At 71.8% G+C, this 57,671-nt stretch carries 46 protein-coding genes; 22 read left to right on the top strand and 24 right to left on the bottom strand.

Annotated elements, in window-relative coordinates; translation table 11 throughout:
• Positions 1-92 precede the first annotated feature (92 nt).
• Positions 93-320 (top strand): hypothetical protein, encoded by a 228-nt coding sequence (locus tag Asi03nite_RS29815; RefSeq protein ID WP_203683822.1) that lies wholly within the window; start codon positions 93-95, stop codon positions 318-320.
• A gap of 40 nt (positions 321-360) precedes the next feature.
• Here Asi03nite_RS29815 and Asi03nite_RS29810 read toward each other — a convergent pair whose 3' ends face one another.
• The 3 genes from Asi03nite_RS29810 to Asi03nite_RS29800 are packed head-to-tail and all read right to left on the bottom strand — an operon-like array spanning position 361 to position 4,379.
• A complete protein-coding gene (locus tag Asi03nite_RS29810; RefSeq protein ID WP_203683821.1) occupies positions 361-1,539 on the bottom strand; it encodes an MFS transporter in 1,179 nt (392 codons plus the stop codon).
• Between the two features lie 7 nt (positions 1,540-1,546).
• A complete protein-coding gene (locus Asi03nite_RS29805) occupies positions 1,547-3,151 on the bottom strand; it encodes a GNAT family N-acetyltransferase (RefSeq protein WP_203683820.1) in 1,605 nt (534 codons plus the stop codon).
• The gene (locus tag Asi03nite_RS29800) at positions 3,144-4,379 is read right to left on the bottom strand and encodes a DUF6271 family protein (protein WP_203683819.1); all 1,236 of its coding nucleotides are present in this window, start codon (positions 4,377-4,379) and stop codon (positions 3,144-3,146) included. The genes Asi03nite_RS29805 and Asi03nite_RS29800 overlap by 8 nt, the downstream gene beginning before the upstream one ends.
• A gap of 191 nt (positions 4,380-4,570) precedes the next feature.
• Here Asi03nite_RS29800 and Asi03nite_RS29795 point away from each other — a divergent pair, with 191 nt between their 5' ends.
• Positions 4,571-5,050 (top strand): hypothetical protein, encoded by a 480-nt coding sequence (locus Asi03nite_RS29795; protein WP_203683818.1) that lies wholly within the window; start codon positions 4,571-4,573, stop codon positions 5,048-5,050.
• On the opposite strand, the gene Asi03nite_RS29790 is transcribed toward Asi03nite_RS29795, so the two are convergent.
• The 4 genes from Asi03nite_RS29790 to Asi03nite_RS29775 all read right to left on the bottom strand — a co-directional run bounded on the left by Asi03nite_RS29790 (position 5,043) and on the right by Asi03nite_RS29775 (position 9,409).
• Entirely contained in the window at positions 5,043-6,002 is a 960-nt protein-coding gene (locus tag Asi03nite_RS29790; RefSeq protein WP_203683817.1) for a hypothetical protein, read from the bottom strand. The genes Asi03nite_RS29795 and Asi03nite_RS29790 overlap by 8 nt on opposite strands.
• Before the next feature lie 77 nt (positions 6,003-6,079).
• Positions 6,080-6,739, bottom strand: a complete 660-nt coding sequence (locus Asi03nite_RS29785; RefSeq protein WP_203683816.1) for a ThuA domain-containing protein — start codon at positions 6,737-6,739, stop codon at positions 6,080-6,082.
• On the bottom strand, positions 6,736-7,056 hold the full coding sequence (locus Asi03nite_RS29780) for an NIPSNAP family protein (RefSeq protein ID WP_203683815.1): 321 nt from the start codon (positions 7,054-7,056) through the stop codon (positions 6,736-6,738). The genes Asi03nite_RS29785 and Asi03nite_RS29780 overlap by 4 nt, the downstream gene beginning before the upstream one ends.
• A gap of 85 nt (positions 7,057-7,141) precedes the next feature.
• Positions 7,142-9,409: a putative bifunctional diguanylate cyclase/phosphodiesterase gene (locus Asi03nite_RS29775; protein ID WP_203683814.1), complete on the bottom strand. Its 2,268-nt coding sequence runs from the start codon at positions 9,407-9,409 to the stop codon at positions 7,142-7,144.
• A 146-nt stretch (positions 9,410-9,555) separates the two neighbouring features.
• Between Asi03nite_RS29775 and Asi03nite_RS29770 the strand changes: the two genes are divergently transcribed.
• The 3 genes from Asi03nite_RS29770 (at position 9,556) to Asi03nite_RS29760 (ending at position 14,347) form a co-directional block, all read left to right on the top strand.
• The gene (locus Asi03nite_RS29770) at positions 9,556-10,968 is read left to right on the top strand and encodes a GGDEF domain-containing protein (protein ID WP_203683813.1); all 1,413 of its coding nucleotides are present in this window, start codon (positions 9,556-9,558) and stop codon (positions 10,966-10,968) included.
• Positions 10,969-11,012: 44 nt separating this feature from the next.
• The gene (locus Asi03nite_RS29765; RefSeq protein ID WP_203683812.1) at positions 11,013-12,926 is read left to right on the top strand and encodes a helix-turn-helix domain-containing protein; all 1,914 of its coding nucleotides are present in this window, start codon (positions 11,013-11,015) and stop codon (positions 12,924-12,926) included.
• Between the two features lie 92 nt (positions 12,927-13,018).
• Complete coding sequence (locus Asi03nite_RS29760) at positions 13,019-14,347, top strand: MFS transporter (RefSeq protein ID WP_203683811.1); 1,329 nt, start codon at positions 13,019-13,021, stop codon at positions 14,345-14,347.
• A 153-nt stretch (positions 14,348-14,500) separates the two neighbouring features.
• Here the strand turns inward: Asi03nite_RS29760 and Asi03nite_RS29755 are convergent, their stop codons facing one another.
• Both Asi03nite_RS29755 and Asi03nite_RS29750 read right to left on the bottom strand, forming a co-directional pair.
• A complete protein-coding gene (locus Asi03nite_RS29755; RefSeq protein ID WP_203683810.1) occupies positions 14,501-14,965 on the bottom strand; it encodes an SRPBCC family protein in 465 nt (154 codons plus the stop codon).
• Between the two features lie 317 nt (positions 14,966-15,282).
• Complete coding sequence (locus Asi03nite_RS29750; protein WP_203683809.1) at positions 15,283-16,455, bottom strand: S8 family peptidase; 1,173 nt, start codon at positions 16,453-16,455, stop codon at positions 15,283-15,285.
• Between the two features lie 188 nt (positions 16,456-16,643).
• Between Asi03nite_RS29750 and Asi03nite_RS29745 the strand changes: the two genes are divergently transcribed.
• Both Asi03nite_RS29745 and Asi03nite_RS29740 read left to right on the top strand, forming a co-directional pair.
• Positions 16,644-18,542, top strand: coding sequence for an acyl-CoA dehydrogenase family protein (locus tag Asi03nite_RS29745; protein WP_203683808.1), 1,899 nt, complete (start codon positions 16,644-16,646; stop codon positions 18,540-18,542).
• Positions 18,543-18,648: 106 nt separating this feature from the next.
• Positions 18,649-19,506, top strand: coding sequence for a CYTH domain-containing protein (locus Asi03nite_RS29740; protein ID WP_239103026.1), 858 nt, complete (start codon positions 18,649-18,651; stop codon positions 19,504-19,506).
• Positions 19,507-19,510: 4 nt separating this feature from the next.
• Here the strand turns inward: Asi03nite_RS29740 and Asi03nite_RS29735 are convergent, their stop codons facing one another.
• On the bottom strand, positions 19,511-20,221 hold the full coding sequence (locus Asi03nite_RS29735; RefSeq protein WP_203683807.1) for a TetR/AcrR family transcriptional regulator: 711 nt from the start codon (positions 20,219-20,221) through the stop codon (positions 19,511-19,513).
• Between the two features lie 115 nt (positions 20,222-20,336).
• Here Asi03nite_RS29735 and Asi03nite_RS29730 point away from each other — a divergent pair, with 115 nt between their 5' ends.
• The 4 genes from Asi03nite_RS29730 to Asi03nite_RS29715 all read left to right on the top strand — a co-directional run bounded on the left by Asi03nite_RS29730 (position 20,337) and on the right by Asi03nite_RS29715 (position 23,888).
• Positions 20,337-21,569, top strand: coding sequence for a saccharopine dehydrogenase family protein (locus tag Asi03nite_RS29730; protein ID WP_203683806.1), 1,233 nt, complete (start codon positions 20,337-20,339; stop codon positions 21,567-21,569).
• A 33-nt stretch (positions 21,570-21,602) separates the two neighbouring features.
• Positions 21,603-22,769: a class I SAM-dependent methyltransferase gene (locus Asi03nite_RS29725; RefSeq protein ID WP_203683805.1), complete on the top strand. Its 1,167-nt coding sequence runs from the start codon at positions 21,603-21,605 to the stop codon at positions 22,767-22,769.
• 113 nt (positions 22,770-22,882) lie between these two features.
• Positions 22,883-23,557, top strand: a complete 675-nt coding sequence (locus Asi03nite_RS29720; RefSeq protein ID WP_203683804.1) for a class I SAM-dependent methyltransferase — start codon at positions 22,883-22,885, stop codon at positions 23,555-23,557.
• A 127-nt stretch (positions 23,558-23,684) separates the two neighbouring features.
• Positions 23,685-23,888, top strand: a complete 204-nt coding sequence (locus Asi03nite_RS29715; RefSeq protein ID WP_203683803.1) for a cold-shock protein — start codon at positions 23,685-23,687, stop codon at positions 23,886-23,888.
• Between the two features lie 168 nt (positions 23,889-24,056).
• On the opposite strand, the gene Asi03nite_RS29710 is transcribed toward Asi03nite_RS29715, so the two are convergent.
• From Asi03nite_RS29710 to Asi03nite_RS29700, 3 genes are all read right to left on the bottom strand, one after another.
• Positions 24,057-25,403, bottom strand: a complete 1,347-nt coding sequence (locus tag Asi03nite_RS29710; RefSeq protein ID WP_203683802.1) for an FAD-dependent oxidoreductase — start codon at positions 25,401-25,403, stop codon at positions 24,057-24,059.
• Between the two features lie 196 nt (positions 25,404-25,599).
• Positions 25,600-26,049, bottom strand: coding sequence for a response regulator (locus tag Asi03nite_RS29705; protein ID WP_203683801.1), 450 nt, complete (start codon positions 26,047-26,049; stop codon positions 25,600-25,602).
• Positions 26,050-26,142: 93 nt separating this feature from the next.
• Positions 26,143-26,328, bottom strand: coding sequence for a hypothetical protein (locus tag Asi03nite_RS29700; RefSeq protein WP_203683800.1), 186 nt, complete (start codon positions 26,326-26,328; stop codon positions 26,143-26,145).
• A 107-nt stretch (positions 26,329-26,435) separates the two neighbouring features.
• Between Asi03nite_RS29700 and Asi03nite_RS29695 the strand changes: the two genes are divergently transcribed.
• Complete coding sequence (locus Asi03nite_RS29695) at positions 26,436-27,425, top strand: LacI family DNA-binding transcriptional regulator (protein WP_239103025.1); 990 nt, start codon at positions 26,436-26,438, stop codon at positions 27,423-27,425.
• Between the two features lie 183 nt (positions 27,426-27,608).
• Here the strand turns inward: Asi03nite_RS29695 and Asi03nite_RS29690 are convergent, their stop codons facing one another.
• A complete protein-coding gene (locus Asi03nite_RS29690) occupies positions 27,609-29,138 on the bottom strand; it encodes a UxaA family hydrolase (protein WP_203683799.1) in 1,530 nt (509 codons plus the stop codon).
• A 24-nt stretch (positions 29,139-29,162) separates the two neighbouring features.
• On the opposite strand from Asi03nite_RS29690, the gene Asi03nite_RS38635 reads away from it, so the two are divergent.
• Both Asi03nite_RS38635 and Asi03nite_RS29685 read left to right on the top strand, forming a co-directional pair.
• Positions 29,163-29,291, top strand: coding sequence for a hypothetical protein (locus tag Asi03nite_RS38635; RefSeq protein ID WP_275409503.1), 129 nt, complete (start codon positions 29,163-29,165; stop codon positions 29,289-29,291).
• A 180-nt stretch (positions 29,292-29,471) separates the two neighbouring features.
• Positions 29,472-29,996 carry a hypothetical protein gene (locus Asi03nite_RS29685; protein WP_203683798.1) on the top strand — a complete coding sequence of 175 codons (525 nt, stop codon included), beginning with the start codon at positions 29,472-29,474 and terminating at the stop codon, positions 29,994-29,996.
• A gap of 44 nt (positions 29,997-30,040) precedes the next feature.
• On the opposite strand, the gene Asi03nite_RS29680 is transcribed toward Asi03nite_RS29685, so the two are convergent.
• Both Asi03nite_RS29680 and Asi03nite_RS29675 read right to left on the bottom strand, forming a co-directional pair.
• Positions 30,041-30,652, bottom strand: coding sequence for a hypothetical protein (locus tag Asi03nite_RS29680; RefSeq protein ID WP_203683797.1), 612 nt, complete (start codon positions 30,650-30,652; stop codon positions 30,041-30,043).
• Positions 30,653-30,719: 67 nt separating this feature from the next.
• Positions 30,720-31,412 (bottom strand): hypothetical protein, encoded by a 693-nt coding sequence (locus tag Asi03nite_RS29675; RefSeq protein WP_203683796.1) that lies wholly within the window; start codon positions 31,410-31,412, stop codon positions 30,720-30,722.
• 188 nt (positions 31,413-31,600) lie between these two features.
• On the opposite strand from Asi03nite_RS29675, the gene Asi03nite_RS29670 reads away from it, so the two are divergent.
• A complete protein-coding gene (locus tag Asi03nite_RS29670) occupies positions 31,601-31,780 on the top strand; it encodes an antitoxin (protein WP_203683795.1) in 180 nt (59 codons plus the stop codon).
• 180 nt (positions 31,781-31,960) lie between these two features.
• Here the strand turns inward: Asi03nite_RS29670 and Asi03nite_RS29665 are convergent, their stop codons facing one another.
• From Asi03nite_RS29665 to Asi03nite_RS29650, 4 genes are all read right to left on the bottom strand, one after another.
• Positions 31,961-32,761, bottom strand: coding sequence for a PmoA family protein (locus Asi03nite_RS29665; protein WP_203683794.1), 801 nt, complete (start codon positions 32,759-32,761; stop codon positions 31,961-31,963).
• A 213-nt stretch (positions 32,762-32,974) separates the two neighbouring features.
• Complete coding sequence (locus tag Asi03nite_RS29660) at positions 32,975-33,274, bottom strand: STAS domain-containing protein (protein ID WP_203683793.1); 300 nt, start codon at positions 33,272-33,274, stop codon at positions 32,975-32,977.
• The gene (locus Asi03nite_RS29655; protein ID WP_203683792.1) at positions 33,271-37,320 is read right to left on the bottom strand and encodes a SpoIIE family protein phosphatase; all 4,050 of its coding nucleotides are present in this window, start codon (positions 37,318-37,320) and stop codon (positions 33,271-33,273) included. Before Asi03nite_RS29655 ends, Asi03nite_RS29660 begins: the two co-directional genes overlap by 4 nt.
• Positions 37,321-37,729: 409 nt before the next feature.
• On the bottom strand, positions 37,730-38,935 hold the full coding sequence (locus Asi03nite_RS29650; RefSeq protein ID WP_203683791.1) for a pectate lyase: 1,206 nt from the start codon (positions 38,933-38,935) through the stop codon (positions 37,730-37,732).
• Positions 38,936-39,426: 491 nt separating this feature from the next.
• Between Asi03nite_RS29650 and Asi03nite_RS29645 the strand changes: the two genes are divergently transcribed.
• Positions 39,427-39,984: a DUF892 family protein gene (locus Asi03nite_RS29645; protein ID WP_203683790.1), complete on the top strand. Its 558-nt coding sequence runs from the start codon at positions 39,427-39,429 to the stop codon at positions 39,982-39,984.
• Between the two features lie 142 nt (positions 39,985-40,126).
• On the opposite strand, the gene Asi03nite_RS38630 is transcribed toward Asi03nite_RS29645, so the two are convergent.
• Together Asi03nite_RS38630 and Asi03nite_RS29635 are read right to left on the bottom strand one after the other, a co-directional pair.
• Positions 40,127-41,635 (bottom strand): DUF6345 domain-containing protein, encoded by a 1,509-nt coding sequence (locus Asi03nite_RS38630; protein WP_203683789.1) that lies wholly within the window; start codon positions 41,633-41,635, stop codon positions 40,127-40,129.
• 88 nt (positions 41,636-41,723) lie between these two features.
• On the bottom strand, positions 41,724-42,251 hold the full coding sequence (locus tag Asi03nite_RS29635) for a GNAT family N-acetyltransferase (RefSeq protein ID WP_203683788.1): 528 nt from the start codon (positions 42,249-42,251) through the stop codon (positions 41,724-41,726).
• A 609-nt stretch (positions 42,252-42,860) separates the two neighbouring features.
• Between Asi03nite_RS29635 and Asi03nite_RS29630 the strand changes: the two genes are divergently transcribed.
• Entirely contained in the window at positions 42,861-43,286 is a 426-nt protein-coding gene (locus Asi03nite_RS29630; RefSeq protein WP_203683787.1) for a PPOX class F420-dependent oxidoreductase, read from the top strand.
• Between the two features lie 156 nt (positions 43,287-43,442).
• Here Asi03nite_RS29630 and Asi03nite_RS29625 read toward each other — a convergent pair whose 3' ends face one another.
• Entirely contained in the window at positions 43,443-43,640 is a 198-nt protein-coding gene (locus Asi03nite_RS29625) for a hypothetical protein (RefSeq protein ID WP_203683786.1), read from the bottom strand.
• Between the two features lie 263 nt (positions 43,641-43,903).
• On the opposite strand from Asi03nite_RS29625, the gene Asi03nite_RS29620 reads away from it, so the two are divergent.
• Both Asi03nite_RS29620 and Asi03nite_RS29615 read left to right on the top strand, forming a co-directional pair.
• Complete coding sequence (locus Asi03nite_RS29620; RefSeq protein ID WP_203683785.1) at positions 43,904-52,183, top strand: DNRLRE domain-containing protein; 8,280 nt, start codon at positions 43,904-43,906, stop codon at positions 52,181-52,183.
• Positions 52,184-52,194: 11 nt separating this feature from the next.
• Positions 52,195-52,692 (top strand): suppressor of fused domain protein, encoded by a 498-nt coding sequence (locus Asi03nite_RS29615; protein WP_203683784.1) that lies wholly within the window; start codon positions 52,195-52,197, stop codon positions 52,690-52,692.
• Between the two features lie 29 nt (positions 52,693-52,721).
• On the opposite strand, the gene Asi03nite_RS29610 is transcribed toward Asi03nite_RS29615, so the two are convergent.
• Positions 52,722-55,112: a BTAD domain-containing putative transcriptional regulator gene (locus tag Asi03nite_RS29610; RefSeq protein ID WP_203683783.1), complete on the bottom strand. Its 2,391-nt coding sequence runs from the start codon at positions 55,110-55,112 to the stop codon at positions 52,722-52,724.
• Positions 55,113-55,685: 573 nt separating this feature from the next.
• Here Asi03nite_RS29610 and Asi03nite_RS29605 point away from each other — a divergent pair.
• From Asi03nite_RS29605 to Asi03nite_RS29595, 3 genes are all read left to right on the top strand, one after another.
• Complete coding sequence (locus tag Asi03nite_RS29605) at positions 55,686-55,916, top strand: hypothetical protein (protein WP_203683782.1); 231 nt, start codon at positions 55,686-55,688, stop codon at positions 55,914-55,916.
• 125 nt (positions 55,917-56,041) lie between these two features.
• Positions 56,042-56,485, top strand: a complete 444-nt coding sequence (locus tag Asi03nite_RS29600; RefSeq protein ID WP_203683781.1) for a hypothetical protein — start codon at positions 56,042-56,044, stop codon at positions 56,483-56,485.
• Between the two features lie 41 nt (positions 56,486-56,526).
• On the top strand, positions 56,527-57,528 hold the full coding sequence (locus Asi03nite_RS29595; protein WP_239103024.1) for a tyrosine-type recombinase/integrase: 1,002 nt from the start codon (positions 56,527-56,529) through the stop codon (positions 57,526-57,528).
• The last annotated feature ends 143 nt before the right edge of the window (positions 57,529-57,671 follow it).

The following is a 57,671-nucleotide window of genomic DNA, read 5'->3' as shown; positions in this document are numbered from 1 at the left end:
CATCGCCGCGCTGGTCCGGCGGGGCCCAGGTCCGGCCGCCGATGCCGACGCGGCCGGCTCCGCCCGTTCCCGACGGGGCCACTGCCGCCCCGGTGCCGGCTGTCACCCAGGACTCGGATGCGGCGTCCGCCTCTTCGGATCCGGCTCCCGCGCCGGAGCGGCAGCCGCACGTGCCCGGCGTGCGGGCCGGCGGGATGCTCGCGCAGAGCGTGGGCCTGCTGGTCAAGAGCGTCGGCGAGGGCGTCAAGCCGGAGGACACCTCGCTGAACGCCTGGCCGTCCCGGCGGAGGCCGGCCACCACCGGCGCGAACGCGGTGTAGCCGGCTCAGCCGGACGGGTTCGTTCCCTCGCCGGCGGCGGTCATGCCAGGGCGGCCGGGTCGCGGTCCTCGTGCGGTGCGCCGCCGGGTGGGCGGGGAGCCCAGCGGACCGGCAGCACGCACAGCACGGTCAGCCAGGCGGTGACCACCACGGCGGCCATGCTCCAGGTCAGGCCGGCGCCCTCGGCCAACAGGCCGATCGCCGGCGGGCCGGCCAGCAGGCCGGTCGTGCTCATCGCGGCGGCCGTGGTCAGCGCCGTCGCGCCGTGCTGGGCGGCGGCCATGTAAAGGCACGGGCTGACCGCCGCCATGCCCAGGCCCACGCAGGCGAATCCGGCCAGCGCCGGGTAGGCGCCGCCGGCCAGCAGCCCCACGGCGAGGCCCGCGCCGGCCAGCGCGCCGCCGGCTACCACCACGGTCCGGTCGCCCCAGCGGTCGCGCCAGCCGTCGGCGAACAGCCGGGCCAGCACCATCATCCCGGAGGTGACCGCGATGCCCAGCGGCAGCAGCGAGTCGGCGGCGTGCGCGACCCGCTCCAGGTAGAGGGCCGACCAGTCGGTCATCGCGCCCTCGGTGATGGTGGCCAGCAGCATGGCCAGGCCCAGCCAGAGCACCGGGGCAGCCGGTCGGTTCCAGCGCCGGCCGGCCGGTTTCGGCGGCGACGGCAGATCCCGGGTCAGCAGCGCCGGGCGGGCGGCCAGCGCCAGGGTCAGCAGCACGGCGCCGGCCACCGCGAAGTGCAGCGGCACCGAACCGGTCAGCGACGTGATCGCCGAGGCCAGCAGGGCGCCGCCGAAGATGCCGCCGCTGAAGGTGGCGTGCAGCTTCGCCATGGTGGTCCGGCCGAACGTGCTCTCCAGCGCGGTGCCCTGGGCGTTCATCGCGACGTTCAGGCAGCCGACCGCCACGCCGTCAACCAGCAGCACGGCCAGCGCCAGCGGGTAGTCCGGCGCGACGGCCAGCCCGGCCAGCGCGGCGACCAGCACGAACACCGCCGCCACCGCGAGCCGCCGCGAACCGTACGCCGCCATCAGCCTCGGGACCACCGGGAAGGACAGCACCGCGCCCACCCCGGCGGCCAGCAGCAGCACGCCCACCTGGGCGGAGGAGAGGTGCAGGCGGTCGGTGAGCGCCGGGATCCGGGCGGCCCAGGTCGAGTACTGGAAGCCGAGCGCGCCGAACAGGGCGGCGACCGACAGCTGGGTGCGGCGGAACGACATGCGGGGCCTATCCATCGAGGTCGCGAGACATGTAGACGGCGTCCGGGCCGTACGAGGCGGGCAGCGGCACCTCCGGGTGCGGGCGGAACCCGCGGGCCGCCCAGAAGCCGGCGCTGCCGTCGACCGCGACGAGCGAGATCCGGTCGTACGAACGGCTCCGAGCGGTCCCGGCGAGGTGCCGGACCAGGCGCGCGCCCCAGCCCCGGCCGCGCAGCTCCGGGTCGATCACCAGGTCGTGCAGGTGCAGGTTGGCCGACTGGAACCCGGTCGTCTCCGGCTGGGACAGGTCGGGGAAGCGGAACCGTGGGTAGGGCAGCGCGAGCAGGTAACCGCCGACCCGGTCGCCGGTGTCGAGCACGAACGACGTGCCCGCGCCGGCCCGGGACCGCAGCGCCTCCGGCCTCTCCGACAGGCCCTGCTTGCCGTACGCCTCGGACTCCAGCGCGGCGATCGTGGACCAGTCGGGCCCGGCGATCGGGCGGAACCGTTCGGCCCGCACGGTCTCGCAGGGCAGCGGTGCGAAGCCGTTGAAGCCGACAGTGGTGTAGCTGGTGGCGTACGCGCCGGCCGCATGGATCCAGACCGGGTCGCCGGACGCCAGCCCGGCCGGCACCGGCACCGCGGTCCCGCCGTTGAGCACGTCGTCGCTGTCGCAGCTGGGGCCGGCCACGACGGCGGGCGCCCGGCTGCCGCCGTCGCGGGTCGGGAACTCCAGGCGGTACCGCAGCCGGTCGCCCTCGTACAGCCCGTTGAACCGCCCGCAGCTCAGGTAGAGCCACCGCTCGCGCCGTTCGGTCAGGCGCGCCACCTCGGCCCGGATCACGCCGTGGTCGGCGACCAGGTACCGCCCCGGCTCGATGACGAAGCCGAGATCGCCGCCGGCCGCCTGGCGCAGCCGCCGCATGCCGGCCCGGACGGCCGCGAAGATCTCCGCGGTCGGCGGGGTCAGCCCCGGATAGCCGGCCGCGGGCAGGCCGCCGCCGAGGTTCACGTGATCGAGGTGGATACCCCTGGCGCGCAGCCGCGGCAGCAGGGCCGCGAGCGACTCCAGCGCCGCGGTCCAGCCGCCGGCGGTCATCTGCTGCGACCCGACGTGCAGCGACAGCCCGGCCGGCACCAGGCCGAGGGACCGCGCCAGCTCCAGCACGCCGATCGGGTCGTCGCTGCCGCACTTGGCGGTCAGGCCCCAGACCGCGCCCGCCCCGCTGGTCGGGACCCGGCAGAACACCCGGCTGCCCGGGGCGTGCCGGGCGATCGCCTGGACGTCCTCGGCGCAGTCCGTGGCATAGGTGGTGATGCCGAGCCGGTACGCCGTACGCAGGTCGGCGTCCGACTTGACGGTGTTGCCGTAGTGCACCCGGCGCGGGCGGACACCGGCGCGCAACGCCTGACGGATCTCGGCGGGGCTGGCGGCGTCGAAGCCGGCGCCCAGCTCGGCCAGGGCGGTGAGCACGTCGTCGACCGGGCAGGCCTTCATCGCGAACCGCACGTCCACCCCGGGCAGTTCGCGGCCGAGCGTCCGGTACTGGTTCTCGATGCCGGTCAGGTCGTAGACGATGCGATCGGTGTCGGCCGCGGCCAGGGCGGCCCGCAGATGGCCGGCCTCACTCATCGACGGGCGTCTCCCGCGCGGCGGCGATCAGCGCCGCCCACGCGTCGATCAGCACCGCGTAGTCGTCCATGTCCCGCCTCGCCTCGATCAACAGGGTCTCCCGGCGCTCCCGGACCAGGTCGGCGACCTGTGTGAACCGCCCGCCGAGCCGCCGGTACGCCGCCTCCAGCAGATCGGCCTTGACCTCGTTGGGCTCGCGCGGCTGCCAGGTGCTCTCCCGGACGATCGCGGCGATGCCGGCCGGGTCGTCGGTGGTCAGCCGCTGGTAGACGAAATGTAGGTAGTACATCGACAGGATGAACTTGGCGAACCGCAGTTGGTACGCCAGGAATCCCACGTCGCTCTTGCGTTCGGCGGTGTGGAAATTGACGATGTGCCGGTTGTGCAAAAGTCCGGGGAGCCCGGCCTTGTCGGCCACGTGAATGAGAAAATAATCACTGCCGATGGTGTCGGTTGCCGGGGGCAGCGGCACCTTCTCGTGCAATCCGTGAAAACTGATGTTGTGCATGTCGACGCGCATCGGGTCGACGACGGAGAGCACGGAATGGTCGCCATCGAACGGGGCGCTGCCGGTGAACGACTCCTCGACCAGCGCGCGTTTCTCGGCCTCCGTGCTGCCGTCCGCGGCCCAGAGGCTGACCAGGTCGTAGTAGGCCTCGTGGGCGCGGATGTCCTCGATGTCGACGGACATGCTGCCGACGAACGAGGCGCCGGCCATCACGACCGGCAGGTCCCGGCGGCTCTCGTCGAGCCGGTCCTCGGTCGCCCGGACGTCCCGGGCCGGCCGGCCCAGCGCGGAGAGCTCCGCGTGTATCGGGAAGACCTTCTCGCCGCGGTACGTCTGGAAGTACAGGTCGGAGTCGCGCCGGTGCACCGAGTCGCAGCCCAGCGCCGCCGCGATGAGGAACGCGCGGTTGGTGCACGCGCCGTAGGACAGCGCGCGGGGCAGCATCAGGTCGAGCAGCAGATCGGGCTTGGCGGGGTCGGCCCGGCGCAGCACCCGCTGGAGGAAGTTCCGCTGGCGCGGCTCGTCCAGGTGCCGGACGTCGGCGGCGCCGGCCAGGATTCTCGCGTGCTCCTGGAAATGGTCCGAGGAGTCCAGGACCAGCAGGACGACGTCGACGTCGAAATGGGCGGCGGCGTAATTCGCCTCGGCGACCACCTCGGCGAGCGTCGCTGTGCACTCCCGATTGGTCGGCACCACCAGGCAAGCCTTGCGGCGATTCACGTGTTTCTTCCCCCGCCATTTATTTGCGACGATCGCGGCGCGGGGAAATCTAATCGACCCGGACCCGGCATGACAACCTGCAAACCCGGCATATGCCAGAAACCGCTGGTCGGCGCCGGTTCCGGAACTGGATCACTCGGCGGTGGGTTTGGTGCGGTTGCCGCGCGGACACCACCATTACCATGAACCCGTTGACGTGGCCGTTGTGGCTCAGATCTCAGATCGCCGGGCTCCTCTGGGGCGGCTTCATGTACCTGTTCGCCGCCGACGAGCCGCACACCGTGACGCAGGCAGCCGTCTACCTCGCCGGCGGCATGGTGTTCGGCCTGGCCTTCTGGTGGCTGACCCGCTCGCAGGAGCGCCGCCTGTTCGGCGACCTGAGCGACGCGGAGCGGGCCACGGCGACGGCGGCGGTCCGCGCCGGACGGCGGCCGGAGGACCCGCGGCTCCGCGACGCGGCGACACGGCTGGCGAGGCGGTGGACACGGCGCGGGACCCGCCCCGCGTACCACGTGATCGTCTTTGTCTTCTTCCTTCTGCTGTCGATCTACGTGGCGATCGACGTGACGCCCTGGTCCTGGTTCGGCGTGGTGTTCTGGCCGCTGGCCGGGTGGCTCTCCTGGCGGACCGAGCGCGGGCAGCGGCTCGCCGCCGAGCGCTTTCTCAGCTGACCGGAGCCGCCGCGCTGCTGTCCCACGGGAGGGCCTGGCCCATCGGGGGAGCCGTGGTGATCTCCAGGGACAGCTCTCCGCCGGAGAGCGCGGCCGGGCGCCGGAAGCCGAACGTGTGGGTGACGCTGCCACCGGCCGGGGGCGCCGGGACGGTCACGCCGAAACCGTCCGGCCGGGTGGTCACCGCTGGCCAGCCGGCGCCGGTGCGCTCCAGACCGTCCGGCGGGTAGAACCACAGCGTGATCTTCTCCGGGTGGGCGCCGCGGCGGTGGGTCAGCGTCACGTCGACCGTGCCGTAGCGGTACCCGCCGGTCGCCGCGCCGAGCGCCAGCTTCCCGGCGGTCACCCTGGTCTGCGTGACGTGCGGGTTCAGCGGCATCCGGGTGGGGCCGCCGACCTGCTCGAACCGGCCGTCGCGCAAGGCGTACGACCGGGTCTGCCAGATCTGCGGGGTGTCGTCGTCGCAGCAGCGCTGGTAGTCGCCGACGAGCGCGGACACGGCGCCGGCGGCGTCCACCCGGGCGCTGTCGGCCCGGATGTCACGGACCTCGCCGGTGGTGGCGGCCACCCGGCCCAGCGCGACGATGTGGCCGGCGCGATCGCGGTCGTACGCGACCAGTTGCTTGCTGCCGCCCTCGATCAGCGCGCCCAGCAGGACGACCGTCTCGTCCGCCCCGTCCCGGTCCACGTCGCCGTAGGCGGCGGACAGGATCGTCACGGACTGGGCATACGGCGGCTGCCCGTCCGGCGTCTCCCGTGGCTCGATCGTGACCGAGCCGTCGTGGAAGCGCAGCGGGCCGGAGGGGCCCCGCACGTTGTCGGCCGGCCAGCCGGGGACGTCCAGGGTCGCCTCGCGCAGAGCGGCCAGCGGGATGCGGCCGTCCGGGGCGGGGGTGGGCGCCACGGAGGCCGCGACGGTCACCAGGGTTGCGAGGATCGGAGAAATCGCCATGGTCAGCACAGCCTAAGCCGGAAAACCGGCGAATAGCCGGAAATTCACCCTTTCCGGGGGCGCGCACCGTTCCCCGCTCAACCGTCGCGATCCTGGTCGGGAGTCATCCCGCAGGCCCACCGGATGCCGCGCTCCATGATCGTTCGGGTCTGCGGCACGCGCAGGTCCGCGGGACTGTGGCCGAGAGTGCAGACGAACACGCGTCCCGCGCCGAGCCGTCGGGTCCAGGCCACCGGCATCACCGCGCCCGCGGTCTCCGGGGCGCCGTGGTCGCCGGTGAAGGTGGTGGTGGCCAGCACGTCGAGCGTCGGATCGACGTGCATGAAGTACTGCTCGGTGTGGACCGGGAAGGAGCTCAGGCCGTCCGAGAGGAAATGGTTGTTTTCGATGTCGACTGTGTAGTCGACGAACTGGCCGGGGTGACACAGGAACCGGGCGCCCACCAGATACTGGTACTGCGCGGCCTGATAGCCGGTGGCGACCACGCCGCCGTGCCACCCCGCGAAACCGGCGCCCGCCCGGACCCGCTCGACCAGCGCCTTCTCCTGCTCGTCGGTGAACCGGGCGCCGGTCCAGCACTGGATGATCAGGTCGTAGGAGCCGTCGTCCAGATAGGCGTCGAGGGTGTCCGCGGTGGTCAGGGCGAAGCCGTCGCCCTCGAGGAAGTCGCGGAACAGTTCGGTGCAGGCGACCGGCTCGTGGCCGTCCCAGCCGCCGCGCACGACGAGCGCTCTCACTCTTGTTCTCCGCCCGGTAGCAACGGTCGCATGAAGGTCCGCTCGTACCGTAGAACGCAGCCCGACTCGTCGCGAATCCGGTCCGCGGCGACGAACTCCGGGTCGTCGCCGAACCGGGAGCGGTAGCGCTCGTAGGCGGCCAGGCTCTCGAAGCTGAACAGTGCCTCGGCCCGGTCGCTGGCGCCCTCGGCCGGCAGGAAATAGCCGTGGTGGACGCCGCCGTGCTCGGCCACCAGGCGCATCCACTCGCGGGCGAAGCGTTCGAAAGCGCCGATCTGCGCGGGGTCGATGGTGTAGTGCACGACGCAGGTGATCACCCCGAAGAGCATATGGCGCGCGCCGACCGCGTCCGGTGACCCGGGCTGTCGTCCGGACGACAGCCCGGTGCCGTCCACCGCCTCGTCAGGCGGCGGTGGCCAGCAGGCACGCGTCGATGTCGGTGGCCGGGAGCGGCCGCGCGAAATGGAAGCCCTGCGCGAACCGGTAGCCCAGCACGTGCAGGCGGTCCGCCTGCTCCTGCGTCTCCACCCCCTCGGCCACCGCGCCCAGCCCGAGCGTCGTGGCGATCCCGCTCAGCGAGGCCGCGATCGCCTCCTGCTGCGGGCTGCCGTTGAGCTCGTCGATGAACGACTTGTCCACCTTGAGCGTGGTCACCGGGCAGGTCCGCAGCAGGGTGAGCGACGAGTGGCCGGTGCCGAAATCGTCCAGGGCGATCCCGACGCCCAGCTCGCGCAGCGCCCGTACGGTGTTGAGGGCCGGCCCGCCGGCGAACACCGCGGTCTCGGTGATCTCCAGGGTGACCTGCTGCGCGGGCAGGTGGTGCCGGGCCAGCACGGCCGAGACCAGGGCGGGCAGCTCCGGGTCGAGCAGCTGGCGCGCGGAGACGTTGACGCTGATCCGCGGGGCCGCGTCGCCGTGCCGGTGCCGCCAGGCGGCCGCGTCGGCGCAGGCCTTGTCCAGGATCCAGGCGCCCAGGTCGACGATCAGTCCGGTCTGCTCGGCGACCGGGATGAACTCGGTCGGGGAGACCGGCCGGCCGCCGGCCGGGTGCCAGCGGACCAGCGCCTCGACCGCGCTCAGCGTGCCCGCCGGAAGCTCCACGATGGGCTGGTAGAGCAGCCGGAACTCGCCCGACTCCAGGCCCCGGCGCAGCGCCGCGGCCAGGTCCGCGTGATGCTGGGCGGAGGTGTCCAGGTCGGGGGTGTGCTGCTGGTGGCGGTTGGTGCCGATGCGCTGGGCGGCCTGCAGGGCCAGCTCGGCACGGCGCAGCAGGTCCGGCACCGCCTCGTCCCGCCCGTCCGCCGAACCCGCGGTCACGGTGACCAGCAGGTCGTGGTCGCCCACCGGCAGCGGCGCCTGGAACGCCTGCAGCAGCACCGCGGCCAGCCTTTCCGGGTCGGCGAGCGGGTGCTCGGCGGGCAGCAGGACGCCGAACTCGTCGCCGAGCAGCCGGGCGACGAGCGCGTCGCCGCCGACGGTCAGGGTGATCCGCTCGGCGGCCTTGCGCAGGATCTCGTCGCCGGTGCCGTCGCCGAGCCGGTCGTTGAGCGCGGCGAAGTCGTCCAGGTCGCAGACCGCGACAGTGGTGCCGGCGGTGCGCCGGTGCAGCGTGTCGGTGAAGTACCGGCGGTTCGGCAGGCCGGTCAGGTCGTCGTAGCGGGCCTGGTCGGCGAGCCGGTCGGCGAGCCGGCCGTTGTCCCGCAGCGCGGCGTGCTGGCGGACCAGCACCAGCACGATCAGCACCACGGCGCCGGCGGCGAGCCTCTCCGGCAGATAGCCGGCCCGCAAGGTGACGGCGAGCAGCATGGCCGCGGTCACCCCGACCGAGACGTACGGGATCCGGCTGACCGTCCGTTGCGGCAGGTCCCCGCCGAGCCCCTGCCCGACCGGCGCCGCGCCGGCGGTGTCCGCCCCGGTCTGGGCCCGGGCGGCCAGCGCCACCAGCACGCCGAGCATCGGGAGCACGGCCACCGAGGCGTTCAGGTGCGCCCACCGCTGGAAGGCCGGCGCGAGCACCATGGCCAGCGGGGGGAGCAGCCCGACCGGGCTCAGCATCCAGAGCGCCCGTCCGCACACCGGCCCGGTGCCGCTCATCCCGACCTTGACGATCGCGACGACCGCGGCGCACGCCGTGCCGACCACGATGACCCGTAGGGCGGCCGCGGCCGGGCCGCTCGGCGCCGGGATCGGCAGCACCCGCAGCAGCTGCAGCAGCACCAGGGCCGAGGCGACGCCGACGATCGCCACGTCCATCCAGAGCGTGACCGAGGCGCGCCAGGACCGGCGGCGGCCGGGCAGGCGCAGCAGGGCGAGCACCGCCAGGGCGACCGCCGTGAAGTAGAGGGCGCCGCTGAGCGGGCCGATCGCGATCATCTCGTCGGGATGCCGGGTGGTGTCCACGGTCTGCGAGATCGACCCGAGGCCGAGCACCGCGATCGCGCCGCCGAGCCGCCGCCAGAACGCCCGGCCGGCGTCGGTGCCGGTGTACGCGGCCACCAGGCAGCCGGCCGCCGCGCTGAAGACCGCGCCCCAGGCGACCGGCCACAGCGCCCAGGACGGTACGGACGTGCGGACGCCCAGGACGCCGAGGAACACGGCGACCAGCATCCACCCGCCCGAGGCGACGGCGATCAGGCCCGCCGCACGGACGGGTCGAGACGGTGAACGCATCGGGCGTGGCGCCTTTCCTCCGGTGGGCTTCGACACCTCTATCGGCATCGCCGGCCGCCGGAAAAGGGAAAGCGGCCGGGCTCAACCGGCGCGTTCCACTGCCGATGGGATGACCCGTGCATATGGCGGGATGGCAGAAGTGCCTCGTGGCAGGCGTCGTCACGTCGGCCGGTTACGCGGTGCTGCCGGGCGACGGGCCGTCGCGCGCCGCGGCGTACGCGCTCGCCGGTTTCACCTGCGTCGGCCTGATCCTCGCGGGCATCCGCCGGCACCGGCCGCAACGCACGTCCACCTGGTACGCGATCGCGGCCGGCTCCGCGCTGTGGATCATCAGCTCGACCATCTACATGGTCACCGATGCCGGCCCGTGGCCGCTGGTGGCCGGCCTGTTCTCGGCGGCCGGCTATCCGCTGCTGTGCTGGACGCTGATCGGGCTGATCCGCGGCCGGGCCCGCGCCGACGGCCGGACCGTGCTGGTCGACGCCGGGATCATCGTGGCCGGGCTGGCGCTGCTGTACTGGACGTTCGTGGTCGGCGCGACGCTCACCGACGACGCGGTGCGCAGCGGCGAGCGGCTGCTGGCTCTGCTCTTCGCGGCCGGCGACATCAGCGTGATCGCGCTGGTGTCGCTGCTGGTCACCACGCCGGGCGCGCGGAGCGCGAGTTACCGGCTGATGCTCGGCGCGCTGGCCTGCACCGGGGTCTCCGACGTGCTGGTGATCGCCACGCCCGGCGACCGGCCGTACCAGAGCGGCGGCCCGGCCGAGGTGATGCTGGTGTTCGGCAGCTTCCTGATCGCGGCCGCCGCGCTGCACCCGTCGATGCGCCGGCTGACCGTGCCGCTGGACCGGCCGCCGATGTTCGTACGCCCGCGGCTGGCTCTTCTCGCGGTTGCCATCCTCCTGGCTCCGGCGGCCGGCCTCTACCAGGGCGCGGCCGGCACCATCGACCGCGACTGGCTGCCCAGCGGCATCTGCTCGATCGTGCTGTTCGCGCTGGTGACCGTCCGCATGGTGGGCCTGGTGGGGCGGGTCGAGAGCCAGGCCCGGAACCTGTCGGTGCTGGTCAACCAGGACCCGCTGACCGGACTGGCGAACCGGCGCTGCTGGGACGAGCGGCTGGCCACGGCGCTCGCCCAGGGCGCGCTGACCGGCGAGCCGGTGATCGTGGCGCTGTTCGACCTCGACCACTTCAAGCGGTACAACGACACCTACGGACACCAGGCCGGCGACGAGCTGCTGAAGGAGGCCGCCGCGGTGTGGCGGGCGAACCTGGGCCAGGAGGACCTGCTCGCCCGCTACGGCGGGGAGGAGTTCTGCGTGCTGCTCACCGGCTACTCCGACGAACAGGCCCGGGTCGTGGTGCGGCGGCTGCTGGCGGCTACGCCGTACCACCAGTCGTTCTCCGCGGGTCTGGCCCGGTGGGACGGCGTGCAGAGCGCGGCGGAGCTGCTCGACAAGGCGGACCGCCTGATGTACGCCAGCAAGAGCGCCGGCCGCGCCCGGGTCACCAGCGACCATGTGCCGATCGAACACATCCACCCGGTCCAAGCTGGCTGACGCGCACATGTGACGTCCGCCCGCCGCCGCATAGGGTGGCGCACATGTCGCGGGGACTGGAATACCTGGATCTGCTCGCCCGCGAGGCCGCCCTGGTGGAGTTCGAGCGCCCGCTGATCGCGGCCCGGGCGGCCGGCGCCCCGGCCGGTGAGCTGGACGAGCTGGAGCAGGCGAAACTGCTCGCGCTGCGGGTGCGGGCGCTGCTCGAACGCCGGCGGCGCCGGGAGGAGGAGCTCTCCGCCCTCTACGACACCGCCGGGGACCTGGCCGGGCTGCGCGACGTCGACGCGGTGCTGCGGGCCATCGTGCACCGGGCGCGGACGCTGCTCAACGTGGACGTGTCGTACATGACGCTGAACGACCCGGAGCGCGGCGACACGTACATGCGGATCACCGACGGCTCGGTGGCGGCCAGCTTCCAGAAGCTGCGGCTGCCACCGGGCGCGGGCCTGGGCGGGCTGGTCGCGCTGACCGGGACGCCGTACGCGACGGCGAACTATCCCACCGACGCCCGGTTCGAGCACACCACCGACATCGACGGCGGGGTCGGCGACGAGGGCCTGGTGGCGATCCTGGGCGTGCCGATGCGGCTGGGCTCCACAGTGATCGGCGTGCTGTTCGCCGCGAACCGTGCCGAGCGGCCGTTCGCCCGCGAGGAGGTCGCGCTGCTGCTGTCGCTGGCCGCGCACGCCGCGGTGGCGCTGGACACCGCGCGGCTGCTCAGCGAGACCCAGACCGCGCTGGCCGAGCTGTCCGCGGCGAATGCCACCATCCAGGCGCACAGCGCGTCCGTGGAACGCGCGGCCGCCGCGCACGACCGGATGACCGCGCTGGTGCTGCGCGGCGGCGGGGTCGACGACCTCGCCGCCGACCTGGTCGACGTGCTGCGCGGGGCGTTGCTGGTGATCGACGCGCAGGGCCGCACGCTGGCCACCGCGCGCACGCCCGGCTGCCACGCGCCGTTGCCGCAGGCCGCCGAGACCACCGTCGACGAGGCGGTCGCGGCCTCCCGCGGGCAGAGGCGCGGCGTGCGCCGCAACGACCTGGTCATCGCGGCGATCGTGGCCGGCGCCGACAACCTGGGCGCGCTGGTGTTCCGGCCGGACCAGCCGCTGGCGCCGGCCGACCAGCGGATCCTGGAACGCGCCGCGCAGGTCACCGCGCTGCTGCTGCTGTTCCGGCGGACCGTGGCCGAGGCCGAGGCGCAGGTCCGCGGTGATCTGCTGGACGACCTGATCAGCCGGCCGGTGCGCGACGCGGACGCGGTGCGGGACCGGGCCGCGCGGCTCGGGCTGGACCTGGACGCGCCGTACGTTATCGTCGAGGCCGGCGACGACACCGGCGACGGCCTGCGGCAGCGCGCGGTCTCCTGGGCGCGCAGCTTCGCGGCGGGCCGCCGGGGCCTGGCGACGACCCGGGACGGCCGGGTCACGCTGCTGCTGCCCGGGGAGGATCCGGCGCGGACGGCCCGGCAGGTGGCCGGGGAGCTGAGCCGCGTGCTGGGCCGGCCGGTCACCGCGGGCGGCGCGGGACCGGGCCGCGGGACGGCCGCTGTCGCGCCCGCGTACCGCGAGGCCGGTCAGTGCCTGAGCGCGCTGATCACTCTCGGCCGTTCCGGGTCAGGCGCGGGCACCGCAGAGTTGGGGTACGTCGGTCTGCTGCTCGGTGAACGCCGCGACGTCGCCGGCTTTGTGCTGGGCGTTCTCGGCCCGGTCATCGACTACGACGCTCGCCGTGGCACCGCTCTGGTCACCACCCTCGAGGTCTACTTCGACCACGGCGGCGGGCTGGCCAAGGCCGCCGAGGCGCTGCACGTGCACGTCAACACGGTCACCCAGCGCCTGGACCGGGTGGCCCAGCTGCTCGGCGACGACTGGCAGCATCCACGCCGGGTCCTCGACCTGCAACTGGCCCTGCGGCTGCACCGCCTGCGCTCGGTGGAGGCCGACCACGTCTAGACGCGCGTGGATGTGTGGATCGGGCCCATGGGTTTCCGGACCGGCCCGGACGTAGCGTCCCGGTAACCTACGTCACATTCCCGGGAGCCCGCATGTCGATAGTCAAGGTGGTCTTCGCGTCCCTGGTCGGCACCGCCGTCGAGTGGTACGACTTCTTCCTCTACGGCTCCGCCGCCGCCCTGGTCTTCGGCACCCTGTTCTTCCCGGAGTCCGATCCGGTCACCGGCACGCTGCTCGCGTTCGGCACCTACGCGCTCGGGTTCGTCGCCCGACCGCTCGGCGGCGTGGTGTTCGGCCACTTCGGCGACCGGGTCGGCCGCAAGCGGATGCTTGTGGTGTCGCTGCTGCTGATGGGTCTCGCGACGGTCGCGATCGGACTTCTGCCGACGTACGCGAGCATCGGCGTGGCCGCCCCGATCCTGCTGCTGGGGTGCCGCCTCGCGCAGGGTTTCGCGGTCGGCGGGGAGTGGGGCGGCGCGGTGCTGATGGCCGCCGAGCACGGGGACGACGAGCGGCGCGGGTTCTGGTCGTCGTGGCCGCAGGCCGGTGTGGCGCTGGGCAACCTGCTCGCGACCGGTGTGCTGTGGCTGCTCGCGCTGGTGCAGTCGGACGACGCGTTCAACGCCTGGGGGTGGCGGATCCCGTTCCTGCTCAGCGCGGTGCTGGTGCTGGTCGGGCTCTGGGTGCGGCTGTCGGTCGAGGAGTCGCCGGTCTTCCGGCAGGCCCAGCTGCGGTTGCGGGACCGGCCGCACCAGCCGCTGCTCGAGGTGCTGCGCCGCTACCCGCGGGAGATCGTCCTGGCGATGGGCATGCGATTGGCCGAGAACATCGGGTACTACCTGGTCACGGTCATCTCGATCACCTATCTGACGACCTTCGCCGGGACCTCGGCGGACAAGGGCAAGATCCTGACCGCGCTGCTGATCGGCTCCGCGGCGCAGTTCCTCCTGGTGCCCCTGTTCGGGGCGTTGTCCGACAAGGTCGGCCGCCGGCCGTTGTACCTGGCCGGCGCGATCGGGATCGCGCTGTGGTCGTACCTGTTCCTCGATCTGATCGGAAGCCGGTCGGAACCGAAGATCATCCTGGCGATCCTGGTCGGCCTGATCCTGCACTCCCTGATGTACGCGCCGCAGGCGGCCTTCTTCGCGGAGCTCTTCGGCACCTCCGTGCGGTACACCGGCGCCTCGGTCGGCTACCAGCTCGCCTCGATCCTCGCCGGCGCGCTCGCGCCGATCATCGCGGTGAAGCTGCTCGGCGACGTCGGGCACCCGAACACCACGGCGGTCGCGATCTACATGACGACCGCCTCGGCGCTGACGGTCATCGCGGTCCTGGCGTCCCGGGAGACCGCCCGGTCGTCGCTGCGCCACGACCGGGTTCTCGCTGACGCTCCAGCAGAGCCGTCACGGTCCGTGGGGTGATCTGGTCCTGATCCAGGCCGGGCCCGGGGCGTACGACCCGCCGCCCCTGCTGCGCGCTCTCCCCGCCCGCGGCGACACCCTGCGGAAACAGAGCCGGCGGCCGGCCACGCCCGGCGTGGCCGGCCACCGCTCGCCGCAGTGCTGGGCCGCCGGTCAGGCGCCGGGCCGGGCGATGTCGCCGCGCCAGGAGCCGGTCTCGGTGCCGCGGCTCTCGATGAACTCCTTGAACCGCTTGGCGTCCGCCTTCACCTGGTGGTTGTCGACGCCGACAGCGCTGCCGACCTTCTCCGCCAGGCCCTCGGGCTCCCAGTCGAGCTGGATGGTCACCCGGGTCTCGTTGTCGCTGAGGCGGTGGAACGTGACGACCCCGGCGTGCTTCGTGTCACCGCCGGTGCTGCGCCACGCGACCCGCTCGTCGGGGTGCTGCTCGGTGATCTCCGCGTCGAACTCGCGGGTCTGCCCGGCGACCTTGGTCACCCAGTGCGTGTGGCTGTCACCGGTCTGGGTGATCGACTCGACGCCGTCCATGAACTTCGGAAAGTCCTCGAACTGGGTCCACTGGTTGTAGGCCGTACCGATCGGCACGTTCACGTCCACGGACTCGGTCACGGTAGTCACGATCTTCTCCTTTGCTCAAGGTGATCGTGAACTACCCGGGTGGGAGGGGCCCAAACCAAACTGCGTCGGTTTGTGAGTCGGTTCGGTTTTGGCTGGCACGCCGATGGGACGGGCTTGGTCGGCAAGTACCCGCGGGCGCGGTGGGTCGAGCGCGCCGTGGCGTGGGTCATGGCCGGCCGGCGCGCGTGGACGTGCCAGGGCTGCGAAGGGTGGTGCAGCTCGGTCCCGACGCGGACCCGGGGGAGAGCGCCGGCCCGAGCGGCCGGATCGCCGCACCCCCCCCGGGGCGGCGATCCGACCACGCCGGGCCTACCGCATCAGCTGCTCAGCGAGCCGGTGTAGAGCAGCCGGTTCGGCGAGCCGGACCCCGGTCCGGTGACCACGCCGGTGGTCGCCGCGCCGACGATCGCCGCGTTGACGGTGGCGACCGAGGCGCCCGGGTGGGCGGTCAGGTAGAGGGCCGCGGCCCCGGCCACGTGCGGGGAGGAGAACGAGGTGCCACTGCCGGTGTACGTCGCGGAGTCGCTGGTGCGCCAGGCCGAGGTGATGGTGACCCCGGGGGCGAACAGGTCCAGCACGGAGCCGTAGTTCGACCAGGACGCCCGCGCGTCCGTGCTGGAGGTGGCCCCGACGGTGAGGGCCTCGGTGACGCGGGCGGGGGAGGTGGTGCCCGCGTTGGCGCCCGAGTTGCCGGCGGCGATCGCGTACGGGATGCCCGCGGCGATCGACCGGCGGACCGCCGCGTCCAGCGTGGAGCTGGCGCCGCCGCCCAGGCTGAGGTTGGCCACCGAGCGGCCGGCCGCCGCGTGCGCGGTCACCCAGTCGATGCCGGCGATGACGCCGGCGGTGGTGCCGGAGCCGTTGTTGTCCAGGACGCGGACGCCTACCACGTTCGCCGACTTGGCGACGCCGTAGGTGTTGCCGGCCGCGACGGCGGCGACGAAGGTCCCGTGCCCGTTGCCGTCCTGCGCGACGCTGTCCCCCTCGACCGCGTCGTAGCCGTAGCTGGCCCGCCCGCCGAAGTCCTGGTGCGTGATCCGGATCCCGGTGTCGATGACGTAGACGGTGGTGCCGGTGCTCGGGCCGTAGGTGTAGGTGCCGCTCAGCGGCAGGGCACGCTGGTCGGAGCGGTCCAGGCCCCAGGGCGCGGAGCTCTGGGTGTCGGCGATCCGGACGGTCTGGTCGGCCTCGACGGCGGCCACCGACGGGTCGGCGGCGAGCCGTGCGGCCTGACGGGCGGTGAGGCGGGCGGTGTAGCCCTCGATCGCGTGACCGAAGACGCGGTCGACGGTGCCGCCGTAGCGGGCGGCCAGGCGGCCGGCGCGGGCGGGGTCGACGTCGGACTTGAGGGTGACCAGGTAGGACCCGTCGACGGCGGTGGCGCTCCCCGCGTTGAGGACGGTGCCGGTCGCCTCGGCGGCGTACGCGGGGGATGTCGCGACGACCGCGAGGGCGACGCCGGTGAGGACGGCGGCGGCTTGGTGACGCATGGGTGTTCCTCCCGATTCCTGGCGCCGGTCTGGCGCCTGGAAATCAGGCTAGGAAGCAAACTTTGATTGACGATCAACAATTCGTTAGGAGGTGTTCAGGGTCTTGATGCCACATTGCAAACGCCGATCATCGGCGGAGGATACCGCTCGGTAACGTCGCGGCGTAGCGTGACCGGAGGGGTGAACCGATGACCACGACCCATGGCAAGTCGGCAGATGTCTCGGAGCGGCAGGCCCGCGAGGTCGCCGAGGCCGCCCGGGAGTCCGAGTGGCGCAAGCCCAGCTTCGGGAAAGAATTGTTCCTCGGGAGATTCCGGCTGGACCTCATCGATCCGTGGCCCGCCGCGCCGCGGGACCCGGACGCCGAGGAGTTCCTGGCCCGCCTGCGGACCTATGTCGAGGAGGGACTCGACGGCGAGCAGATCGAACGGGACGCCCGCATTCCCGACGAGGCGTTCCGTGAGCTGGCCCGGCTGGGCGCTTTCGGAATGAAGATCGACAAGGAGTACGGCGGGCTCGGCCTGTCGAATCTGCACTACTGCAAGGCGTTGACGCTGATCGGCTCGGTCAGCGCGTCCACGGCGGCACTGCTGTCCGCGCATCAGTCGATCGGGGTCCCGCAGCCGCTGAAACTGTTCGGCTCCGCCGTGCAGAAGCAATCTTTTCTGCCGCGCCTGGCCGGCGGCGAGGTCTCGGCCTTTCTGCTCACCGAGCCGGATGTCGGATCGGACCCGGCCCGGCTCGGCACCACCGCCGAGCCGGTCGAGGGCGGTTTCCGGCTGAACGGGGTCAAGCTCTGGGCCACCAACGGCACCGTCGCGACGCTGCTCGTGGTGATGGCGCGGGTCCCGGAGAAGGGGATCACCGCGTTCGTCGTCGAGGGCGACTCGCCGGGCATCACCGTCGAGCGGCGCAACGCGTTCCTGGGCCTGCGCGGGCTGGAGAACAGCGTCACGCGTTTCCACGACGTGTTCGTGCCGGCCGGGAATGTCATCGGCGGGCTCGGCAAGGGCCTGCGGATCGCGCTGACCACGCTGAACACCGGCCGGCTGTCGCTGCCCGCGATGTGCGTCGGCACCGGCAAGCGGTCGCTGGCGATCGCCCGGGAGTGGTCCGCGGAACGGGTCCAGTGGGGGCGTGCGGTCGGCACCCACGAGGCGGTGGCCAAGAAGATCGCGTTCATCGCCGCGACGACGTACGCGATGGAGTCGATGCTCGATCTCTGCTGCCTGATCGCCGACGACGCGAGCAACGACATCCGGATCGAGGCCGCGCTGGTCAAGCTGTTCGCCAGCGAGATGGGCTGGCGGATCGCCGACGAGCTGGTGCAGATCCGGGGCGGGCGCGGCTACGAGACCGGCGAGTCGCTGCGGGCTCGCGGCGAGCGCGTCGCCGAGGCCGAGCGGATGCTCCGCGACATGCGGATCAACCGGATCTTCGAGGGCTCCACCGAGATCATGCACCTGCTGATCGCCCGGGAGGCGGTCGACGCGCACCTCGCGGTGGCCGGCGAGCTCATCGACCCGGAGGCCGGCCTGCGCCGCAAGGCCCGCGCCGGGGCGCGGGCCGGGAGGTTCTACGCCAGGTGGCTGCCCACGCTCGCGGTCGGCAAGGGGCAGAATCCCGCCGAGTACGGCGAGTTCGGCCCGCTCGCGACACATCTGCGGTACGTCGAGCGCGCCTCCCGCAAGCTGGCCCGCGCCACGTTCTGGGCGATGTCCCGCTGGCAGGGAAAACTCGAGCGCAAACAGGGGTTCCTGGGCCGGGTGGTGGACATCGGCGCGGAACTGTTCGCGATGTCCGCGGCGTGCGTGCGGGCCAACGCGTCGCGGCGGCCCGCCGAGCGGGAACTGGCCGACCTGTTCTGCCGGCAGGCCCGGTTGCGGGCCGAGGAGCTCTTCGTCGCGCTCTGGGACAACACCGACACCCTGGACGTGACGGCGGCGAAGCGGGCCTTGGACGGGCGGTACGCGTTCCTCGAGGAGGGTGTGGTGAACCCGGTCGGGGACGCCGCGTGGGTGGCCGCCTGGCAGCCCGGCCCGGCCACGGCGCGGGACGTGCGCAGGCGCATTTCCCCAGATCGGTGACCTGCTTTGCGATGATCTTGGAGGGCGCTCGGGTAAGGTGTCCGTAGGGTGAACGAAGGGTTGATCGCGGGAGAACGGATCGCGGGAGAACGGGGAGCCGCCGAGGGTGCCAGTCAACGATCTCGCCTCGTCCCGCGCCCGGCGACCCCATCGTCACGACGCCGACCACGAGCCGGTCCGCCCGCTCGGCCGGCGCCAGGTCAAGAACCTCGGCAAGTGGGGCTTCTGGTCTCCGCCGGGGGACCAGGCCGGCGGTGCCCGCAAGCTGGCCGCCGGAGCGGACCGCGTCGAGCTGAAGGTGGTCTCCTCCGAGCCGCAGTGCCGCGCACTGGACCTGGAGCGGCACGCGGTCCAGCACCGGCGGGTGTTCTTCCTGGACACACCGGATCTCGCGCTCGACCGGCACGGCCTGATCGTGCGCATCCGGGACATGGGCGACCGGCCGGACGACGCGGTGGTGAAGCTGCGGCCGATGGCCGCGCACACCGTGCCGAAGTGGCTGCGCCGTAAGAACACCCTGGACGTGGAGATCGACGCGATGCCGGGCCGCCGGATCCTGTCCGGATCGCTGAAGGTGCGGCTCGGGCGCGGGGTGGTGGCCCGGGCCCACGCGGCGGGCCGGCCGCTGGCCAAGTTGCTGCCGCATTCGCAGCGCCGGCTGCTCGCGTCCTGCGGTCCGGCGGGTCTGTCGCTCGGCGACCTGATGCTGTTCGGCCCGGTCGACGTGCACAAGTACAAGGTGCAGCTGCCCGGTTTCGATCGGCCGCTGTGCGCGGAGCGATGGACCTATCCGGACGGGTCGGCGGTCCTGGAGTTGTCGGCGCGCTGCGCGGTGGGCAAGGCGCCGGAGGTGGCGGCGCGGCTGACCGCGGCGCTGGCGGCGCACGGGGTCGGCCCGGCCGAGCGGCAGCCGACCAAGACGGCCCTGACCTTGCGCTACTTCGCGCCGGTCGCGGCGGCCTGAGCGGTCATCCGCCTGACCGGGCGGTCAGGCGGGCCTCGACGGCGTCCAGCAGGAAGTCCAGGGCGGACGGATAGGCGCTGTCGACCATTTCGGTGGCCAGCAGCGGCGACGCCTCGGCGATGTGCGGGTGGGTGGCGGCCGGCAGGCGGGCGTAGGTCGACCGCCACACCTCGTCCTCGGCGCGCAGCGCCGCGTTCGGCAGGGCCAGCGACGCCGCGTCGAGCGCCGCGAAGGCCAGCGTCTGGTCGATGAAGGCGTGGTAGGCGCGGACCGCCTCGGCGACCGGGAGGCCGGCGGTACGCAGCACGCCCAGCACCGCCTCGTCGGCCGCCAGCTCGTTCGCCCGGCCGGTGACCCGGCTGGTGGTCAGCACCGCGGCCTGCGGGTGTGACACGTACGCCGCGTGGATGCGCACCCCCAGCGTGCGCAGGTCGTCGCGCCATGCGCCGGTCGGGGCCCAGCCCTGCAGGGCCTGGCCGATGAGGGTGTCGCCGATCGCCAGCGTCAGGTCGTCCATACCGCGGAAGTACCGGTACAGCGTGCTCGGGTCGCAGTCGAGCGCGAGCCCCAGCCGCCGGGCGCTCAGGCCGGCACTGCCGTGCTCGCGGAGCAGGCGCAACGCCGTCTCGACGATCAGATGTTCGGACAGCACCGTCCCGGACCGGGTCGGCCGCCGGCGGCGCCGTCTCTCCTCCCTGACCACTGCCTTCGGCACCGGGCCCACCTCGACTTTCTTATGCCAACACAGTTGACCTTACGGTACGGCCGGAAGTTTGATCTGTGGCGGGGCCCCAGACCACTGACCCGAAAGGCAAGGAAAGGAGCAGGCCATGCGTGTCCTGCTGGTAGGCGCGGGCGGCGTCGGCACGGCGATCACCCGGATCGCGGCGCGGCGGCCGTTCTTCGACGAGATGGTGGTGGCCGACTACGATCTGGATCGGGCGCAGGCCGCGGTGACCTCGGCCGGCGACCCCCGGTTCCGGGCCGAGCGGGTGGACGCCTCGGATTCGGCCGCCGTCGTCGCGCTGCTCCGCCGTACCGGTTGTGACGTGCTGCTCAACGCCACCGACCCGCGCTTCGTGATGCCGCTGTTCGAGGCGGCCCGCGCGGGTGAGGCGACCTACTTGGACATGGCGATGTCGCTGTCGCAGCCGCACCCGTCGCGGCCGTACGAGCAGACCGGGGTGAAACTCGGCGACGCCCAGTTCGAACAGCACTTCTTCTGGCAGCGCGACGGCCTGCTGGCCCTGGTCGGGATGGGGGTCGAGCCCGGCCTGTCGGACGTGTTCGCCCGCTACGCCGCCGACGAGCTGTTCGACGAGATCGAGGAGATCGGCGTACGGGACGGGGCGAACCTGACCGTCGACGGCTACGAGTTCGCGCCGTCGTTCAACATCTGGACCACGATCGAGGAGTGCCTGAACCCGCCGGTGGTGTGGGAGGACGGACGCGGCTGGTTCACCACGGCGCCGTTCAGCGAGCCCGAGGTGTTCGACTTCCCCGAGGGCATCGGGCCGGTGCAGTGCGTGAACGTGGAGCACGAGGAGGTGCTGCTCATCCCGCGGTGGGTGGGCGCGCGCCGGGTGACCTTCAAGTACGGGTTGGGCGAGGACTTCATCCGTACGCTGCGCACCCTGCACCAGATCGGCCTGGACAAGACCGACGGCGTGATCGTGCCCGGCCCGAACGGCCCGGTGACCGTCTCGCCGCGGGACGTGGTCGCGGCCACCCTGCCCGACCCGGCGCAGCTGGGGGAGCGGATGCGCGGCAAGACCTGCGCCGGCACCTGGGTGCGCGGCACCAAGGACGGCGCGCCCCGCGAGGTGTACCTCTACCACGTGGTCGACAACGAGTGGTCGATGGCCGAGTACGGCTGCCAGGCCGTGGTCTGGCAGACCGCGATCAACCCGGTCGTCGCCCTGGAGCTGCTGGCCACCGGGGCGTGGAGCGCTACCGGCGTGCTCGGCCCGGAGGCGTTCCCGCCGCGGCCGTTTCTGGACCTGCTCACCGCGTACGGCTCCCCCTGGGGGATGCGCGAGCAGACCGCCCTGGTCGCCGCCTAGCCGAGACCTTGATGGTGATGGCAGGATCACGGCATGAGGCGGCGTTCCCTGGCCGACGTCTTGAGCCGGCGTTACGACGAATTCTTCCGTGACCGCACCCCGATCCCGTTCGCGATCGAGACCCCCGACGGCGCCACCCTCTCCTACGGCGTCAGCGAGTCCACCCCCGCCAGGTTCTGCATCGTGGTCCGCGACGGCGCGGGTCACGATGCGCTGGCCTCCCTCGACCAGCTCCGGGTGGCGGTGGCGTACCTGCGTGGACACCTCGATGTCGACGGTGACCTCGCGGCGGCGCTGAACATGCGCAGGTTCTTCTCCGACGTCCACCCGGTGGCGTTCGCCGGCCGGTGGGCGCCCTCGCTCTGGCGCGGGCGCACCGACCACGACCGGCGCACCATCTCCCGCCACTACGACGAGGACTCCGACTTCTTCCTGACCTTCCTAGACGAGCGGCACCGCTGTTACACCCAGGGTGTCTTCGCCGGCGACGACGAGCCCCTGGAGGACGCGGTGACGCGCAAGCTCGACATCGCCCTCGACGACATCGGCGTCAAGCCGGGCGACCGGGTGCTCGAGGTCGGCGGCGGCTGGGGCGCGTTCGCCGAGCACGCCGCCCGCCGCGGCATCGACGTCACCACGGTGACCCTGGCCGCCGAGTCGGAGAAGTTCCTCAACGACCTGTTCGCGCGGCAGAAGCTGCCGGTCACCGTGGTGCGGCAGCACATCCTGCGCTACCGGTCGGCGGAGCGGTTCGACGCGATCGTCAACATGGGGGTCACCGAGCACCTGCCGGACTACGCGGCGACCCTGAGGGCCTACGCCCGCCTGCTCAAGCCCGGCGGCCGGGTCTACCTGGACGCGCTCGCGATGCGCCGCAAGCACATCGCCTCCACGTTCTTCAAGCAGTACGTCTATCCCGGCCGGTCCGCCCCGCTGCTGCTGCACCAGTACCTGCGCCAGGTCGCACGGTCCCCGTTCGACCTGCTCAGCGTCACGGACGACAGGCACAACTACTACCTGACGTGCCGGGAGTGGGCGAAACGGCTGGACGCCCGGCGGGAGGAGATCGTCGCGCGGTGGGGCGAGGAGCTCTACCGCCGTTTCCGGATCTTCCTCTGGGGATCGGCGTCCGGTTTCGACACCCGGCTGGTCCAGGCCTACCGCTGGACCCTTCAGTACAACCCCGCCGAAACGGCCTGATCCGTCCGCGCCGGCCCGACCCGCCGTGTCAGGTGGGCCCGGCCCGGCCCGGTCGCGTAGTGTCGGACCAGCCGTTCTGCGCCCGGTGGCGGCACTCATGATGGGAGCGTGCCGTGCCCTGGCCGACCGGAACGTCGCTCGACAACTTCCTGACCGCCCGCGCCGGCGACTACGACGGCCTGCGCCTGGTGCGCCTGCCGTTCCTGCCGGAGCTGCGCCTGCACCTGGCGGACGACGCGATCGTGCTGCAGGCCCGCCTCGAGGCGCAGGTGGGCACGGGGTTCACGCCGTTCTGGACCAATGCCTGGGCCGGTGGCCAGGCGCTGGCCCGATACGTCCTGGATCATCCCGGGGTGGTGGCCGGGCGGCGGGTGCTCGACGTGGCCTGCGGCGGCGGTGTGACCGGGATCGCCGCCGCCCGGGCGGGCGCCGCCGAGGTGACGGCCAACGACATCGATCCGTACGCGTGCGCGGCGGCCGCGATGAACGCCGGCGTCAACGGTGTGACACTGCGGCTGATCGAGGGCGATCTACTCGGCGGCGACGGTGGGGACGCGGAGGTCGTCCTGGTCGGGGACGCTTTCTACCACCCCGATCTGGCCGCCCGGATGCTGGCCTTCCTGCGCCGCGCGGACGCCCGTGGAGCGCGGATCCTGGTCGGTGACCCGGGTCGCGGCCACCTGCCGGAGCACTGGCTCCCGGTGCTCACCAGCTACCGGATCTCCGGCCTCGGCGCGGCCGAGGATTCCGGAATCACCGAGGTTTCCGTCCTGGGGACGACCGGATAGCGCGGGACCGTGCTAGCCTTACCGCGTTGTTCTGATTTCCGTGGACGTTCTCCAAACGCCTGATGGGCATCTCGGCCCGCAGGCGTTTTTTGTTTGTTCACGACCCAGTAGTAGCCAAGGAGAGATCATGGCCACCGGCACCGTCAAGTGGTTCAACAGCGACAAGGGCTTCGGCTTCATCACCCAGGACGACGGCGGCCCCGACGTGTTCGCGCACTTCTCCGCCATCGCCACCTCCGGCTTCCGCAGCCTGGAGGAGAACCAGCGGGTGGAGTTCCAGGTCACGCAGGGCCAGAAGGGTCTGCAGGCGGAGAACATCCGTCCGCTCTGACGTTTCCCGCCGCCGATCGGCGACCCGCATGGGCCGCCAGCGGCACGTTCTCGAAGAACTGCCCGGCGACCCGGTTCGGGTTGCCGGGCCGGGTGGCGGCCGATCGCCCACGGTTGAGATCCGCTGTTACGGCGTGAGCTCCCGCGGGCGGTCGGCCGTCCTCCTGTGTCAGACGTTGCAGATGCTGGTCATCTCGTCCCGGGAGACCACCTTGACCCGCTTGCGGCCGTGCGGCTCACCCAGCGCGATCTCGTGGGCGTCCAGCTTCTGCCACCCGGACCAGGTGGTGTACGGCAGGCCGCGCTGCTCCAGATAGGAGATCACCTCGGCCGGGTCGTGCTGCGGGGCCTGTTCCAGCTTGTCCAGGTCCTCCAGCAGGCTGGCCACGGTCTCGCCCGCGTCGCCCTTGGTGTGACCGATCAGGCCCACCGGGCCGCGCTTGATCCAGCCGGTCACGTACATGCCGGGGATGTGCTCGCCGTCCAGATCCAGGATCCGCCCCGCGGCGTGCGGGATGGTCCCGGTCTTGGTGTCGAACGGCAGATCCGGCAGCGCGGAGCTGAGGTAGCCGACCGCGCGGTAGACCGCCTGCACGGGCCAGTCGGTGAACTCGCCGGTGCCCCGCACCCAGCCGTCGCCGGTCAGCTCCTGGGTCTCGGTGCGCAGGCCGACCACCTTGCCGTCCTCGCCGAGCACCTCGACCGGCGCCTGCAGGAAGTACAGGTGCAGGCGGCGCGGCCGGTCCCGCGGGTCGCGCACGGCCCAGTTCTGCAGGATGTCCACGCACATCTTGACGTGCCGGGTCTGCCGCATCGCCTCGAGGCTGCCCTCGTCGAACTCGATGCCCTCGGGATGCACGATCACTTCGACGTTCGGCGAGTGGTCCAGCTCGCGCAGCTCCTGCGGGGTGAACTTGACCTGCGCCGGGCCGCGCCGGGAGAACACGTGCACGTCTGTCACCGGGCTGCGCTTCAGCGCCTGGTAGACGTTGTCCGGGATCTCGGTGACCAGCAGCTCGTCGGCGGTCTTGGCGAGCACCCGGGCGACGTCGACGGCGACGTTGCCGGCGCCGATGACCGCGACCTCCCTGGCCTCCAGCGGCCAGTCGCGCGGCACGTCGGGGTGCCCGTTGTACCAGGAGGCGAAGTCCGCGGCGCCGAAGCTGCCCTGCAGGTCGATGCCGGGGATGTCGAGCGTGCGGTCCTTCTCGGCGCCGGTGGCGATGATCGTCGCGTCGTAGAAGCGGCTCAGCTCCTCCGGCTTGACGTCCACGCCGTAGGCGACGTTGCCGATGAACCGGATCCGCGGGTTGTCCAGGATCCGGAACAGGGCGGTGACGATCTCCTTGATCCGCGGGTGGTCCGGCGCGACGCCGTACCGGATCAGGCCGTACGGCGTGGGCAGCTTGTCGAGGATGTCGACGGTGACGTCCGGGTTGGCCTTGATGAGGTGGTCGGCGGCGTAGATGCCGGCCGGGCCGGCTCCGATGACGGCAACCCGTAGGGGGCGGTCCATGGTCGCGTTCCCTCACTCACTCGTATCTGCGAATCCGGCTCAGCCAAGATCGACGTCCGGGCGAAGGTGAACTGTAAAACTTCAACCTAGGTTCAGATCAAGTTTCGTCCCATCGCCCCGGATCCCGCCGGAGTGCCGTTTTCCCAGCTAGAGACCATGGTAAGGCTCACCTAACCGCTACGCAGAGTGAGGCTTTTCACCTTTCTGTGTCCCCCGGAAGGACTGCCACCTCGTTGTAGAACTTCTTGATCTTGCCGACCGCCGCCTCGAAGCCGTCCAGGTCCATCGGCTTGGTGACGAACGCGTTCGCGTGCCGGGTGTAGCTCGCGGTGATGTCGGGCAGTGCGTTCGACGTGGTCAGCACCACGATCGGGATGCTCTTGAGGGTGTCGTCGCCCTTCACCTCGGCGAGCACCTCGTGCCCGCTCATCCGCGGCATGTTCAGGTCGAGCAGGATCAGGTCCGGTCGCCCGGCGTCGGCGTACCGCCCGCGGCGGCGCAGGTAGTCGATCGCCTCGCTGCCGTCGGACACGCGATGCACCGCGGGCGGCGGGGAGGCGGCCAGGAGCGCTTCCTCGATCATCAGCGTGTCGGCGTCGTCGTCGTCGACGATCAGGACGTCCAGGACGCGCTCACTATTTGTCATGCGGCAAATATATAGAACGGAACGGTCCGCGGATCGCCGCCCATGTGCCCGCACGAGATGACGACCGCGATCCTGTTCTCCCGGCCCGGGAGGCTACTCGCCCCACACTGTGGCGTCGAACGTGACACTCTGCTGCGTCTTGTCGATCTTTTTCACCGTCAAGCGGGCTGTCGCCTCCTTCGACGTGCGCACGCAGAGAACGGTGCCGGCCGGGAGCTCACGGAGCTCAGCGACTCCCTCGGCGGCCGCGGCGTCCCGGCACTGCCGATGAATGGGCACCGTCGCCGTCCCAGCGCGCGATCGCGGAGTTGCCGAAGGCGAGCTTGCTCACCGTGAGTTTACGAAAGTTATGCTGGCGCGAGCCGAGAACGGGACGAGGGATCAGGGTGGCGCGCACGACCGTGCAGGACATCGCGCGTGCGGCCGGCGTCTCGGTGTCGACCGTGTCCCGGGCGCTCACCGGGGGCACGGTCAGCGCGGCCACCCGGGAGACCGTGATCGAGGCGGCCACCCGGCTCAACTACCAGCCGAACCGGGCCGCCCGGGGACTGATCACCGGCCGTACCGCAAATCTCGGGTTGATCGTCCCGGATCTGCGGAATCCGTTCTTCGCGGACGTCGCGAAAGGGGTGAGCGCCCGGGCCCGGACCGTCGACCACGGCGTCTTCGTCGCGGACACCGACGAGGACCCGGTGGCCGAGCTCGAAGCCGTCGCGGCGCTCGGCCGTAACACCGACGGCCTGCTGCTCTGCTCGCCCCGCTCGGCCGACGCCGACCTGCTCGCGGCAGCCGACCCGGCGACCACCGTCCTGCTGCACCGGCAGGTGCCCGGGATGTCGTCGGTGGTCGCCGACGTCGCCAGCGGGATCCGGCAGGCGGTGCGGCACCTGCGGGCGCTGGGGCACCGCCGGATCGCGTACGTCCACGGCCCCGAGGACTCGTGGGCCGCGCGCCGCCGGGTGACCGCGCTCGCCGCGTTCGACGACGACGCCGAGCTGGAGATCCTGCGGCTCGGGTCGGTGGCGCCGACGTTCGAGGGCGGCCTGCTCGCCGGGGACCTGGTGCTGGCCGGCCCGGCGACCGCGGTGCTCGCCTACAACGACCTGGTCGCGCTGGGCCTGCTGCACCGGCTGGCGGCGCGCGGAGCGGCGGTTCCGGAGCGGATCAGCGTGGTCGGGTTCGACGACGTGAGCCTGGCCGCGATGAGCCATCCGCCGCTGACCAGCGTGTCGGTGCCCAAGGACCGGGCCGGGGCGGTCGGCCTGGACCTGCTGCTGGGCCGCACCGGCGTGGCCGGTGGCGAGATGACGCTGCCCACCACCCTGGTGGTGCGCGCCTCCTCCGGGGTGGCGCCGTTGTCCACACGCGAGCGGTAGGGAGTGCGGAGTTCGAGTGGGTGGGGAGATCCCGGAGCGGTGCTGCGGGGTTCCAGGGGCCTCCGGGGACCGGCGGGACGATCCTGGCTCGGCGTCAGGGGTGTGTCGTGGACTCCGGACGGCCGGCGGCGGATGGTGGGGGCGTGACGGTGGCGAGGGCGCGCCGCGGGTGCGTGGTGCTGCTCAGGTGACCGCGCCCAGCTGCCAGGGGACGAACTCGTCGCGGCCCAGGTCGAGGTCCTCGCTGGCGGTGAGCTCGCCGGAGGCGACCGCGAGGATGGTCTCGAAGATCTCGTTGCCGGCGGCCTCGATCGTCGTGGCGCCGGTGACGATGCCACCGGTGTCGAGGTCCATGTCGTCGCGCATGCGCTGAAAGACCTCCGAGTTGGTGGCGATCTTGATGACCGGGGTGGGTTTGCCGCCGAGGACCGAGCCGCGGCCGGTGGTGAAGCAGACCACGGTGGCGCCGCCCGCGACCAGACCGGTCACCGACACCGGGTCGTAGCCGGGGGTGTCCATGAAGGCGAAACCCGGCTCGGTGATCCGCTCGGCGTACTCGTAGACCGCGGAGAGCGGCGCCGCGCCGCCCTTGGCCACCGCGCCCAGGGACTTCTCCAGGATCGTGGTGAGCCCGCCGGCCTTGTTGCCCGGCGACGGGTTGTTGTCCAGGGTGCCGCCGCCGGCCTCGACGTACTCGTGCCACCAGGCGATCCGATCCAGCAGCCGCTGGCCGACCTCCCTGCTGACGGCCCGGCGGGTGAGCAGATGTTCCGCGCCGAACACCTCCGGCGTCTCCGCCAGCACGCTCGTCGCGCCCTGCGCTACCAGCAGGTCCGAGGCGTGGCCGAGCGCCGGGTTCGCGGTGATCCCGGAATAGCCGTCGGAGCCACCGCAGTTGAGTCCGAGAACCAGCGCGGACGCGGGGAGCGTGGTGCGGCGGCGCTCGTTCAGCCGCTCCAGCATGGAGCGGACGACCGCGGAACCGGCCCGGACCGTGGCGCGGATGCCGCCCGTCTCCTGGATGGTCATCCGCTCGATCAGCGTGTCGGCCGGCGCGTCCAGGTCCGCCAGCAGCGTCTCGACGCCCAGCATCTCACAGCCCAGACCGAGAACGATCAGGCCACCGATGTTCGGGTGGGTGGCGTATCCCCGCAGCGTGCGCCGCAGGATCCGACCGCCCTCGCTGGCCGGCACCATCCCGCAGCCCGAGTCGTGGGCGAGCGCCACCACGCCGTCCACCTGCGGATACGCGTCCATGATCGGGCCGCGGAACTGGTCGGCGATCATCCGCGCGGTCGAGGCGGAGCAGTTGACCGAGGTGACGATGCCGACGTAGTTGCGGGTGCCGGCCGTGCCGTTGGCGCGCCGGAAGCCCTGGAACGTACGGAGCCCGGTGGCCGGCACGATGGGGACCAGGCCGGTGCCGAACTCGTAGTCCTGCTCGACGGCGTCCATGCCGAGGTTGTGCGCGTGGACGTGCTCGCCGGCCCGGATCGGGGCGGTGGCACGGCCGATGACCTGACCGTACTTGTGGATCTGCGCCCCGGCGGGGAGATCCCGCACCGCGATCTTGTGCCCGCTCGGCACCGGCGCGGCGACCGTCAGCTCGCCGCCGGCGTGCCGCAGCGTCAGCCCCCCGGCGAGCTTCCGGGTGGCGACCGCGACGTCGTCGCGGTCGCGCAGCAGCAGCGCCACTTCCCGCAGTTCAGCCATGGGGCCTACCGTTCGCTGGAAATTGTGGAAACGTTTGCATCGACATCCTGGCATGCCTTCGGGGCGTCCGTCGAGCGCTGGCGTCAGGTCCGCGCCGCGGCCCGGGACCAGGCCGGCGGCGCGCAGGGCGGCCTGGACGTCGATGCCGCATGAGATGCCGGGCGGCCATCGTCGGGACGGAGGACGTCTCGATGGCCCTCGTCCAGTTCGCCAGCGGCGCCACCGCCTCGGTGGTCGACTCGGTCGCCGGACTCGGCCCGCACCGGTCCGCCGGCCCGTCCCGGTGACCTATGATCACGGCCTTTGCTGTGCGAGGGCGACGGGGAGAGCCGAGTGAGCGTGCCCAGGTGGATGACGGCCGCGATCGGGCCGGTGCTGGTCACCGGCCTGGTGGTGTTCGGGGTGGTCGGCGCACGGTACTTCCCGGAGAAGGAGAAGTCCGGGCCGGAGGCGATCGGCGCCTGCCACACCGTCGCCGAGACGCTGCGCGACATCCGCGCCGAGCCGATCCTGCAGCAGTTCCCCCGGCCGGACCGGTTCGGCGAGGTGGACGACGACGACATCGAGTGCGGCGCGCCGTCGCCCATGGGCGCGGTGAGCCGGCCGCTGACCGGGATCATGTCCGCCGACGAGGTCCGCGAGTTCTACGCCGGCCTGGCCGAGAGGACCGGGTGGCATCCGTTCCGCGGCAGCAACCTGGTCTACTCGGCGACCAAGAAGGCCGCCGGGGGCTGCCCGTGGTGGTTCGTCGTGCAGCCCGCCGACTACGGATTCCAGCTCCGGGTGATCTACCTGCCCAGCGGCGTCTCCGCGGACCAGTGCCGGTGGAAGTCCGAGGAACCGCAGATCCTCGGGTGACCGCCCGGACCGGAGCCCGGGTGACTCCCGGCCGCCGGTCCGGTTCAGCCCGCCTGAGCGTTCATCGACACCGGGGCGATCCGGGCCCACTCGGCCGTGGCACGCTGCGCGAAGCGGTGGACCTCCGCCTCGGTGACCGGGCGGCCCCAGGCGTGCTCGTGCGCGTGCGCCTCCGCGGTCGCCACCAGGCGGACCAGGTCGGCTACCGAGCCGGGGTGCTCGCGGCAGAGCCGGGCGGCCACCGCGAGCTGCCGGTCCGAGACCCGCGCCAGGAACTCCGGCATGCCGGCGCGCCACGCCGCCGGGTAGACCAGGTAACCGGCCGGCAGGTTGCCCGGGCCGCCCAGCACGTCCAGGATCCGGATCGGGTCCAGCTTCGATTCGGGGGCGTTGAGACCGGCGTACATCAGACCGCCGGCGGCCAGCACGACCACCACGCCCGCGGCCAGCGTCGGGTTGTCGGTACCGGCGGCCAGGATCACCCCGAGCACGGTCAGCACGATCCCGCCGCCGAAGAACGCGGTCATGCTGCCGGTCTCGGCGGTGCGCCGGTACGCCTGTTCGATGCTCTTGTGGATCAGGCCGTTGAGCACCGGGTCGTCGGGACGCCAGCCGTCCGCGCGCGTCGGTACGCGCCGTGGTGCATCCTGCGCCATGACTCCTCCTTCCGTGGACTGCCGCGACCATCGGCGCGCGGCGGCCCCGGTTGAGGAATCCTGAGCCTCAGGCGAGCAGGCACTCCCGCATCTGCTTGCCCGGGTTCCACTGGCCGACGATCCGGCTCACCGCCGGGTCCAGCACGTTCACGCTCTTGTTGCTGCGCATCTGGGTGCGGGCCGGCTGCGGCAGCGGCGGCGGGTCGGGCATCTCGCCGCGGATCGCGGTGGCCGCGGTGATCAGGTTGACCGCCAGCGTCGCGCCGTCGACGTCGACCAGGACCCGTCCGAACTCCCAGCCGGCGAGCGTGAGGTCGAGGATCTCGAACATGTGCGCGAGCAACGGCAGCGGATCGACGATCTGCACAGTCGTGGCGGCCTGTCCACCCACGACGTTGACCGCGGCGGCGACCTGCACATAGGGGTGCAGGCCGCCGGGCGCCGAGAACAGCGGCGACTTCAGCCGCTTGCCCGCGCTCTCCCACAGCTGCCGGTAGTTGCGCCGGTCGGCGGCGAGGCCGAGCGCCGTGCTCTGCCGGGCGAAGTCCGCATGGGCGGCATCCGCGAACTCGCGCAGCACGGCCGCGGCGACCGCGATCCCGTCGATGCCTTCGAGCACCGCGGAAACCTGCGCCACCTGGTCGCTGAGCTTGCCTGGTGCGTGCGGCCCGAACCGCTGCCGGAGCTCCCGCAGGAGTTCCTGCTGACGGGCGGGATCCTGCTGAGGCCGTCGTTTACCGAGTCCTCGGAGCCAGCGCATGTCGCCTCGTTTCAACCGCGTGCCGAACCGCCGCACATGCTAGAGGGCGGTGTCACAGGCGTTTCTGTCACCCTTCCTATTGCGTACGCCATGAGCGGGGCGTCTCGTCGTCGCCACGCGGCGTGCGGGTTTGGGAGTGCCCGGCAGGGGCATTCCTGCCAGTCGGAAAGTCGAGGGGGAATGTGCGCATGAGTTTCCTGGACAAGGCGAAGGAACTGATCGACAAGCACGACGACCAGGTCGACAAGGCGCTGGAGAAGGTCGGCGAGCAGATCGACGAGCGGACCGGCGGCAAGTACACGGTCCACATCGACAAGGCGGTGAACGAGGCGCAGCGCCGCACCGGCGCCGGCGACACCCGTCCGTAACCGCCTGCCGCGTCGTCAGAGTCGAAAGCTCGCTTGTGTACGACCAGGGCACCGGTCCCGTGGCGGCCGCGGCGCGAGGCCGTGGCCGCTGCGGGTTCCGGCCGCGGGTCGCACGCCCGGCCGGATCTCCGGGCTGTCTCGGAGCCTGCGAGGCGCCCCGCGGAGCCAGTCGGGGCCGGGTCAGGCGGTCGGCGGGGCGCCTCGGCTCTCGCACTGGCGGGTGAGCACCCGGGTGCGGGTCCGGTGGATCGGGCCGCGGCGGGTGTGCTCGCCGTGGCAGACGTGACCGCGCGGGGCCGGGTCGCCGGTGCCGGGGAACGGGCCGCCGAGCGCGTCGCGGCCCAGCGCGGCCAGAGCGCCGGGGGAGTGGCCACCGGAAGCGATGATCACCGCGTACCGGAAGGCGATTGTCTGATCCTGCTGGAGCAGCCGCGCGCCGGCGCCGAAGGGCGCCGGGCTCAGGCCCGCCCAGCGCGGGGGATGCTGGAGGTTGGCCGCGTCGTCGACGACGACCAGCGTGTGGCCGGGGCCGTGGGCCGCCTGCCACTCCGAGCGGGCGGCGGACGGCGCCGTGACCGCCCGCAGCGACAGGGAGGGGCCGTCCAGCGGCAGCCGACGGCCCGAGGTGTTGGTCACGGTGTTCTCGAAGAGCAGCAGCCAGACGTCGTCGCCGGCCAGGGACGCGGTGAGCGAGCGCCACTCGTCGACCGCCGCCCAGCGCAGGTGGTGCGCGACAGTGGCGGTGGCCGGGCCGGCGGACAGGTCGGTCAGCGCCAGGTGGGTGGCCGGGCCCGGGCCGGCGTGCGGCGGGGACCAGTCGATCGTGGCGGGCAGCGCCGTGCCGGCGAGAGTGTGCAGACCGGACAGACGCGGCTGGGCGGCTCCGTACCCGTACCGGAAAAGGGGTGAATCTCCGGCGGAGACGGTGACCGACCGGCCCGCGGTGAGCGCGGCGCGCATCCGGGAGGGCAGGGGGTGCATGCGTCTCCTCCTCGCGGTTTCGACTCGATGTGGAGCGCACAAATTCCGACGTGTTCGCTCACGAACAAGCAGAGTCAACCCTGGGTCACGAGGTGCGTCAAGTCGAGTCGCGTTAACGGGTGGGTAACGGGAGCACGCTGCGGCCCGAGGGGAACGTCACGGCAGGTGACGGCGGATGATCCGCACATTAACGCACATGTGCGCCGGGGCAGGTCAGCGGGTCCGGACGGTGGTCAGGTCAGCCAGCCCGGACACGGCCAGCAGCGGCGACAACAGCGGCCCGGTGACGACCTCGATCCGGTCGGCGTGGTGGAACAGGGCGGCCAGCCCCGCGCTGTCCAGATACTCCACAGCGGTCAGGTCGACGACCAGCGGCTCCCGGCGATCGGTGATCGCCTCGCTCAGCGCCGCGGTGAACCTCTCCGCGTTGCTCATGTCGATCTCCCCGGCCGCGACGAGCACCGGCGCACCGTCCTGATCCTGGCCCGTGGTCAGCGTGAGCGCGGTGGTCATGACGCGATCCTCGTCTGCATGTCGATGATGGTCCCGGCGGCGCCGGTGGTGATGGTGACCTCGCCCATGAAAGCCCGCATCAGCATGATGCCGCGGCCGCGATGCGGGTTCTCGCCCGGACGTGGAACACGCCAGCGGCCGTTGTCCGCGATGATCAGGTGCAAGGCCTCGGCGGTCGCGGCCGCGCGCAGCTTGATCGACCCGCCGGCCCGGTCCCGGTCCCGGTGGCCGTGCTCGATCGCGTTCGCGCACGCCTCACCGGCCGCCACCAGCACGTTCTGCGCGGTGACCGGGTCGATCCCGCAGCGTTCCAGCCAGCCGCGCAGCGCCGTGCGGACCGGGGCGAGGCGCGACGACTCGGCCGGAAACTCCAGCTCCAGGGGACCGGGCTGGCGGTAGAGCAGCAGCGCCACGTCGTCGTCGTAGCCGCCGGCCGGGGCGAGCCGCTCCATCACCTCGGTGGCCAGGTCCTCGATCGGGGTGCGCCGGCCCAGCTGGACGGCGGCGACGGCCTGGTCGATGCCCTCGGTCAGCGGCTGCCGGCGGCGCTCCACCAGCCCGTCGGTGTAGAGCAGCAGCGTGCTGCGCGGCGGCATGTCGTACGTCGCCTCCTGCCGCTGCTCCTCCGGCCGGATCGCGATGGGCCGGGACCGCCCCTGGTCGAGCAGCTGGGTGGTGCCGTCGGCGTGCGTCACGATGGGCGGCGGGTGACCGGCCGCCGAGTACCGCAGATGGCCGTTGGCCGGATCGAGCACCCCGCAGAACACTGTCGCGCAGCTGGCGCCGGGCAGCAGCGCGGCGAACCGGTCCAGGGCGGCCAGGGCCCGGGCCGGGCTGGAGTCCTGCAGCAGCACGGCCCGGCAGGCCGAGCGCAGCTGGCCCATCACGGTGGCGGCCTGCAGCCCGTGTCCGACGCAGTCGCCGACCACGATGCCGATCCGGCCGTCCGGCAGCGGGATGGTGTCGTACCAGTCGCCGCCGACCTTGAGCGGCCGGGTCGCCGGCTCGTAGCGGACCGCGAACCCGGCCGGCAGCTGGGCCGGGCCGAGGATGGCACGCTGCAGGGCCAGCGCGGTCTCCCGCTGCTCGTCGATCTGGTGCACCCGGCTCAGCGCCTGGCCCAGGTGCCCGGCGAGCAGCGCCAGCAGCGTCTGGTCCTGCTCGGTGAACGGCCGCCGCTGGCCCAGCTCCACCCAGACGACCATGGTGCCCCGCGGATGTTCCAGCGTGATGCCGGCGCCCGCGGTGCGCTCGGTGACCGGGGTCAGCAGCGGGCGGTCCTTCAGCGCCAGCAGCCGGTCCTGCGGAACGTCCGCCCAGCTCAGGTTCGGGTCGGTGGCTGACAGCGCGGGCGGTGTGGCGCCGTCGAAGACCGCGGCCAGCACGTACGTCGCCTGCCACAGCTGGCGCAGCTCGTCGAGTGCCCCGGCGACCGCGTCACCCAGGTTCTCCGCCTCGGACAGCCGCAGGCTCAGCGAGGCGAGCGCGGTCTCCCGCTGGATCGCGTAGTGCTCGTCGGTGACGTCGCGGAACGTTCCGACGATCACCCGCCGGCCGCTGTCCGGGTCCCGCACGTGGTTGAACGAGGCCGCGACCCACAGGTGATGCCCGTCGCGGTGCCGCACCGGGATCGTGTAGTCGCCGTGCTGGTGGTGCATGAGCTGCTCGAACGCGGCGGCGACCTCGGCGTACGCCTCGCCGTCGGCGGCCGGGTCGGGCCACCACGGGTGGACCGGGGCGTACGGCAGGCCCTCCGGGCCGAACCCGATCATCTCGGTGAACGCCGCGTTGATCTCGACGATCGAACCGTCCTCGTCGCAGACGAAGAATGCCTCCTGCAGCGAGTCGACAAGCGCGGTGCGCCAGCGGGCGTGATGGTTGCGCAGACGTGCCAGCTCGACGTTCGCCCGCACCCGGGCCAGCAGCTCGGCCGCGGTGAACGGTTTGAACAGGTAGTCGTCGGCGCCTGCCTCCAGGCCCTCGATCGACGCCTCCTCGCCGGCACGGGCGGAGAGCAGCAGCACCGGGACGCCGGCCGTGCGGGTGTCCGAGCGCAGCGCGGAGACCAGCTCCAGACCTGTCATCCCGGGCATCATCACGTCGCTGACCACCAGGTCCGGCGCGCCGGCGCGGATCGCGTCGAGCGCCTGCCGCCCGTCGCCGACAGCGGTGACCCGGTGCCCGGCCGAGCGCAGCAGCCGGATCAGGTAGTCCCGCATGTCCGCGTTGTCGTCGGCGACCAGCACGTCCGCCGCGTCGCCGGCCACCTGTGTGCCGGCCGGGGTGTCCGGGACGTCGTCCCCGGGCAGCCAGCGGTTCGCCTCCTGCAGGAACGGCTCGGCGGAGGACGGGATTGCGGCCGGCGCGCCGGGGGCGACGACCGCGTCGGCCGGCAGGTGCGCGGAGCCGAACGGCAGGCGGACCGTGAAGACGGTGCCCTTGTTCGGTGAGCTCTCCGCGTCCACCGTGCCGTGGTGCAGCCCGACCAGCTCCTTGACCAGGGCCAGGCCGATGCCGCTGCCCTCGTTGGACCGGGACCGGGCGTTGTCGATGCGGTGGAAACGCTCGAACAGCCGCGGCATCTCCTCGGACGCGATGCCGACGCCGGTGTCCGCGATGGTCACCACCGCCGCGCCGTCCTCGGCGTGCACGGCCACCCGGACCGAGCCGTCGAAGGTGAACTTGAGCGCGTTGCTGAGCAGGTTGAGGACGACCTTCTCCCACATGCCGCGGTCGATCAGGACCGGCTCGGGCAGCGGCGGGCAGTTCACCTCGAACGCCAGGCCGGCCCGCTCCACCGCGGACCGGAAGACGCTGGCCAGCTCGGCAGTGGTGGCGGACAGGTCGACCGGTTCGTATCGCGCCCGCATCCGGCCCGCCTCCAGCCGGGAGAAGTCGAGCAGCGCGTTGACCAGCTTGCCGAGCCGTAGCCCGTTGCGGTGGATCACCTCCAGCTCGTCCATGATCTGCGGGTCACCGCCGGTGAACCGGGTGCGCAGCTCGTCCAGCGGGCCCATGATCAGGGTGAGCGGGGTGCGGAACTCGTGGCTGATGTTGGAGAAGAACGTGGTCTTGGCCCGGTCCAGCTCGGCCAGCTCCTCGGCCCGGCGCTGCTGGGCCTGGTAACTGCGGGCGCCGGCGATGCCGGCGGCCACGTGACCGGCGGCCAGTTCGATGAACCCACGGTACGACTCGTCCACGGGACGGTAACGATTCAGAGCGGCGACCAGGAAGCCGTACGGCGCGTCGCCCTGTCGCAGCAGCGGCACCACCATCGCCTCGCGGGGTGGGTCGGGCCACGCGCCGGTGGGCAGGCCGGGCCCGTCCAGGGTCACGACCCGGGCCTCGCCGCCGGCGAACCCGGACAGATCGGGCAGATCCGGGTGGTCCGCCGGGATGCCTGTCACCGCGCGGACCTGGGCCTGCCCGTCCTCGTCGTACAGGCAGGTCACGGTGAAGGGCAGGTCACGCCGGTTGCGCTCGAGCTGCCGGCCGGCGAAGGCGAGCGTCTCCTGCTCGGTGCGGATCACGCTCGGGTCCGAGCCCAGGTCCCGCAGCGTCGCCATCCGCCGCTCGGCGATCACCCGGTCGGTCTCCTCGCTCACCACGCAGAGCATGCCGACCAGCGCGCCGTCGTCGTCGCGCAGCGGGCTGTAGGAGAACGTGTGGTAGGTCTCCTCCGGGTAGCCGGACCGCTCCAGGAACAGCAGCAGGTCCTCGTCCCAGGTGGCGTGGCCGGTGTCGAGCACGTTGTGGATGCGGGGGCCGATGTCGTTCCAGATCTCCGCCCACACCTCGCGCGCCGGCCGGCCCAGCGCCCACGGGTACTTCCCGCCCAGCGTGTCCCGGCGGTAGGCGTCGTTGCAGAAGAACGTCAGCTCCGGGCCCCACGCCATCCACATCGAGAACCGCGACGACAGCAGGATGCTGACCGCCGTCCGTAGGCTCTGCGGCCAGCCCTCCGGAGAGCCGACGGGCGTGCTCTCCCAATCCACCGCGGCAAGGTCGCGGCCGACCTCGGCGTCCGCTGCGAAGACGTCGTTCACCGTACGAATATCTCCTCACCCACGCGGACCGCCCACAAAATATCCATCCGCTCTACCCACCGGATGGCGGGTCCTACCCTGGTGTGGCGGTCGTCCCCGGAACGGTGGGCGTTCCACCGCCCGCGCGGGGGCGGGCGTGGCCGGCACGGCGCGGTTCGGCGGGCTCCGGCCGGCTTCCCGGAGGAGAGTATGCGCTGGTCCCGGCGGCCGCGGTGACGGGGCGAGCCGGCCGGACGACCGTACGGGTGGGAGCGGTTGCGCGGCGGCGGTCAGGCGGGCCGTCGACGCGTCGTCCGGGGGCCGGCCCACCGCTGCCCGGGTTGTCGCGGAGCCGAGTCGATGGGGTTGCCGCTGGCGTCCGGGTGCCGCCCAGCGGCGGGAACCGCCACTGAGCAGCACGGACACCGGTCTATTCGTAGGTGATGTCGCTCTTGTCGACCTTGCAGTTGGCATCGTTCCAGCCCTCGCCGAGGTAGCTCGGCTCGCTGCCCTTCGGGACGCCCTTGTACTTGCCGCAGACCACCGCGCTGGAGCTGTTGCTGAGGGTGACCCGGGTGATGGTGGCGGTGTCGCCCCAGTTGCTGTTGATGCCGGCGACCATGTCGATGTCGTTCAGCAGCACGTTGTCGATCTTGACGTTGCGCTGGTACGAGCTGGAGCAGTTGCCGCAGGCGCGGTACAGCTTGCCGGAGCCGCTCAGGTAGAAGCCGGAGATGCTGACGGTGCCGTTGCCGTTGTGCTGGAACGTCTTGTCGCTGCCGGAACGGGCGCCGCCGCCGATGACGTAGCTGGTCCCGCCGCCGGTGCCCTTGAACGTCGCGGCGTCCTCGCCGATGTCGTTCCACCACACGTTCCGGATGGTGCAGGTGCCCTCGCAGTGCACGCCGTCACCGGCGGGCGAGCCGATGATGACGTTCTGCAGGGTGCCGCCGTTGGCGATGCTGAACATCGGGTCCTGGGACTCGCTCTGCGAGCCGTCGCCGATGCAGCAGTACGTCTTCATGCCGCCGTCGAAGGTGCCCGAGACGTTGATCGTGCCGGAGACCGACACCGAGCCGGTCGAGGACGGCCAGGCGCCGGTCGGGGCGCCGGTCCCGCCGCCCCCGGTCGGGCTCGGGTTCGCGGTCGGGCTGGTCGTCGGGTTCGATCCGCCGCCGTTGTACGTCTCGAACTCGGCGATCCGCGGCGCGCTGGACGCGCCGAGGATCTCGAAGGTGAGCTTCTTCAGCGAGGCCGAGGAGAAGCTGATCGTGCTCGGGCTGCCGTTGCCGCTGGTCAGGACGGCGCCGCTGTCGGCGTTGAGCACCCGCCAGGAGCTGATCGAACCGCCGCCGGAGGCCTGCTTGACGACTGCCGAGGACACCGTCGTGGCGCTGCTCCACTTGACCGAGACGTAACCGGTCGAGCCGGCCGGCGACCAGTAGGTGCCGGTGTCGCCGTCCCGGACGTTGCCGTAGCTGGTGCCGCTGGCCTTGCTGGAGCCGTCCGCGCCGGCGCTGAGGCTCAGGTTGTCGGCGGCCATGGCCCGAGGGGCTGGCAGCGCCAGCATGATCGCGGCGCTGACGGCCGCGGTGGCCCCTACGGCTGTCCACCGCAGGGCGACTGGACGTCTCATCGTTCTCTCGCCTTCGTCGTGGGGACTGATCAGCGCCTCCGAACGGGGGGAAAGCGCTTTCCTCGCGAGGATAGAGCCATCTCGATGGTCAAGACAAGGAGCTGCGGGAACGATGAGCACCAGCTCGGTGGGTGCGGCTGGAATCGGGCGCCGGTGCCGGGATCCGGCTGGGTATGGACCCCTGACCCGCGGGTATGCGGCCGGCGTGAGCGCGGACGCCTCCGCCGCAAGGCCGGAAGCGTAGAAGCCGCCGAGGCGGAGCGCCACGGCACGGGCGCAAGCGAGGCGGGCGTCAGCCAGGGCGCCTCCAAGCTGCGGGAACACACGAAAGCAGGAAAGGCAGCAGGAGGACACGCCACGCGGCGGCAAGTCCCGAGCACGCCGGCAATGCAGCCGCGCACTCGGGAGGAGGTCAGGCCGCCCGTGGTCCGGCGGCGGCCGGATCCGCCGTTCACCACACCGATCCGTTCACGAGAAACAAGGAGCAACAGATGTCCGTACGAACCGTGCAAGACGCATTTATCTTCGATCTGTCCATGGCCTACGCGGGCGAGCGCGTCGCGGCCGAGGTCATCGACCGCTGCGCCCGCGAGACGTCCGACAACCGGGCGCGCATGCTGCTCGGCCTGCACGCCGAGGAGATCCGGGCGCAGATCAAGGGCATCGACCAGATGCTGATGATGCTGGGCGCGACGCCACAGAACGTGCGCTGTCCGGTGATCGAGGGCGTCCGGGATGAACTCGAGCAGTTCCGGCAGCAGGACCCGGCTCCGGAGTTCCTGGCCGCCACCACGCTGTTCGGAACCGTGAAGATCAACCACAGTGCGATGGACACCTACGCGCTGCTGGTCGACAAGGCGATGCTGATGGGCCAGACCGACGTCGCCCTGATGCTCACCACGATCTGCAAGCAGAAGGAGGACACGGCCGGAATGGCACACCGGCTGATGCACGAGATCCTGCTGGAGTGCACCGGCGACGCGAGCGACGCGCTCAGCCAGCTCGCGGCAGCCGGCGGCTCCCGCACCATGGCCGGAGCCTCCGCCTAGCAGGCGCGCGGATCCCCCCGGTTTGCGCCGTCGTCCCACCCGCCGGAACCGTCCGACATCGAGAGGTGAGCCGGGCCTGATCGGCCAAGCCGGGCACCGCGGGCAAGCGGCGCCCGGCCTCCGAAGGCCCCACCGGCACGGCTCAGACGATCGGCTCCTCCAGGACGTACCGCTTCGCCAGCCCGCCCCCGAAGTCCACCTCGACCTCGCGTCGCGCCACCAGCACCGCGTCATCCCCGCGCACCGCGTACCCGACCTCAGTGCTCGCCGGCACCGCCCGTACCGCCGCCGGCACCCGCCCGCCCGAAGCGGCCCGGCGCAGACGCCGCTGCAGCGCGTCCCCGAACAGCCCCTCGATGTCCCGCGATTCGCGGGACGCCGCGGGACGGGGCGGCACCGCCGGAGCCTCGCGCAGGTCGGCCACCGGCCGGGTGGAGTCCGCGATCGCCGTCACGGCGCCCTCGTTGTCGACGCCGACCTGCAGGCGGCCGCCGTCCGGGGTGACCACCGGGACGCCGCCGACGAGCTGCACGAAGCCGACCGTCCGCTCCCGGATCCGCTCCTCGACCTGCTCGTCCGCGCTGGCCCCGGCGTGCCGGTCGTAGCGGATGTGGTCGAGGGCCAGGTCGGCGTGCTCGGCGAGGCGGTACCGCTCGATCGCCTGGCGGGCGACAGCGACCGCCTCGTCGTCGGTGAGCCGGCGGTCGGTGTCGGCCGGGGCGGCCAGGACGGCCTCGCGCGCGCCGTTCGCGCCGAGCGTGAGCCGGGCGGCCGCGCCGAACCGGTCGGTCCAGGCGGCGGCCAGGTCACGGGCGCCGGCCGGGCCGAACTTGGCCGAGCGGGCGCCGGCCGGGACCTCCAGGCTGCGCTCGCGCAGGCTGGACTGGTTGTACCAGCGCCACCACCACCAGGTGGTGCTGGACCGGGCGGCGTCGAACAGCCGCTCGTTGAACAGCCGGTCGGTGGCTTCGGCCTGGGTCGAGCCGCACGCGGTCACGGCCGGCTCCTGGTGGTGGCTGATCCGCCAGGAGGCGTCCAGGAACGCGGTGCTGAACGACTTGTTCCTGTTCCACTCCTCGAAGAAGAATTTGCCGTAGTCGCCGTTGTCCACGCTGACCGTCTCGTACCCGAAGATCATCCGCAGCCCGAGGTTGGCGGCCGACCAGGTCCGGATCGGCGTGTGACCGTCCTTGACCCGCACCGACTCGCACGTCGACCAGAAGACGTAGCGGGCGTACTCGTTGCCCAGGCGCATGTCGTTCGAGGTGGTCCAGTGGTCGCCACCCCAGTCGTTGCCGACCGGGATGGAGAACACGCCGTCGCTGGCCATCGCGCCGTGACCGGAGTGGTACACCACCTTGGCGGCGTCGAAGCCGAAGTCGTCGAGGTAGTTGTCGTACGTCTCCTCGTAGATCCACTGCCCCACGCTGCCGTCCTTGTACCAGCCGTTGGGCGTGTTGAACTGCTTCACGTAGTCGTGGAACCCCTGCGCGTCGTCGTGCGTGAGGCCCAGGTCGCCGACCCCCGGCGGGAAGTCCTCGATCGACGTGAGGAAGTAGACGTCCTGCTGGGTCCCCTTGGCGGCGTCCCCGTTCCCACTCGCGTTCGGATCCTGCCCGGCCACCAGCCTCGCATCGAACAGCTCGGTCATGTCCTCGCTCCTGCCTGTGCGACGTTCCGACACCGATAGGAGCGGGGTCCGGGCCGTCAAGATACCGGCCCGGACCCGGGCGGCACGATCAGCGCAGCTCTCCGGCCAAAAGGCCCATCGTGTACTGGTCCAGCCAGCGGCCGTCGCGCCGGAACACCTGGCGCAACCGTCCCTCGTCGACGAACCCCACCTTCCGGTAGACGTGGTGGGCCGCCTCGTTGTCCACCACCACGGTCAGGGTGATCTTGTGCAGGCGCATCCTGTCGAAGCCGTACCGGCAGGCGGTCCGCACCGTGTCGGTGGCGTACCCGCGCCCCCAGAAGTCCTTCTCCCCGAGGTAGATGTCGAGTTCGGCGATCCCGGTCTCCGGCTCGGCCCCGTGCAGCCGGATCAGCCCGATCAGCGTGCCGCCGCCCCGCTCGCAGACGCCGAAGAGGACGTCGCCGTAGTCGTTGCGGGGCCGCGCGGCGAGCCAGGTCGCGACGGTCTCCGGCGTCTGCGGATAACCCGCGCTCATCCAGCGCATCACGTCCGGGTCGTGGTTCCAGCGCCACAGCGCGTCCGCGTCCCCGGGCCGCATCGCCCGCAACTCCACCAGCTCACCCAATGCGTTCATCCGGGGCACGCTAGCGAAGAGATCCGCTTTCCGCCGCCGGGTTCCGGTGGTCGCGCTCAGCGACGACCGCGGCGGTACGGCCCGAGCCCGCCGACCCGCCCGACCAGCCGAGTGGTGACGGCGACCAGCGCGCCCCGCCCGGTAACGGCTGGCTCGTCGCCCCGGCCGGCATCGGTCGACGGCCGGGCGGGCCTGCGGGCGGCCAACGGCTGGCTCGTCGCCCCAGCCGGCATCGGTCGACCGCCGGGCGGGCCTGCGGGCGGCCGCGGTGTTCGGCGAGGTCCGCGCTGTTGCGTGCCACCGAGGCGGCCCGGCCGTCCACGAACGACCGCAGATCGTCGATGAGCAGGGTCACCATCGGGGATCCCGGCCAGCCCTTCGTGGGACAGAACGGCGCCCCGTCCGTACCGTAATCTCGTTCTTGTGAATGGTCTCCACCTGACCAGCGTCACCTCCTCCCGGCACTCCCAGCACTCCCGGCCGGGCGAGCGGCGAATCCCCGACCCGTGCTGGAACCGTACGCCGACCACCCATCCCCACGACACCGGCCGAAAGAACCGCTGATCCGCCAGACACCGGCCGAAAGTACCGCCGACCCGGAGGGAAGACATGAGCACCGCATTCGACCCGCACACCCTGCTCGCGGAGAGCCGCCTCGGAGTCCTCGCCACCCTCCGCAAGGACGGCCGCCCCCAGCTCTCGCCGATCCTGCCGTACTACGACCGCGACGCCGGGACGATCTTCGTGTCGGTCGTCGAGGGCCGCGCCAAGACCGCCAATCTGCGCCGCGACCCCCGCGCGTCGATCGAGGTGACCAGCGCGGACGGCCGGGCCTGGGCGACCGCGGACGGCGACGCCACGCTGATCGGGCCGGGCGACGACCCGCACGGCCCGGAGGTGGAGGCCCTGGTGGACTACTACCGCCGCGCCGCCGGCGAGCACCCGGACTGGGACGAGTACCGCGCCACGATGGTCGCCGACCGGCGGGTGCTGCTGGCCCTCAAGGTCACCCACGTCTACGGCCAGTCGGTCTGACGCGACGGCTTGACCCGGACCCCCGGGTACGGGTCAAGGGGTCGCAGGTTCAAATCCTGTCAGCCGACAGCGAAGGGGCTTTCACAGGTCACAGAAACCACCCGCTACAACCACCCCCTCGCCGCAGCCCAGTTGGCCGAATATCTGGGCGAGCATTCACCATCTGCGGGCCCGGGCCAAGCGGAAAGGCGCCGACGAGGTGCCGCAGTTGTGGCTGGCCGAACGCGGCGCGAAACCCCTCGCGCCGTGCGGCACCTCCCGCGATCCCGCGGCGCCGGCCGGCCGGGCCGCCACGAGGGGTGGGACCAGCGCGAGCGCGCCGACCGCGAGGTACGACCAGAGTCGCTTTCTCATGGGCGCGAGCCTCACCCCGCCCCCGGGAACGGTGTTGAAGCAGCGCTGAAACGGCACCGCCGCGTGTGGCGCGTCCGGGTGAGCCAACCGGCGGCTGCCGGATGGGCGCCGACCAGCAGCCGAACACCCCTGACCGAGGGTGACCGGCAGTTCACGACCGGCAGTTCCGGGGTGCGGCGCACGGTGGTGATGCGGCGCGTTGACCGGCCGGGATCCGGCGTGGATCGTCGGGCGCGCACAGCAGACCGACCGTAGGGGGAACGGTGGCGTCGTCACGCGTCTTCAGCACTCGAGTTCGGATCGCGGCCGCGCTCGGCGTCGTCGCGCTCGCGGTCAGCGGCAGTCCGGCGTCGGCCGGGCCGCGCCGGGCTCCGACTCCACCCGTACCGCCGTCCGGGAACGTGCTGCGGCCGCCGGCCCCACAGGGGCGTGATCTCGCGCCGGCTCAGCCCGCGCCGGCCCGGGTCCTCCCGGCGGCCGGTGAATCGGTCCCGGCGGCGGCCATCCCGCCCGCCGAGCGGGTCGGCGAGGTCACCGGCCGGCGCACGGCGACCACCAAGGTCTTCAAGCTCGCCGACGGCCGTACGCAGAGCGAGGTGAGCCGGGAGCCGGTGCACTACCGCGACGCTCAGGGCCGGTGGCAGGACATCGACACCCGGCCGGCCGCCTCGGGCACCGCCGGCTACCCGTACGCCGCCACCCGCAACACGTTCGGCAGCCGGTTCGGCGACCGCACCGACCGGCTCCTTCAGTACTCGGTGCCGGGCGGCCACGGCCTGACCATGGGCCTCGACAGCGCGCCGCGCGCCGCCACTCCGACGGCCTCCGGTAGCCGCGTCACCTACCCCGCGGCGGCCGGTGGCGCCGACCTCGTGTACGAGGTGACGCGTACCGCGGTCAAGGAACAGATCATCCTCAAGGCACCCCCGACCGGGTCCGCCACCTGGACCTTCGCCCTGGCGCTGGACAACGTCCGGGCAGTGCCGCAGGCGGGCGGGTCGGTCGCCTTCCTTCCCGCCGACAGGGTCGGGCCGGCCCTGTTCACGCTGCCCGCGCCGTACATGTACGACAGCCGCGACGACGACAGCTCGGTCACCGGCAAGGGCCTCAGCACCAAGGTCACCCAGACCGTGACGCAGGCCGGCGGGCGGACCCGGGTCACGATCACCGCGGACAGCGCCTGGCTGCGAGACCCTGCCCGCAAGTACCCGGTCGTCATCGACCCGACCATCAAGATCCAGCCGACGCTGACGCAGGCCCAGGACGTCATGATCGGGTCGGACTCGCCGGGGTCCAACTACGACAACACGTGGAAGCTGTCGACCGGCGTCAACTCGGCCGGCAAATTCCGCGCGCTGACCCGCTTCGACCTGTCGCAGGTCCCGGCCGGCACCACGCTTGACTCCGCCCAGCTGCAGATGTACTACGACCAGACGTTCAGCGACGGTGACGCGTTCAGCACCGTCCTCGAGGCGCGCCGGGCGACCGCCGGCTGGGTCGAGAACACCGCCACCTGGACCAGCATGAACGCCAACTTCGGCGAGGCGGGCGAGAACCGCGAGCAGGTCGACGAGGCCGACACCGCCAAGGTCACCCGCACCGGCGAGTGGCTCGGCTCGACCGGCAACGACCGTTCCCAGGCCGTCAACGGAGCCTACGTCTACAACAGCGACGCCACCGCCGGGCAGAGCTTCAGCTGGGTGCCGCGGATCACCGAGGCCGGTAGTTACGAGGTTCTCACCCACTACGTGCCGGGCAGTGACCGGGCGACCACCGCGCCGTACACCATCTCGTACGACGGCGGCACCGTGACCAAGGCGGTCAACCAGACCACCGGCTCCGGCAACGGCACCTGGGTCTCGCTCGGCAGCTACCCGTTCAAGGCCGGGACCACCCACAAGGTCACCCTGGGCGACGTCGCCGGCAAGGTGGTCGTCGCCGACGCCGTCCGGTTCGTCAAACGCGGCGAGGCGACCAAGCCCAAGGACGTCACGAACGCCTGGCACTCGTTCAGCGTCCGCAACATCGTGCAGGGCTGGCTGGACGGCGCCCCCAACTACGGCTTCATGGTCAAGGCGAAGGACGAGACCGCGCTCAACGGCGGTCCGCGCTACGAGTCCGGTGACTACTCGTACGGCGGTGAGGACGACCACGGGCCGAAGCTGCTGCTCACCTGGGGCCGCGCCGGCGTCGCCCTCAACCCGGTCACCACCGTGCGTTCGACCGGCGCCGACCTGTCCTGGAGCGCGTACCAGGACCCGTCGTCCTCGCCCGACGACGACATCGTGGAGTATCAGGTCCACGCCGGGCGCACCCAGAGCTTCCTGCCCTCCGCCGGGACCCTGGTCGCCCCGGTCCGCCCCGGCCGCACCTCGTACGCCGACACCCGCGGGACCCCCGGCGAGCAGATCTTCTACATGGTCGCCGTGCGCACCCGCGACGGCTCGGTCATCCCCGCGCCGACCGAGATGGTGAAGCTGGCCGCCGCCGGCCAGGTGATCCGGTTCTTCTCCGGCGCCGACGACAACACGCTGACCAGCGCCAAGCCGACCAGCAACTGGGACGTCCTCGACACCGGTGGGGAACTGCAGGCGGGCAACAAGGGCAGCACGTACGGCACCAGCCGCATCGTGCTGAAGTTCCCCAACCTGGCACTGCCGGCCAAGGCCAAGGTGCTCGACGCCAAGGTCGGACTCTGGGCCTGGTACGCGGAGGGCGCCGCCGTCGGCACCTCGGCCTACCAGCTGCGGGCGCTCACCCGCGACTTCAACGAGACCACCTCCACCTGGAACAACGCTCAGTCCGGTACGGCGTGGACGACGGCCGGCGGCGACGTGGAATCCACCGTCTACTCGACCGTCGCCGGCATCAACGGCGACCCCGGCTGGACGCAGTGGGACGCCGGGCCGCTGGTGCAGCGGTGGATCGACACACCCAGCACCAACAAGGGCGCCCTGATCAAGCTGGCCGACGAGGCGGGCGGTGAGCAGCGCACGCTGTTCCTGTCGGCCGAGGCGGCCGAGCCGGCGTTCCGGCCACGCCTGCGGGTCGTCTACACCGTGCCGGACACCGGCAGCACCTACGCGGCGCCGAACACCCCGGGCCGCATGGTCCCCGGCGACCAGTACCTCGTGCCGGTCACGGTCACCAACACCACCGACGCCGTCTGGTCGGCCGCCGACTGGGTCGTGTCGTACCGCTGGCAGCGTCAGGACGGCAGCGACGTGACCGTGGCGGGCGCGCCGATCGAGACGCCGCTGCCCTCCTCGCAGGCGCCCGGCGGCGTCGTCACGGTGACCGCCACCGTCAAGGCCCCGGACTCCGGCAACGACGGGGACCGGCGGGCGCCGTACGTGCTCAAGTGGGAACTGCGCAACAAGAGCACCGGCAAATGGCTGTCGCAGACCACCTCGATCGAGCCGCTCGACCAGACCGTCGCGGTCGAGGATCCCACCTCCGACCAGCTCGGCCTCGAGAAGTTCTACCACTACGCGGGCGGCGGCCTCGGCGCCGGCGCGAGCCTGATGGTCAACCAGTTCTCGGGCAACGCGGTCGTCGGCTACAACCCGATCAACAACCCCAGCCTTGGCGTCTCGACGTTCGTCCGGCTCACCTACAACAGCCAGGACCGGTCCACCTCGTCGATGGGTCAGGGCTGGTCGCTGTCGGCCTCCAGCACGGTCCGGCTCGGGTCGCCTCTGGAGTTCCGGGGCGGGACCGCGGACTGGCCGCAGCAGGTCGCGATGACCGACGGCGACGGCACCACGCACGTGTTCAACCTCGACAAGCACGGCAGCGCGAACCCGGCCGACTGGCGTTACGTCCAGCCGTCCGGCGTCCACGAGTACCTGCAGCGCACCGGCAGCGGCGACTGCACCGAGGCGTGGACGATGACCCGGCCCGACCGCAGCCAGTTCATATTCGACGACAACGGCTACCAGACCGCGATCCGGGACCGGAACGGCAACCGGCTCGACTTCACCTACGAGCGCCGCAGCGACGGCTACCGCACGGTCAGCGTGCTGCGTTACCTCACCGACCCGGCCGACCGGCAGACCCTGACCCTGGACTACTACGAGCAGGGCGATCCCTACACGGCGTTCGTCGACGACACCAAGCAGAACCTGACCGACCTGCAGGACCCCGACATCGTCGGCCAGGTCCGCTCGATCACCGACGTCAGCGGCCGCCAGCTCAAGTTCGTCTACAGCGACTCCGGGCTGCTGCGCGAGGTGATCGACGGCGCGAACACCGACGACGCCAAGAGCTTCACGTTCTTCTACGAAGAGTCGGACGGCAGCGACAACGCCCGCCTCAAGCGGATCACCGACCCGCGCGGCAACGCCACCCGCCTCGACTACCACGACAGCGACGACGCGTTCCAGCGCGGCAAGGTCTCCACGATCACCGACCGGGTCGGCAAGCCGATGTTCATCGACTACGCCGACCCCGACGGGGACGCCAGCGGCGCGGTCACCTCGACCGTCACCGACGCCAAGGGCCGGGTCACCGAGAACGAGATGGATCCGTACGGCCGGGTGGTCCGCATCGCCGACCCCCGCAAACAGATCACCGTGCTGGGCTGGGACGCCGACAACAACGTCATCCGTGCGCAGGAGCCGAGCGGCGCGGTCACCACCTGGCGCTACGACCAGGTGACCGGCTACCCGCTGGAGATCCGCGACCCCGAGGCGAACAAGAACAACACGGCCGGCACCAGGCTCGGCTACCAGTTCGGCCTGGCCGGGCACACCGCCGACCTGATCGAGAAGCTCACCCCGGAGGACCGGCGCTGGACCTTCGCGTACGACACGGTCGGCAACCTGCTCTCGGTCACCGACCCCAACGGCGTCGCCACGGCCACCGTCGGCGACTACACCAGCAGCTACACGTACGACGCGGCCGGGCGGATGCTCACCTCGACCGACCCCGACGACAACGTCACCCGCTTCGGCGACTACGGCGACGTCGGCTACCCGCGGACCGTCACCGACGCGCTGACCAACGCCACCAAGTACACGTACAACGCGATCGGCGAGACGCTCACCACGACGGACGCCAAGAACCACACCGCCACCTACACGTACGACGGGTTCGGGCGGCTGCTGACCAGCAAGGTCCCCAAGGACGCGGCGAGCGGCCGGTACATCACCACCCCGGCCCCGACGTACGACAAGAACGACAACGTCACCCGGGCCACCTCCCCGACCGGCGCGGTCACCACCGCGGTGTACGACGCGCTCGACCGCACCAGCACGGTCACCTCGCCCCGGGACAGCGACACCGCCGCCGCGCCGACGACCAAGTACGAGTACGACCAGGTCGGCAACGTCACCCGGATCACCCGGCCCAAGGGCGTCGCCACCCCGGCCGACACCCAGGACTACGTCACCGGGTACGTCTACAACGAACTCGACCAGGTCACCGACGTCACCGACGCTCTCGGCGGCCGGGTCACCGTGACCTACGACGTGGCCGGCGACATCGTCGCCCAGTACGACCAGCGCAAGAACGCCACAGCCGACACCACCGACTTCACCGGCAAGTTCACCTACGACCTCAACCACCGGATGAGGACGGCGATCGACGCCAAGGGCAACACGGTCGGCCAGAGCTACGACCGTGACGGCAACCCGACCGAGGCGGTCGACCAGGACGGCAACCACACCTTCGCGAAGTACGACTCCCGCGGCGACCTGATCGAGCAGCGGGTGCCCTACCAGAACGTCAACGGGACCGTCACCTACCGCACCACCCGCTTCGAGTACGACGAGGTGGGCAACCCCACCCGCACCATCAGCCCGCGCGGGGTCGAGACCACCGACGACAACGACGACTTCGCCACCGTCACCCTCTACGACAAGCTCAACCGGCCGCGCGAGGTCCAGCAGGCGTACGACAAGGACGACAGCACCTTCACCACGCCGCCGGTCACCCGCTACACCTACGACGCGGTCGGCAACCTGGAGCGCGTCTCGGCGCCGCCGTCCAACGGGCAGACGACCCGCAACGACAGCGTCCAGACGTTCTGGGACAACGGCTGGGTCAAGACCTCGCAGGACGCCGGGTGGAACATCACCACCACCTACGACTACGACGACAACGGCGCCCAGATCTCCCGCAAGGTCTCGTCGCCCGGGGCAACCACCCGGGAGCTGTCGTGGAGCTACTTCCCGGACGGCAAGCGGCGGACCACCGACGACAACGGCGCCGGGTCGGCCGGACCGGCCAAGCACTTCGCGTACGCGTACGACCTCGACGCCAACCTCGTCACGATGCGCGACACCAGCGACGGCGCCACCGTCGACGAGTACGCGGCCGGCTACGACGCGCTCGACCGGGTGGCCAGCCTCGAGGAACGCGACAACGGGTCGGTCAAGCACACCACGACCTTCGAGTACGAGCCGAACGACCTGCTCAAGCGCCGCACCCACGACCTGCAGATCTCCACCTACACCTACGAGCCGCAGCGCGACCTGGTCACCGAGATCCGCAACGCCGAGACCCGCGACGACCCGAAGCCGAAGGTCACCAAGTACACGTACACCAACCGGGCGCAGACGGCGACCGAGACCAAGGGCAACAACAACGTCGTCACCACCGACTACTTCCTGAACGGCGCCGTCCGCGGCTCGGTCGAGAAGAAGTCCGACGGCACGGTCGTCAACCAGCACACCTACGAGTACGCCGCCAACGGGCAGAAGTCGAAGGACGTCCAGCACAAGCAGAACGCCGACACCAAGACCGCCTACCTGGACACGACCAGCACGTACGTGTACGACCCGCAGGACCGCATCCGCACCGTCACCAAGACCGGCTCCGGGGCGGCGACCGAGCAGTACGTCCACGACAACAACAGCAACGTCGTGCGGCAGACCGTCGGCGGGACGACGACCACCTACACCTACGACCGCAACCGGCTGACCAAGAGCGCGGTCAGCTCGGCCACGGCGTCCTACTCCTACGACCCGTACGGGCGGCTCAAGACCATCACCGCCGACGTCGACGGGACGCAGCTGGAGAGCTACACGTACGACGGGTTCGACCACGTCGTCAAGAACGTCAAGAACCCCGGCGGCAAGACCACCGATTACACCTACGACCCGCTCGACCGGATGCTGACGCGCACGTACGGGGGCAAGACCACCACGTACGCGTACCTGGGCCTGACCAAGGACGTCTCGGCCGAGCTCGAGGGCAGCAAGGTCGTCAAGACCTACCAGCGCGGTCCCGGCGGCGACCTGCTCTCGCAGGTGAAGACCAACGCCGACGACAGCAAGGAGGACTCGTACAGCGGGTACGACGGCCAGTCCGACATCGACCAGATCACCGACGACAAGGGCGACGGCCGGGCCACGTACGGGTACACGGCGTACGGCAAGAACGACGGCGCCCAGTTCACCGGCGCCGACAAGCCCGATGCCAGCAACCCCGACAACCCCGACAAGACGCCGTACAACTCGTACCGGTTCCAGAGCAAGCGCTACGACCAGGCCAGCGGCGACTACGACATGGGCTTCCGGGACTACGACCCCGGCATCAACCAGTACCTGTCCCGCGACTCCTACAACGGCGCGCTCAACGACCTCGGGCTGGCGGTCGACCCGTACACCGGCAACCGGTACGCGTTCGCCGGCGGCAACCCCATCTCGAACGTGGAGCTGGACGGCCACAACTGGCTGTCGGACGCCGCCGACGCGGTCGGTGAGGCCGGCAAGGCCGCGTACAACCGGGTCAAGGAGGACGTCAAGGAGACCGCCAACACGTACGCCGAACTGGACGACTGCTCGTCCGGCGACAGCGAGGCGGCCTGCGACAGCCTCAAGAACAAGGCCAAAGCGACGCTGAACCTGTTCGGCGACGCCGAGGCGTGCGGCTACGACAACGACCAGGCGGCGTGCGGCCGGGCCAAGGAGGCGGTCGGCTGCGGCGCGGGCACCAGCGGTCCGACCTGCGCCGGCAACCTGGCCGGCCTCGGCTTCGAGATCTTCGTGAGCCACAAGGTCGGCGGCCGGGCCGGCGCCCGTCCCGGCGGCAAGGCCGGCGCCGAGCCCGGTGGCCCGGCCAAGGTCACCTCGGGAGCGCGCAGCGAGGGCATCCCCGGTGGCGCGCCCAAGCCCAAGCCCCCGGCCCGGCGTCCCGCGTCGACGAGCAAGCCGGCTTCTGCCGGCGCCGGCGGAGGCGGGGACAAGCTCTACCGCTCGCCCGGCGCCGGCAACCGCGCCAGCGAGCGCTCTGGGCTCAGCGCTGCCAACCACGAGGGCTCCCACCCGACGGCGTACCTGGCCAACAAGCCCGAGGGCGCCGCGCAGTACGCCGGCATCGGCCACGAGCCAGGGTTCCACGTCTTCACCATGAAGCCCGGCTTCCGGGAGGCCTTCGGCAAACTCGAATTCCCGCTCGAGAACAAGGACGGGATCGCCGATCTGACCGAGTTCCGGATTCCGTCCTCCCGGTTCGAGGAGTTCAACTCCTACATCGACCATTCCCAGACCGAGTGGTGGCACTCGGAGCGCGGCTTCTTCTTCCCGTCCGGCGAATAGGCTCACCATCCATGCCGACATTCCCCGAACACCTGTCCGCGGCGGTGGGCAGCGAGCCGGTCATCCATCGGTTCGTGCCCGCCGACGGGGGCGACGACGTCCAGGCTCTCGTTTTCGCCGGGTTCCCGGAGGCCGGGCAGGTCACCGGTTTCACGTACGGGCTGGCGACCGGCCGCGAACTGGCGCTGACCGTCCGTACCGACGACGTGGAGTGGGGCGCCGTGCCGGCGCGGGTGGCCGCCGCGCTGCGCGGCCGCCACCCGTTCCGTCCCGGGCAGGCGATCGGCTACGCCGGCGCGCTGGTCGAGGGTTCCCCGCTGACCAGCCTCCTGCTGGCCGAGCCGATCCCGGCGGTGCGGGCCCTCGTTCCTCACCTCGGCGGCGTCGAACTCGTCGGCGTCTACCCGATCCACGCCGCCGAGCGGGACCTCACCTACGCGACCGGCTTCGAGTCCCTGTGGGATCGCCCCTGGGACCGCCTCGACCCCCATCGCGAGCCGGTGGCCTGACCGGATCGTGGCCGGCGCGAGGGGGTGGTTCAACGGGGGTGGAGACCCGCCTTGCTGCGGATCGTCGCCGCCCGGGGGTCGCCCAGCCGGTCGAACGCGCCCGCGGCCGCCTGCCACTGGGCCACCGCCGTCACGTGCTGCCCGGAGGCGTCGTAGGCGTCGCCGAGGTGGGCCCGGGCGCAGGCCTCGCCGTACGTGTCACCGTCGAGGTGGTGCAACTCCTGGGCGCGGCGCAGCCACCGTACGGCCTCGGCGTGGTCACCGAGACGGTGGTGGGCGACGCCCATCGCGCCGTGCGCGGCGGCCCGCCCGGACAGGTCGTCGAGGGCGACGGTGATGTCGAGGGCGCGGCGGCAGTGGGTCAGCGCGGCAACCGGGCGGCCGAGCCGGACCCAGGACCAGCCGACGGCGGTCAGCGCGCGGGCCTGCCCCTGCCGGTCGCCGGCCTGCTGGAACAGGACGAGGGCGGCCTGCCGGCCGCGCAGCGCGTCCTCGTGCCGACCGGCCTCCTCCTCGCCCCGCGCCTCGGCGAGCAGGGCCCGGCCCCGGTCGAGCGGCTCGTCGCCGGGACCGGCCGGCAGCCCTCGCAGCCACTCCCGTAGCAGCGGATGGATCGTGTGGCCCCCGGCCGGCAGGGCGGTGAGCAGGTGGCTCCGGACCAGTTCGTCGAGCGCGTCGCGGCCGATCGGGGCCGGCGACCCGTGGGCGTACGCGCGCAGCTGCCGCGCCGCCTCGGCACCGAGCCCGCGGTACGCGTCGGCGAAGACCCGCCGCACCTCGTCCGGCGGGGACGGCGACCCGCGCAACCGGGCGGCGAGGTCGGCGAGCGACGTGTGCGGGGTCAGCGCGACCTCGGCGGCGACGACGCTGAGCGCCAAGGGCAGGCCGGCGCAGGGCGCCGCCAGGCCGGCGACGGCGGCGGGCTCGGCCGCGAGGCGCCGCGCCAGCAACTCCCGGCTGGTGGCCGCGTCGAGGGGACCGACCGTCAGCGAGGCGGCCGACGCCGTCACGATCAGACCCCGGAGCTGGTCGCGGCTGGTGACGACGGTCCGGCAGCCGGGCGCACCCGGCAGCAGCGGCAGGACCTGCTCGGGTGACCGCGCGTTGTCGAGCACGATCAGCACCCGGCGGTCGGCGACCACGCTACGGAACAGGCCGGTGCGCCCGTCGAGGCTCGCGGGGATCCGCTCCGGCGGTACGCCGAGGGCGTGCAGGAACTCGCCCAGCAGCAGCTCCGGCCGGGTGTCGCCGCCGAGGTCGGCGAACAGCTGGCCGTCGGGGAAGCCCGGCCGCGCGCGGTGCGCCCAGTGCAGGACCGCCGCCGTCTTGCCGGTTCCCGGACCGCCGCCGACCACGCAGACGCCGGGCCCGTCGTCCAGCGCGCGCAGCAGGCCGGCGCGGCCCACGAACGACTCCGGCGCGCGCGGCAGCTGGGCGGGGCCTACCCACGGACGTACGCGCGGACGTTCGGTCCCGATCTCGCGGTAGGCCCCGAGCAGCCGTTCACCCGGCGCCCGTCCGCCCGACCGGGCCAGCCGGGCGGCGATCTCCCCGTACACCCGCCGCGCCCCGGCGAGGTCGCCGCAGCGGGCCAGGGCCAGCATCAGCTCGGCGTGCAGCGGCTCGTCGAGGGGTTCGGCGGCGGCGACCTCCCGGACCGGGTCGAGGCCGGACCCGTCGACGTCGAGGCGCGCGCAGCGGACGGCGGCCGTCACCCGCCCCCGGGCCAGCGTCCGGGCGGCCGCGCTGTCGCGTACGCGCTCGGCGCCGTCGGCCACCACGGGTCCCCGCCAGCACCGCAGCGCCTCCCGGGCGATCGCGGCCGCCGTGGGCGTACCCGGGTCGGCGGCCTCCGAACGCGCCAGCAGGTCCTCGAAGCGGACGGCGTCGATGTCGTCGGGGCCCAGCCGCAACGCGTAGCCGTCGCCGTCGGTGTGCAGCGGATGGTGGTCACCGCCGATGTCGAGCAGCCTGCGCAGCCGGGCGATCACCGCCCGCACCAGGGAGGCGCTGGTCCGGGGCGGGCGGTCGCCCCACAGGGCGGCGATCAGCTCCTCGCGGGCGACGGTCCGGCCCGCGTGCAGCGCCAGCGTCGCGAGCACGGTGCAGTGGGCGGGCGCGCCGAGCGGCACCTGGCGGCCGCCGAGCGTGACCGACAGCGGCCCGAGAAGCTCGACGCGCAGCGGGCCGACCGTGCCCGGATCCTCCCGGAGGAGCCGGTCCGCCTCGCCCGGAGAAAGAAGCAACGCACCGGCGAGCGCCCGCAGTGATCTCTTGCGCGGCGCGGTCACCCGGTTGCTCTCCAGGTCACGCAGCGTCCGCGTGCTCAGCCCGCTGCGCCTGGCCAGCTCGTCCTGGGTCAGCGCCGCGCGTCTGCGGAAGGCCCGGATCAGATCACCCGGGCGCGTGTCGGCTTCCACCTTGGCCACCCCCGTGCCCTCGGCCGAACCATCGATAACCTTACATACGACCGGAACTCGTTCGCCACCCGCAACTTCCACGGCCAGCGGTACACCGACTCCGACCTCCTCGAGTTCGGGGTGGCCGAGAGCACCGCGATCTCACCACCGTTGCCGCCGGCCTGCTCGAGGGCCATCTTGGCCAGCGATGGTGGCCTGGTTGATGAACGCGTCACGGCAATCCCTGCTGGCGTCCGAGTCGAACATGACGACCTCGATCTTGGTTCCTTACGCAGGAGCTGAACGGCGACACCTCGACCACCGGCCTGCGCGGTATCGCGGACGCCCGGTAATGGGGTCGATCTGGCGGCGCACGGCAACGGAGACGACGCCGATCGGCTTCACCGGACGATCGAGACTGCGACGCGAAGCTCGCGCGCTACCGAGCGGCGCTCGACGCGGGAGGCGACCCGGCGCTCATCGCCGGCTGGATCCGTGAGACCTCGGCTACGCGGGCCACCGCCGTCGCTATGGCCCGGTTGGCTGCTGCACCGCCGTCGCTACGGCCGGGTTGGTTGCTGCACCGCCCAGCGGATGAACGAAGACCAGATCGCCGCGGTCGGGAAGGTCTCGGCGGTCTGCTCGACGTCCTGCGCAGGGCTGACCCGGCGTGACAAGGCGGAGCTTTGCAGCCGCATCAGGCTGCGGATGACCTACAAGCCGGGCTCAGAGACACTGAAGGCCGAGATCGTTTCCGACCTCGGCCGTGTGCTCAATGTGTGTCCGAGGGGGGACCCCCACGCGTCGCAGCTGTGCCTCATCTGATGATGAGGGGTTCAAGTGCGCTTGAGCAGGTGTTTCGTCGTATCCGTGCGGCGATCTGCGGTCGCTGACCAAAGTGGGCGATCGGCGTGGTGAGGGCCATTCCGCTACCCGTGCTCGTTCCGCGGATGAAGGAAGGCGACCGCGAAGGCCAGCGCCGCGGTCCGAACCGGCGAGCTGCGGTCAGCCGCAAGCCGTTGCCGTTGCCGGAGGCGCCACCGCCTCCCCGTCGTGATGCCGTCTTCGGGATGTGCGCACTGGACGACAAGGGCCGCATCTCCGATGCGAGGGTCATGGCGGCGCTGGACTGGGAGTCCGGGCAGCGGGTGACGTTCACGGTCGCGCACAACGTGATTGTGATCGACGCGGACGATGCTGGCGGGCAGGCGGTCTGCGGGCGGGGGTGCCTGCGGCTGCCTGTCGGCTTGCGTCGTGCGGTCGGTATCGGGTTGAAGGAACGGGTGCTGTTGGCGGCTCTGCTGGAGCCAGGCCGGCTCGTGGTGCATCCGATGGTGCAACTGGATCGCTGGTCGATGCCGGTGCACACCGCAGTGCTGGGCGGTGAGCGGTGATGGCTACGCCGATGCGGCCGGAGTTGGCCGAGGCAGCGCGGATGCTGCTCGACCAGATGGGCATCACCCCGGAGGATCTGCTGCAGGCACCGGGAGTGCGATCGCAGGTGCCGACGTTCAGCGAGTACGTGCCGGTGGTTCTTGCGGCCCTCGGGGACGGGGCGCGGCGTACGTACGGCAACTATCTGCGTAAGGTCGTTGACCGGTGGGGTGATCGGCGTCTGGACGAGATCACGCCGACCGAGGTCGAGACCTTGATGCGGCAGTTGCAGGGTGAGGCCGTCCGGCGGCGTAATTCGCGGGGCGGGTCGAGTACCGGTGAGCATGTGATTGCTGCGTTGCGGTGTGTGTATCGGCGGGCGGTGGCGGATCGGCTGATCGCGGATGCGGATGATCCGGCACGGAAGGTGGCCAAGCCGCGGCGGCCGACGTCGCAGCGGATCGCGTTGCCGGACGAGCGGCTCGGTGAGCTCGTTGTGGCGGCTGGCACCGGCGGCCAGGATCCGGAGTTGGATGCGCTGATCGTCCGTTTCCACATCGAGACTGCGTGCCGACGTGGTGGGTTGCTCGGGTTGCGGCCGATGGACTTGGATGTCCAGCAGTGTTTGGCCATGCTGCGGGAGAAGGGCGGGACGTATCGGTGGCAGCCGGTCTCGCCCACGTTGATGACCTTTTTGCTGCATCACGTCCACGAGCGTGGAGCGGCGCCGGACCAGCAGTTGCTGCGGTATTTGGATGGCCGTCCGGTGACCCGGCGCCGCTATGACGGCCTGTTCGAACGGCTTGGCCGTGAGCTGCCATGGGTGGCCGCGCAGGGGGTTTCGGCGCATTGGCTGCGGCATACGACCCTGACGTGGGTCGAGCGGGTTTACGGCTATGGTGTTGCGCTGGCTTTCGCTGGTCATGCCGAGAGTCCGAATGACACGGGCACGACGGCGCGCTATGTGAAGGCGACGTTGCAGGAGATCGCGACCGCTTTGGCCGGTTTGACGGGAGAGCCAAATCCGCTGGCTCTGCCGGAGAAGGTGACGGAGGCGGAGTAGAGCGTCAGCGTTGCGGTGGGGGATCGGTGTGGTCCTCCACCGCGGGGTTGAGCGCCTCTCGGAGGTGCACGGTGCTGGCCTGTCCGGCGAAAATCCGGAGGGCGGCGGTTGCCGCGGTCTGGTGTCAGTACGGTCGTGGCCTT

The sequence above is a fragment of the Actinoplanes siamensis genome, assembly GCF_016862395.1.
GTDB lineage: Bacteria > Actinomycetota > Actinomycetes > Mycobacteriales > Micromonosporaceae > Actinoplanes > Actinoplanes siamensis.
This window is presented reverse-complemented; position numbering and strand designations above follow the sequence as displayed.

Bases quoted from the DNA above. Each gene is read 5' to 3' on its own strand.
- Asi03nite_RS29810 (WP_203683821.1), bottom strand. From the start codon at position 1,539: ATGTCGTTCCGCCGCACCCAGCTGTCGGTCGCCGCCCTGTTCGGCGCG.
- Asi03nite_RS29805 (WP_203683820.1), bottom strand. From the start codon at position 3,151: ATGAGTGAGGCCGGCCATCTGCGGGCCGCCCTGGCCGCGGCCGACACC.
- Asi03nite_RS29790 (WP_203683817.1), bottom strand. From the start codon at position 6,002: ATGGCGATTTCTCCGATCCTCGCAACCCTGGTGACCGTCGCGGCCTCC.
- Asi03nite_RS29775 (WP_203683814.1), bottom strand. From the start codon at position 9,409: ATGCGTTCACCGTCTCGACCCGTCCGTGCGGCGGGCCTGATCGCCGTC.
- Asi03nite_RS29765 (WP_203683812.1), top strand. From the start codon at position 11,013: ATGTCGCGGGGACTGGAATACCTGGATCTGCTCGCCCGCGAGGCCGCC.
- Asi03nite_RS29760 (WP_203683811.1), top strand. From the start codon at position 13,019: ATGTCGATAGTCAAGGTGGTCTTCGCGTCCCTGGTCGGCACCGCCGTC.
- Asi03nite_RS29750 (WP_203683809.1), bottom strand. From the start codon at position 16,455: ATGCGTCACCAAGCCGCCGCCGTCCTCACCGGCGTCGCCCTCGCGGTC.
- Asi03nite_RS29745 (WP_203683808.1), top strand. From the start codon at position 16,644: ATGACCACGACCCATGGCAAGTCGGCAGATGTCTCGGAGCGGCAGGCC.
- Asi03nite_RS29730 (WP_203683806.1), top strand. From the start codon at position 20,337: ATGCGTGTCCTGCTGGTAGGCGCGGGCGGCGTCGGCACGGCGATCACC.
- Asi03nite_RS29725 (WP_203683805.1), top strand. From the start codon at position 21,603: ATGAGGCGGCGTTCCCTGGCCGACGTCTTGAGCCGGCGTTACGACGAA.
- Asi03nite_RS29715 (WP_203683803.1), top strand. From the start codon at position 23,685: ATGGCCACCGGCACCGTCAAGTGGTTCAACAGCGACAAGGGCTTCGGC.
- Asi03nite_RS29710 (WP_203683802.1), bottom strand. From the start codon at position 25,403: ATGGACCGCCCCCTACGGGTTGCCGTCATCGGAGCCGGCCCGGCCGGC.
- Asi03nite_RS29705 (WP_203683801.1), bottom strand. From the start codon at position 26,049: ATGACAAATAGTGAGCGCGTCCTGGACGTCCTGATCGTCGACGACGAC.
- Asi03nite_RS29690 (WP_203683799.1), bottom strand. From the start codon at position 29,138: ATGGCTGAACTGCGGGAAGTGGCGCTGCTGCTGCGCGACCGCGACGAC.
- Asi03nite_RS29680 (WP_203683797.1), bottom strand. From the start codon at position 30,652: ATGGCGCAGGATGCACCACGGCGCGTACCGACGCGCGCGGACGGCTGG.
- Asi03nite_RS29675 (WP_203683796.1), bottom strand. From the start codon at position 31,412: ATGCGCTGGCTCCGAGGACTCGGTAAACGACGGCCTCAGCAGGATCCC.
- Asi03nite_RS29670 (WP_203683795.1), top strand. From the start codon at position 31,601: ATGAGTTTCCTGGACAAGGCGAAGGAACTGATCGACAAGCACGACGAC.
- Asi03nite_RS29665 (WP_203683794.1), bottom strand. From the start codon at position 32,761: ATGCACCCCCTGCCCTCCCGGATGCGCGCCGCGCTCACCGCGGGCCGG.
- Asi03nite_RS29660 (WP_203683793.1), bottom strand. From the start codon at position 33,274: ATGACCACCGCGCTCACGCTGACCACGGGCCAGGATCAGGACGGTGCG.
- Asi03nite_RS29650 (WP_203683791.1), bottom strand. From the start codon at position 38,935: ATGAGACGTCCAGTCGCCCTGCGGTGGACAGCCGTAGGGGCCACCGCG.
- Asi03nite_RS29645 (WP_203683790.1), top strand. From the start codon at position 39,427: ATGTCCGTACGAACCGTGCAAGACGCATTTATCTTCGATCTGTCCATG.
- Asi03nite_RS38630 (WP_203683789.1), bottom strand. From the start codon at position 41,635: ATGACCGAGCTGTTCGATGCGAGGCTGGTGGCCGGGCAGGATCCGAAC.
- Asi03nite_RS29635 (WP_203683788.1), bottom strand. From the start codon at position 42,251: ATGAACGCATTGGGTGAGCTGGTGGAGTTGCGGGCGATGCGGCCCGGG.
- Asi03nite_RS29630 (WP_203683787.1), top strand. From the start codon at position 42,861: ATGAGCACCGCATTCGACCCGCACACCCTGCTCGCGGAGAGCCGCCTC.
- Asi03nite_RS29625 (WP_203683786.1), bottom strand. From the start codon at position 43,640: ATGAGAAAGCGACTCTGGTCGTACCTCGCGGTCGGCGCGCTCGCGCTG.
- Asi03nite_RS29615 (WP_203683784.1), top strand. From the start codon at position 52,195: ATGCCGACATTCCCCGAACACCTGTCCGCGGCGGTGGGCAGCGAGCCG.
- Asi03nite_RS29605 (WP_203683782.1), top strand. From the start codon at position 55,686: ATGAACGAAGACCAGATCGCCGCGGTCGGGAAGGTCTCGGCGGTCTGC.
- Asi03nite_RS29600 (WP_203683781.1), top strand. From the start codon at position 56,042: ATGAAGGAAGGCGACCGCGAAGGCCAGCGCCGCGGTCCGAACCGGCGA.
- Asi03nite_RS29595 (WP_239103024.1), top strand. From the start codon at position 56,527: ATGCTGCTCGACCAGATGGGCATCACCCCGGAGGATCTGCTGCAGGCA.